This window comes from Streptomyces sp. NPDC015130, from assembly GCF_043080005.1.
GTDB lineage: Bacteria > Actinomycetota > Actinomycetes > Streptomycetales > Streptomycetaceae > Streptomyces.
Window position 1 is genome coordinate 170,871 of the sequence record NZ_JBIBVC010000007.1, and the last position, 56,985, is coordinate 227,855.

The 56,985-nt window shown below is 72.5% G+C and carries 48 protein-coding genes (2 of these 48 running past the window's edge); 20 read left to right on the forward strand and 28 right to left on the reverse strand.

Annotation, left to right across the window (positions count from 1 at the left end; translation table 11 throughout):
- The 5 genes from ACF08F_RS16905 to ACF08F_RS16925 form a co-directional block, all read right to left on the reverse strand.
- On the reverse strand, positions 1–248 hold the 5' end (the start) of the coding sequence (locus ACF08F_RS16905) for a class I SAM-dependent methyltransferase (protein ID WP_392299264.1). 1,063 nt of this gene lie to the left of the window's left edge; the window shows 248 of its 1,311 coding nt (coding positions 1–248); it begins with the start codon at positions 246–248; the stop codon falls past the left edge of the window.
- Positions 245–1,003 carry a DUF1365 domain-containing protein gene (locus tag ACF08F_RS16910; RefSeq protein ID WP_392299265.1) on the reverse strand — a complete coding sequence of 253 codons (759 nt, stop codon included), beginning with the start codon at positions 1,001–1,003 and terminating at the stop codon, positions 245–247. Before ACF08F_RS16910 ends, ACF08F_RS16905 begins: the two co-directional genes overlap by 4 nt.
- Positions 1,003–2,259: an NAD(P)/FAD-dependent oxidoreductase gene (locus ACF08F_RS16915; protein ID WP_392299266.1), complete on the reverse strand. Its 1,257-nt coding sequence runs from the start codon at positions 2,257–2,259 to the stop codon at positions 1,003–1,005. The genes ACF08F_RS16910 and ACF08F_RS16915 overlap by 1 nt, the downstream gene beginning before the upstream one ends.
- Before the next feature lie 99 nt (positions 2,260–2,358).
- Complete coding sequence (locus ACF08F_RS16920) at positions 2,359–2,976, reverse strand: sigma-70 family RNA polymerase sigma factor (protein WP_392299267.1); 618 nt, start codon at positions 2,974–2,976, stop codon at positions 2,359–2,361.
- Between the two features lie 187 nt (positions 2,977–3,163).
- Entirely contained in the window at positions 3,164–5,236 is a 2,073-nt protein-coding gene (locus tag ACF08F_RS16925; RefSeq protein ID WP_392299268.1) for an MMPL family transporter, read from the reverse strand.
- A gap of 547 nt (positions 5,237–5,783) precedes the next feature.
- Between ACF08F_RS16925 and ACF08F_RS16930 the strand changes: the two genes are divergently transcribed.
- Complete coding sequence (locus ACF08F_RS16930; RefSeq protein WP_392299269.1) at positions 5,784–7,334, forward strand: NCS1 family nucleobase:cation symporter-1; 1,551 nt, start codon at positions 5,784–5,786, stop codon at positions 7,332–7,334.
- Here ACF08F_RS16930 and ACF08F_RS16935 read toward each other — a convergent pair.
- The 3 genes from ACF08F_RS16935 to ACF08F_RS16945 all read right to left on the reverse strand — a co-directional run bounded on the left by ACF08F_RS16935 (position 7,288) and on the right by ACF08F_RS16945 (position 10,261).
- Complete coding sequence (locus ACF08F_RS16935) at positions 7,288–8,088, reverse strand: serine protease (protein ID WP_392299270.1); 801 nt, start codon at positions 8,086–8,088, stop codon at positions 7,288–7,290. The two genes, ACF08F_RS16930 and ACF08F_RS16935, sit on opposite strands and share 47 nt — an antisense overlap.
- A gap of 142 nt (positions 8,089–8,230) precedes the next feature.
- The gene (locus tag ACF08F_RS16940) at positions 8,231–9,121 is read right to left on the reverse strand and encodes a hypothetical protein (protein ID WP_392299271.1); all 891 of its coding nucleotides are present in this window, start codon (positions 9,119–9,121) and stop codon (positions 8,231–8,233) included.
- Positions 9,122–9,193: 72 nt separating this feature from the next.
- Entirely contained in the window at positions 9,194–10,261 is a 1,068-nt protein-coding gene (locus tag ACF08F_RS16945; RefSeq protein ID WP_392299272.1) for a biotin/lipoate A/B protein ligase family protein, read from the reverse strand.
- Positions 10,262–10,372: 111 nt separating this feature from the next.
- Between ACF08F_RS16945 and ACF08F_RS16950 the strand changes: the two genes are divergently transcribed.
- The 6 genes from ACF08F_RS16950 (at position 10,373) to ACF08F_RS16975 (ending at position 16,323) form a co-directional block, all read left to right on the forward strand.
- Positions 10,373–11,209 carry an inositol monophosphatase family protein gene (locus ACF08F_RS16950; protein ID WP_392299273.1) on the forward strand — a complete coding sequence of 279 codons (837 nt, stop codon included), beginning with the start codon at positions 10,373–10,375 and terminating at the stop codon, positions 11,207–11,209.
- Positions 11,210–11,289: 80 nt separating this feature from the next.
- The gene (locus ACF08F_RS16955; RefSeq protein ID WP_392299526.1) at positions 11,290–12,708 is read left to right on the forward strand and encodes a phytoene desaturase family protein; all 1,419 of its coding nucleotides are present in this window, start codon (positions 11,290–11,292) and stop codon (positions 12,706–12,708) included.
- A 9-nt stretch (positions 12,709–12,717) separates the two neighbouring features.
- Entirely contained in the window at positions 12,718–13,338 is a 621-nt protein-coding gene (locus ACF08F_RS16960; RefSeq protein WP_150264786.1) for an L-threonylcarbamoyladenylate synthase, read from the forward strand.
- Between the two features lie 110 nt (positions 13,339–13,448).
- The gene (locus ACF08F_RS16965) at positions 13,449–14,249 is read left to right on the forward strand and encodes a metallophosphoesterase (RefSeq protein ID WP_392299274.1); all 801 of its coding nucleotides are present in this window, start codon (positions 13,449–13,451) and stop codon (positions 14,247–14,249) included.
- Positions 14,250–14,332: 83 nt separating this feature from the next.
- Complete coding sequence (locus ACF08F_RS16970; protein ID WP_392299275.1) at positions 14,333–15,811, forward strand: AlkA N-terminal domain-containing protein; 1,479 nt, start codon at positions 14,333–14,335, stop codon at positions 15,809–15,811.
- An 11-nt stretch (positions 15,812–15,822) separates the two neighbouring features.
- Complete coding sequence (locus ACF08F_RS16975) at positions 15,823–16,323, forward strand: methylated-DNA--[protein]-cysteine S-methyltransferase (RefSeq protein ID WP_392299276.1); 501 nt, start codon at positions 15,823–15,825, stop codon at positions 16,321–16,323.
- 89 nt (positions 16,324–16,412) lie between these two features.
- On the opposite strand, the gene ACF08F_RS16980 is transcribed toward ACF08F_RS16975, so the two are convergent.
- Positions 16,413–17,132, reverse strand: a complete 720-nt coding sequence (locus tag ACF08F_RS16980; RefSeq protein WP_392299277.1) for an NAD-dependent deacetylase — start codon at positions 17,130–17,132, stop codon at positions 16,413–16,415.
- A 63-nt stretch (positions 17,133–17,195) separates the two neighbouring features.
- On the opposite strand from ACF08F_RS16980, the gene ACF08F_RS16985 reads away from it, so the two are divergent.
- Positions 17,196–17,399 (forward strand): type II toxin-antitoxin system VapB family antitoxin, encoded by a 204-nt coding sequence (locus ACF08F_RS16985; RefSeq protein ID WP_392299278.1) that lies wholly within the window; start codon positions 17,196–17,198, stop codon positions 17,397–17,399.
- An 18-nt stretch (positions 17,400–17,417) separates the two neighbouring features.
- Here ACF08F_RS16985 and ACF08F_RS16990 read toward each other — a convergent pair whose 3' ends face one another.
- Genes ACF08F_RS16990 through ACF08F_RS17000 form a run of 3 tightly spaced genes read right to left on the reverse strand, consistent with a single transcriptional unit; the run spans position 17,418 to position 20,675 of the window.
- Entirely contained in the window at positions 17,418–17,912 is a 495-nt protein-coding gene (locus ACF08F_RS16990) for an NUDIX domain-containing protein (protein ID WP_392299279.1), read from the reverse strand.
- On the reverse strand, positions 17,909–18,982 hold the full coding sequence (locus ACF08F_RS16995; protein ID WP_392299280.1) for an ADP-ribosylglycohydrolase family protein: 1,074 nt from the start codon (positions 18,980–18,982) through the stop codon (positions 17,909–17,911). The genes ACF08F_RS16990 and ACF08F_RS16995 overlap by 4 nt, the downstream gene beginning before the upstream one ends.
- 1 nt (position 18,983) lies before the next feature.
- Entirely contained in the window at positions 18,984–20,675 is a 1,692-nt protein-coding gene (locus ACF08F_RS17000; protein ID WP_392299281.1) for a BCCT family transporter, read from the reverse strand.
- A gap of 112 nt (positions 20,676–20,787) precedes the next feature.
- Between ACF08F_RS17000 and ACF08F_RS17005 the strand changes: the two genes are divergently transcribed.
- Positions 20,788–21,939, forward strand: a complete 1,152-nt coding sequence (locus tag ACF08F_RS17005; protein WP_392299282.1) for a glycerate kinase — start codon at positions 20,788–20,790, stop codon at positions 21,937–21,939.
- Positions 21,940–22,039: 100 nt separating this feature from the next.
- Here ACF08F_RS17005 and ACF08F_RS17010 read toward each other — a convergent pair whose 3' ends face one another.
- Positions 22,040–23,239, reverse strand: coding sequence for a PucR family transcriptional regulator (locus ACF08F_RS17010; RefSeq protein ID WP_392299283.1), 1,200 nt, complete (start codon positions 23,237–23,239; stop codon positions 22,040–22,042).
- Positions 23,240–23,434: 195 nt separating this feature from the next.
- On the opposite strand from ACF08F_RS17010, the gene ACF08F_RS17015 reads away from it, so the two are divergent.
- Genes ACF08F_RS17015 through ACF08F_RS17035 form a run of 5 tightly spaced genes read left to right on the forward strand, consistent with a single transcriptional unit; the run spans position 23,435 to position 28,304 of the window.
- A complete protein-coding gene (locus ACF08F_RS17015; RefSeq protein WP_392299284.1) occupies positions 23,435–24,253 on the forward strand; it encodes an ABC transporter ATP-binding protein in 819 nt (272 codons plus the stop codon).
- Positions 24,250–25,035, forward strand: a complete 786-nt coding sequence (locus ACF08F_RS17020) for an ABC transporter ATP-binding protein (protein WP_392299285.1) — start codon at positions 24,250–24,252, stop codon at positions 25,033–25,035. Before ACF08F_RS17015 ends, ACF08F_RS17020 begins: the two co-directional genes overlap by 4 nt.
- Positions 25,032–25,922 carry a branched-chain amino acid ABC transporter permease gene (locus ACF08F_RS17025; protein ID WP_055640585.1) on the forward strand — a complete coding sequence of 297 codons (891 nt, stop codon included), beginning with the start codon at positions 25,032–25,034 and terminating at the stop codon, positions 25,920–25,922. Before ACF08F_RS17020 ends, ACF08F_RS17025 begins: the two co-directional genes overlap by 4 nt.
- Positions 25,915–27,042: a branched-chain amino acid ABC transporter permease gene (locus ACF08F_RS17030; protein ID WP_392299286.1), complete on the forward strand. Its 1,128-nt coding sequence runs from the start codon at positions 25,915–25,917 to the stop codon at positions 27,040–27,042. The genes ACF08F_RS17025 and ACF08F_RS17030 overlap by 8 nt, the downstream gene beginning before the upstream one ends.
- On the forward strand, positions 27,039–28,304 hold the full coding sequence (locus ACF08F_RS17035; RefSeq protein WP_392299287.1) for an ABC transporter substrate-binding protein: 1,266 nt from the start codon (positions 27,039–27,041) through the stop codon (positions 28,302–28,304). The genes ACF08F_RS17030 and ACF08F_RS17035 overlap by 4 nt, the downstream gene beginning before the upstream one ends.
- On the opposite strand, the gene ACF08F_RS17040 is transcribed toward ACF08F_RS17035, so the two are convergent.
- Positions 28,292–29,128, reverse strand: coding sequence for an NAD-dependent epimerase/dehydratase family protein (locus ACF08F_RS17040; RefSeq protein WP_392299288.1), 837 nt, complete (start codon positions 29,126–29,128; stop codon positions 28,292–28,294). The genes ACF08F_RS17035 and ACF08F_RS17040 overlap by 13 nt on opposite strands.
- Before the next feature lie 57 nt (positions 29,129–29,185).
- On the opposite strand from ACF08F_RS17040, the gene ACF08F_RS17045 reads away from it, so the two are divergent.
- The gene (locus ACF08F_RS17045) at positions 29,186–30,235 is read left to right on the forward strand and encodes a GNAT family N-acetyltransferase (protein WP_392299289.1); all 1,050 of its coding nucleotides are present in this window, start codon (positions 29,186–29,188) and stop codon (positions 30,233–30,235) included.
- A gap of 102 nt (positions 30,236–30,337) precedes the next feature.
- Here the strand turns inward: ACF08F_RS17045 and pssA are convergent, their stop codons facing one another.
- The 9 genes from pssA to ACF08F_RS17090 all read right to left on the reverse strand — a co-directional run bounded on the left by pssA (position 30,338) and on the right by ACF08F_RS17090 (position 41,244).
- Entirely contained in the window at positions 30,338–31,210 is an 873-nt protein-coding gene (gene pssA, locus ACF08F_RS17050; protein WP_392299527.1) for a CDP-diacylglycerol--serine O-phosphatidyltransferase, read from the reverse strand.
- On the reverse strand, positions 31,203–31,859 hold the full coding sequence (locus ACF08F_RS17055; protein WP_392299290.1) for a phosphatidylserine decarboxylase: 657 nt from the start codon (positions 31,857–31,859) through the stop codon (positions 31,203–31,205). The genes pssA and ACF08F_RS17055 overlap by 8 nt, the downstream gene beginning before the upstream one ends.
- A gap of 170 nt (positions 31,860–32,029) precedes the next feature.
- Positions 32,030–33,235, reverse strand: coding sequence for an acyl-CoA dehydrogenase family protein (locus ACF08F_RS17060; protein WP_358474353.1), 1,206 nt, complete (start codon positions 33,233–33,235; stop codon positions 32,030–32,032).
- 2 nt (positions 33,236–33,237) lie between these two features.
- The gene (locus ACF08F_RS17065; RefSeq protein ID WP_030320137.1) at positions 33,238–33,762 is read right to left on the reverse strand and encodes a MaoC family dehydratase; all 525 of its coding nucleotides are present in this window, start codon (positions 33,760–33,762) and stop codon (positions 33,238–33,240) included.
- A gap of 4 nt (positions 33,763–33,766) precedes the next feature.
- On the reverse strand, positions 33,767–34,732 hold the full coding sequence (locus tag ACF08F_RS17070; RefSeq protein WP_015037486.1) for a CoA ester lyase: 966 nt from the start codon (positions 34,730–34,732) through the stop codon (positions 33,767–33,769).
- Positions 34,729–36,765, reverse strand: a complete 2,037-nt coding sequence (locus ACF08F_RS17075) for a protein meaA (RefSeq protein WP_392299291.1) — start codon at positions 36,763–36,765, stop codon at positions 34,729–34,731. Before ACF08F_RS17075 ends, ACF08F_RS17070 begins: the two co-directional genes overlap by 4 nt.
- Before the next feature lie 14 nt (positions 36,766–36,779).
- Positions 36,780–38,117 carry a crotonyl-CoA carboxylase/reductase gene (gene ccrA / locus ACF08F_RS17080; RefSeq protein WP_392299292.1) on the reverse strand — a complete coding sequence of 446 codons (1,338 nt, stop codon included), beginning with the start codon at positions 38,115–38,117 and terminating at the stop codon, positions 36,780–36,782.
- Positions 38,118–38,528: 411 nt separating this feature from the next.
- Positions 38,529–39,347, reverse strand: a complete 819-nt coding sequence (locus tag ACF08F_RS17085; protein ID WP_392299293.1) for a TetR family transcriptional regulator — start codon at positions 39,345–39,347, stop codon at positions 38,529–38,531.
- Positions 39,348–39,462: 115 nt separating this feature from the next.
- Complete coding sequence (locus ACF08F_RS17090) at positions 39,463–41,244, reverse strand: 3-hydroxyacyl-CoA dehydrogenase family protein (protein WP_392299294.1); 1,782 nt, start codon at positions 41,242–41,244, stop codon at positions 39,463–39,465.
- Between the two features lie 347 nt (positions 41,245–41,591).
- On the opposite strand from ACF08F_RS17090, the gene ACF08F_RS17095 reads away from it, so the two are divergent.
- A complete protein-coding gene (locus ACF08F_RS17095; protein ID WP_392299295.1) occupies positions 41,592–42,194 on the forward strand; it encodes a HEAT repeat domain-containing protein in 603 nt (200 codons plus the stop codon).
- On the opposite strand, the gene ACF08F_RS17100 is transcribed toward ACF08F_RS17095, so the two are convergent.
- Both ACF08F_RS17100 and ACF08F_RS17105 read right to left on the reverse strand, forming a co-directional pair.
- Positions 42,165–43,412 carry an MFS transporter gene (locus ACF08F_RS17100; protein ID WP_392299296.1) on the reverse strand — a complete coding sequence of 416 codons (1,248 nt, stop codon included), beginning with the start codon at positions 43,410–43,412 and terminating at the stop codon, positions 42,165–42,167. The genes ACF08F_RS17095 and ACF08F_RS17100 overlap by 30 nt on opposite strands.
- Positions 43,413–43,557: 145 nt before the next feature.
- Complete coding sequence (locus ACF08F_RS17105; RefSeq protein ID WP_392299297.1) at positions 43,558–44,013, reverse strand: RidA family protein; 456 nt, start codon at positions 44,011–44,013, stop codon at positions 43,558–43,560.
- 174 nt (positions 44,014–44,187) lie between these two features.
- Here ACF08F_RS17105 and ACF08F_RS17110 point away from each other — a divergent pair, with 174 nt between their 5' ends.
- Positions 44,188–45,720, forward strand: coding sequence for an MFS transporter (locus ACF08F_RS17110; protein WP_392299298.1), 1,533 nt, complete (start codon positions 44,188–44,190; stop codon positions 45,718–45,720).
- Positions 45,721–45,790: 70 nt separating this feature from the next.
- Here the strand turns inward: ACF08F_RS17110 and ACF08F_RS17115 are convergent, their stop codons facing one another.
- Positions 45,791–47,476 carry an alpha/beta fold hydrolase gene (locus ACF08F_RS17115; RefSeq protein ID WP_392299299.1) on the reverse strand — a complete coding sequence of 562 codons (1,686 nt, stop codon included), beginning with the start codon at positions 47,474–47,476 and terminating at the stop codon, positions 45,791–45,793.
- 103 nt (positions 47,477–47,579) lie between these two features.
- A complete protein-coding gene (locus ACF08F_RS17120; RefSeq protein WP_392299300.1) occupies positions 47,580–48,614 on the reverse strand; it encodes an Rv2578c family radical SAM protein in 1,035 nt (344 codons plus the stop codon).
- A gap of 158 nt (positions 48,615–48,772) precedes the next feature.
- Between ACF08F_RS17120 and ACF08F_RS17125 the strand changes: the two genes are divergently transcribed.
- Positions 48,773–49,216 carry an SRPBCC family protein gene (locus tag ACF08F_RS17125; protein ID WP_055640569.1) on the forward strand — a complete coding sequence of 148 codons (444 nt, stop codon included), beginning with the start codon at positions 48,773–48,775 and terminating at the stop codon, positions 49,214–49,216.
- 239 nt (positions 49,217–49,455) lie between these two features.
- The gene (locus tag ACF08F_RS17130; RefSeq protein ID WP_392299301.1) at positions 49,456–51,978 is read left to right on the forward strand and encodes an MFS transporter; all 2,523 of its coding nucleotides are present in this window, start codon (positions 49,456–49,458) and stop codon (positions 51,976–51,978) included.
- Between the two features lie 106 nt (positions 51,979–52,084).
- Here the strand turns inward: ACF08F_RS17130 and ACF08F_RS17135 are convergent, their stop codons facing one another.
- The gene (locus ACF08F_RS17135; protein ID WP_392299302.1) at positions 52,085–55,267 is read right to left on the reverse strand and encodes a hypothetical protein; all 3,183 of its coding nucleotides are present in this window, start codon (positions 55,265–55,267) and stop codon (positions 52,085–52,087) included.
- Positions 55,268–55,876: 609 nt separating this feature from the next.
- On the opposite strand from ACF08F_RS17135, the gene ACF08F_RS17140 reads away from it, so the two are divergent.
- Positions 55,877–56,985: the 5' portion of a polymorphic toxin-type HINT domain-containing protein gene (locus tag ACF08F_RS17140; protein ID WP_392299303.1), read on the forward strand. 6,883 nt of this gene lie beyond the right edge of the window; the window shows 1,109 of its 7,992 coding nt (coding positions 1–1,109); its start codon is at positions 55,877–55,879; its stop codon lies beyond the right edge, outside the window.

Genomic DNA, 56,985 nt, shown 5'->3' on the forward strand with positions numbered 1-56,985 from the left:
GGGTCGTGGAGCGTCAGGGTCGGCTCCGGCTCCCTCCCGTCCCGTGGTTCGGGCACCGGGGGCGCCTCCGCCGTGCTCGCCGTCCGCAGGGGCAGCCGGGCGAAGGCCCGCTCCACGAGCCGGCGCGCGACCGCGGTGCGTGCGGAGGACGCCCGGGGCGGCCGGGCCACGTCGGGCCAGCGCTCGGGGTCCACCTCGACGACGCCCTCCCGGGCGGTGGGCGGGGTCGCCGGAGAAGTGAGGGTCACGGGCCGGTGCCTTCCTGGAGGGTGGGGGCGGTGCGCGGGCGCGGGCGGACGGAAAGCCCCTTGAGATAGAGGCGGATCCCGTGCCGGCGGATGCCGACCGACACGGCGAGGGTCGACCAGGGGTGCCGTGCCGCGGCCGCGAGCAGCGTGCGGGCCCGGGCGGGCCGACGGGCGCCACGGACGGTGGCGGTCAGGGGGCGGGAGCCGTCGGGACGACGGAGCTGGACCGTGAGGTCGAGGCGGTCGCCGGGGAGCGGCAGCCGCATCCGGTAGGCGCCCTCGACGTCGAGGAACGGCGAGACGTAGAACTCCTTGGCGACCTCGGCGCGGCCCAGGCCGTCGGGGCGCAGCAGATAGCAGTGGCGCCCGCCGTAGGTGTTGTGCACCTCCGCGACGACGCAGACGGGCCGGCCGTCGCGGTCGTGGCACCAGTACAGGGTGAGCGGGTTGAAGACGTGCCCGAGGACCCGTGCGTGGGCGAGCATCAGGACCGCGCCGTCCGCGTCCCGTACGTCGTGGGCGGCGAGGTACGCGTCGAGGCCGGAGCGGAGCGTGGGCGCGGTGCCGTCGAAGTGGTCGCGGGGGTCGAAGCGGGCGAGGGGGCGCAGCGGCCGGGGCAGTACGGGCAGGTCGTCGATGTCGACCAGCCAGAGGTAGGTGCGGTGGCGCAGGGCGTAGCGGAAGGGCGTGACGCGGGTGTGGGCGACCTCGGTCTCGTACAGGGCCGGGACGGGCGGCGGGGAGGCGGCGGTCATCACCACGTCACCCCCAGGTGCCGGGCCGCCTCGGCGCCGGAGCGGCAGCCGTCCTCGTGGAATCCCCAGCCGTGGTAGGCGCCCGCGTAGGCGGTCACGGAGGTGCGGAGTGACGGCAGCAGCCGCTGTGCGGCGACGGACTCCGGTGTGTAGACGGGGTGTTCGTACGTCATGCGGGCCAGGACGGTGGACTCGTCGAGGCGGCCGTCCGGGTTGAGCGTGACGATGTGGGGCTCGGGGGCGGTCAGCCGCTGGAGCCGGTTCATGTCGTAGCTGACCTGCACGGCGTCCGGCCGGGCGGTGCAGGAGGGGAGCCGGTAGTTCCAGGAGGCCCGGGCGTGGGGCGAGCGCGGCAGCAGCGTCGTGTCGCGGTGCAGGACGGTGGGGTTGGTGGAGTAGGAGAAGGCGCCGAGGACGCGCCGCTCCTGCTCGGTGGGGTCGGCGAGGAGGCGCAGGGCCTGGTCGGCGTGGACCGCGACGACGACGGCCGCGTGTTCCGCGGACTCGCCGTCGGCGGTGACGACCGTCGCGCGGTCGGCACCCCGCACGACGGCGCGCACCGGGGTCGCGGTCCTGAAGGAGGCTCCGGACTTGGCGACGCGTTCGACGTACGCGGCGGAGCCGCCGCGGACGGTCTTCCACTGCGGGGAACCGGTCACCGACAGGAGTCCGTGGTGGTCGAGGAAGCGGAACAGGTACGCGGCGGGGTACCGCAGGGCGGTGCCGGGGGCGCACGACCAGACGGCGGACACGAGGGGGATCGCGAAGTGGCCGACGAAGTAGGCGGAGAAGCGGTGGGCCGTGAGGAAGTCCCCGAGTGTCCGGGTGGTGTCGTCGTCGTTCAGCAGGCGGCGAGCGGCGCGGTGGAAGCGGGGGACGTCGGCGAGCATCAGCAGATGGCGGCCCCGGCGGGCGTTCCCCCCGCCGAGGAGGCCGCGGGGTCCGCGCGCGCCGGCGTACTCCAGGCCGCAGCCGTCGCAGCGGACGGACATGCTCATCTCGGAGTCCTGCGTGGCGACGCCGAGTTCGCGGAACAGGCGGAGGAGGTGGGGGTACGTGCGCTCGTTGTGGACGATGAAGCCCGTGTCCACATGGAGCGTCCCGCCCTCGGGGGCCGGCAGTTCATGGGTGTGCGCGTGGCCCCCGAGCCGGTCCTCGGCCTCGTACACCACCACGTCGTACGCGCGGGACAGGATGTGGGCGGCGGTGAGTCCCGCGACTCCCGCCCCCACCACCGCGACGCTTCGTCCGTTCATCGTCTCCGCCCCTCGTGTGTCGGCCGTGCCGCCGGCCGGTACGGCGGCGGCGTGGCCTCTTCGGTGGTTCGTCGCCCTCGCCCGTCCGGATGGGCCGGCTCAGCCGGTGGCCGTGGCGAGGGCCAGGTTGTGGCGCATGCTCCGGAGACCGCGGCGGGCGTGGCTCTTGACCGTGCCCAGCGGCATGCCGGTGCGGTCGGCGATCTGCACCTGCGTCAGGTCGGCGAAGTAGGCGAGTTCCAGGACGTCGCGCTGGACGCGGGGGAGTCTGGCCAGTTCCTCGGTGACGACGATCCGGTCGAGTACCCGTTCGGGCTCCTCGACGGAGCCGCCCTCGTGCTCCAGGGAGGCGCCCAGGGCCGCCGCGAGCCGGGTGCGGCGGGTGCGGGCGGTCAGCGCGTCGGCGGTCTTCCGGCGGGTGATGCCGGTGAGCCAGGCCGGCAGGCTGCCCCGGTCGGGGGAGAAGTTGGCCCGTCCGCGCCACGCGGCGACGAAGACCTGCTGGGTCACGTCCTCCGCCTCGCGGGGATCCCCCAGCGCCCGGGCGGCCTGGGTGTGGACCAGCCGGCCCCATCGCCGGTACGCCGCGTCCAGACAGCGCTCGTCACCCGCGACGAGTCCGCGGGCGATCCGGTCGTCGGCACCGTCGTCGAGCGGCCGCTGCCGGGGGCGCTCCGTCGGGGCGGCGAGGTCGCCGGTGATCCGGTGTGCGGTCATGACGGTTCCTCCTCCGGAGAGTGGTGCCTCCTCCCGGGCTCGTGCTGCCGGGGGAGGCGGTGTCCGGCGGGACCTCACCGGTCCCGTGCGTCTTCACGTTCCGACGCACGGGACCTGTGGGGCAACTCGCATCGTTTCCGCATCGAAAACCGCGCGGTGCGTTCGAGGCGGTGCCCCCGTACGGCGGTCAGGGCCGGTGACGGAGCGCGCCCGGCCACCAGACCGACGGGCCGATGTCTCGGACGAGGGCCGGCACCAGGAGCGAGCGCACCACGAGCGTGTCGAGCAGGACGCCGAAGGCCACGATGAACGCGATCTGCACCAGGAACGCCAGCGGGATGACGCCCAGCGCGGCGAACGTGGCGGCGAGGACGACACCGGCCGACGTGATCACTCCGCCGGTGGCGACCAGGCCCCGCCGCACGCCCTCCCGCGTGCCGTGCAGCTCCGTCTCCTCGCGCACCCGCGACATGAGGAAGATGTTGTAGTCGACGCCGAGGGCGACCAGGAAGACGAAGCCGTACAGCGGCACGGCGGAGTCGGTCCCCGTGAAGCCGAATACGTGCTCGAACACGAGGGCGGAAACCCCCAGCGTGGCCAGGAAGTTGAGCGCGACCGTGGCCACCAGGAGCACGGGCAGGAGCAGGGAGCGCAACAGGCCGACGAGGATCACCAGGATGATCGCGAGCACGACCGGGACGATGAGCTTCCTGTCCCGCTCGGCGGTGACCTGGGTGTCGTAACGCTGCGCGGTGTACCCGCCGACGAGGGCATCGGCCCCCGGCACGGCGTGCAGGGCGGTCCGGAGGCCGGCGACGGTGTCCTTGGCGGCATCGGAGTCCGCCGCGTCCGCGAGGGTGACGTCGATCCGGACGCGCCCGTCCGCGACCAGCGGCTCCGGGCTGCCCGGGGCGGCGTAGAGGGTCGCGGAGTCGGCTCCTTCGACACCCTCCGCGGTGGTGCGCACCTTCTCCGCGGCGTCGGCGTCGGCGATGACGACGGCAGGGTTGCCGGCACCCCCGGGGAAATGCTCGCCGAGACGCGCCTGGGCGGCGACGGAAGGGGCGTCCTTCACGAAGATCTCGTCCAGCGGAACGCCCTTCGAGTCGAGCGTGAGGGAGAAGGCCGCACAGGCGAGCAGGGCGACGAGGGAGCCGGCCCAGACCTTGCGCGGCGCGCGGTCGACGAGCGCCGCGACCTTGCGCCAGACCGGGTGCGCGTCGTCCCCGGCCGCCGCCTTGGGCCGGGCCGGCCAGTACGCGGCCCGGCCGAGCAGGACCAGGACGGCGGGGAGGAACGTCACCGCGCTCAGTACCGCGCACGCGATGCCGATGGCACCGACGGGGCCGAGGGCGCGGTTGTTGGTCAGATCGCTGAACAGGAGGGCGAGCAGGCCGAGCGCGACGGTGGCGGCGCTGGCGACGATCGGCCCGAAGGACTGCTTGAGCGCGGCGCGCATCGCCGGGATGCGGTCGCCGTCCCGCGCGCCGAGCTCCTCCCGGTAGCGGGCGGCGAGCAGCAGGGCGTAGTCGGTGGCGGCGCCGATGACGAGGATGGACAGGATGCCCTGCACCTGGCCGTCGACCCGCACGATGTCGTGGTCGGCCAGCACGTAGACGACGGCGCAGGCCAGACCGAGGGCGAACACCGCGCCGATGATGATCATCAGCGGGAGCAGGACGCTCCGGTACACCAGCAGCAGGATCACCAGGACCGTCACCAGGGCGACGACGAGGAGAAGCCCGTCGATGCCGGCGAACGCGTCGCCGAGGTCCGCCTGGGTGGCGGCCGGGCCGGCCAGCCACGCCTCGGTGCCCGGCACGGCGGAGACCGTCGCGTCGACCTTCTCCAGCGTCGCGGGCAGCTCGTCACCGAGGTCCGGGCGGAGCAGGACGATCCCCCGCAGGGCCTCGCCGTCCGCCGACGGAATCGCCGGGGAGGGCGCCCCGACCACGCCCTCGGCCCCCTTCAGGGAGGCCAGGGCCCCGGTGGCGGCCGCCTGCGCCGACGGGCCGATCGGCCCCCCGTCCGTGGCGGTCCAGACGACCAGGGCGGGCAGCGTCTCCTCCTGGCGGAACGCCTCCTGGGCCCGCAGGACCTGTGTCGACTCGGCGCTGCGGGGCAGGAAGGCGGCCTGGTCGTTGGTCGCCACCTCGCCGAGCTTGCCGGCGTACGGGCCGAGCCCTCCTCCGACGGCGAGCCAGACGACGAGCAGCAGCAGCGGCAGCAGTCTGCTCGCCCACCGCGACGGTGTGGACATGAGAACTCCCGGACATCTCGATAGCTCGACGGTTAACAATCTCAATGATCGAGAGAGATTGAATCACGTCCCGCACCGGACCCCCGCGGCCGGGACGCCGGACTCGTCAGAGTGATCATGCTGTCCTGCCCGATCCAGCGACCGGGGGAGGCGCGGTGGGCGAGCGACTCGGCTTTGCGGGACCGCACCGCCGCAGGCCCGTTCCGCCTCGATCGGCCCGAGCAGCCGAAAGTCCATGAGCCCCCCTCTCCTGGCACACCCGTTTCCGGACTCCAGAAGCTGGCCGGAGGCCTTGTCGGCCCGATATCGCCCGCCGATCCGGCCCCGGACCGAAGCGATATCGACCGCCGGGTTCCGTGGTCACCGAGGTCTACCCCGCGCTGCACGTCGAGTGGGAGAATCGTTCGTCCGCCCCAGGGGCCCAACCATTCCCTGGCCATAAGAGGCTCTTGACAGTGCGTCACGGAGCCCACCGGTACGGCACCCCTCCGCCCTCCCCGGGCGACGCCTCGTTCCGTCCTCCCCGCCGAACGAAGGGTTCCTCCGTATGACCGCAACCGTCCCCCCGGGAAGACCCGGAGGTCCTTCCGGGCCCGCCGCCGTCGACGGCCGGATCGAACTCGCACCCGGCACCGCTCCCGCCGACCCCCGCTTCGTCAACGACGACCTGCTGCCCGTGCCCGTCGCGGAGCGCCGCTGGACCACGTACAACTTCGCCGCCCTCTGGGTCGGCATGGCCCACAACATCCCGTCCTGGATGCTGGCCTCCGGTCTCGTCGCCCTCGGCATGGACTGGAAGCAGGCCGTCCTCACCATCGCCCTCGCCAATGTCATCGTCCTGCTGCCGATGCTCCTGACCGGGCACGCGGGACCCAAGTACGGCATCCCCTTCCCCGTCCTGGCCCGCGCCTCCTTCGGCCTGCGCGGCGCCAACCTGCCCGCCCTCGTCCGGGCCGGCGTCGCCTGCGCGTGGTTCGGCATCCAGACCTGGATCGGCGGCCAGGGCGTCTTCATCCTCCTCGACAAGGTCTTCGGCGGCAGCTGGGCCGAGGCGTCGAGGATCGGCGGCCAGCCGTGGACCCTCTGGCTCTGCTTCGTCCTCTTCTGGGCGCTCGAACTGGCCATCATCTACCGGGGCATGGACGCCCTGCGCCGCTTCGAGAACTGGGCCGCGCCCTTCGTCATCGTCGGCGCGTTCGCCCTCCTCGCCTGGATCACGGTCAAGGCCGGCGGCCTCGGCCCGCTCCTCGACCAGCCCTCCCGGCTCGGCTGGGGCGCGGACTTCTGGCCGGTCTTCTTCCCCGCACTCATGGGCATGATCGCCTTCTGGGCGACGCTCAGCCTCAACATCCCCGACTTCACCCGCTTCGGCGCGGGCCAGCGGGCGCAGGTCTGGGGCCAGACCCTGGGTCTGCCCACCACCATGACCCTGTTCGCGCTGCTCTCGGTACTCGTCACCTCCGGCTCGCAGGCCGTGTACGGAGCGCCCGTCTGGGACCCGGTGGCGCTCGCCGCCAAGGCGGACAACGTCTTCGGCCTGCTCTTCGCCCTGGTGACCGTCCTCGTCGCCACGCTGTCGGTCAACATCGCGGCGAACGTCGTCTCCCCGGCGTACGACCTCGCCAACCTGGCGCCGAGGTTCGTCGACTTCCGCACGGGCGCGCTGATCACCGGGGTCGTCGGCGTCCTCATCATGCCGTGGAAGCTCACCGCCACCCCGGAGCTGTACATCTTCACCTGGCTCGGTCTGGTCGGCGGCCTCCTCGGCACCGTCGCCGGCATCCTCATAACCGACTACTGGCTCGTCCGCCGGACCGCCCTCGACCTCGAAGGGCTGTACCGGGCCGACGGACCGTACTGGTACCGGGGCGGCTGGAACCCGGCGGCCGTCCTCGCGTTCGCGGCCGGCGGCGTCCTCGCCGTCGGCGGCTCCCACTCGGCCCCGGGCACCGGCCCCTTCCCCGAGGATGGCCTCGTCCCCTTCCTCAAGCCCCTCGCCGACTACGGCTGGGCCGTCGGCCTCGCCGTCTCCCTGCTCCTCTACACGGCGCTCATGAGGCGGCGGGGCGCTTCCCCGTCGTCCGGCCGATCCAGCTGAGGTAGGACCAGACACGGGTGTTCACGGCGGGGGTGTCGGTCGCGCACCCCTTGCCGTAGGAGACCAGGCCGACCAGGTACGGCTTGCGCCCGACCTTGTGGACCAGGGGGCCGCCGGAGTCGTACAGGCAGGTGTCCCGGCCGGGGGCGTAGGTGCAGATCTGCGGCGAGGAGACCTGCGACATGCCCCGGTCCACGCAGGTCGGGTTGCTCATGGTGCCGAGGACCACGGTGCGCAGGACGTCGGAGGTCCGGCCGCCGAAGGAGGTGGCGCCCCAGCCGGGGACCTCGACCTGCGTGTGGTCGAAGGTGTCGTGCGCGTACGGGGCGGGCAGCCCGACGGGGCTCACGCCGCGGTTGTACTCGACCGGGCGGTCCAGCCGGACGAGCGCGATGTCGTTCGCCTGGGTCGCCGGGTCGTAGTCGGGGTGCACGACGAACCGTTCCGGCGTCGCCATGACGGTGTACGGGCTGTCGTCCCCGGTCGTCAGGTCGTGGTCGCCGAGGAGGACGCCCACCCGCGCGGTGCTGCTGTAGGAGCCGGTCAGGCAGTGTGCGGCGGTGAGCACGTACCGGTCGCCGACCAGCGCACCGCCGCACACCACCCGCTGCTCGGCGAGGTCCACCAGCCCCGCCATGAACGGGTACTGGTGCGGCGTCGCCTCCCGCCCTCCGACGATCGCGTGCGCCGGGGCGGGCCCGAACGGGCCCACGGCCAGCGCCGCCCCCGCGACCACGGCCAGCAGCCTTCTCATCCGTCTCATCCGTCCCACGAGATCTCCGAACTGTCGGCGGCGGTTTCCCGGGGCCGGCGGTGGCATGCGGAGACGTTTCCTCTGCCCGTCACCACGGCCTGTTCCGGCCCGTCCGGACTTCAACGATCAAGGCGGGACGCGGTCACCGCTCCGCGTCGGGGGCCCAGCCCGGGACGTGCGCGGCCACCGCCGCGTCCCAGGCCGCGGGCCCGCCCGGGAAGGGCCAGGCGCGGGTCACGGCCGGGGCCTGGACGATCGCCCGGAGCGTGTTCGCGAACTGTCGGCTCACGTGCGCGACGCGGTTCGCGCCGAGCGGTCCGTCCAGCGCGGCGACCCGGTGCACGTACTCCGCCACGGGCCGTTCCACCCAGAGCGCGATCCGGGCGGCGTCCATGGCCCGGGAGAGAAGCAGGACCCGGGGGCGGCCGCCCTCCGCGAGCGCCGCCGTCAGCCGGTCGTGGCCGTCGAGGACGACGGGGGAGTTGAGCCCGCTGATCCACCACGCGAACACCGGCGGCAGGATCCCCTCCCGGTACTGGCGGCGGTACGCCTTCACCCGGGGCGCCTCCGGGTGCGACAGCGCCCGCAGCGGCAGCAGGTCCCGCGCGTCCTCCACCGGGTCGCCGTACCCGAACCAGGTGAGGTGGCCCCGGTCCGGGTCATGGGCGAGCAGTTTCGGCCAGTTTCCGTCCATGAACCAGCGGTCCGCGTCCGGGGCGAGGTGCCACTCGCCCTCGTGGAGCGGCCCGTCGTCCGCCGCGCGCAGCGCCGCACCGCCGTGCGCGGCCCAGCGCTCCGTCCACTCCTCCGAGCCGGGCTCCGCGAACTCGGCGACGGTGCGGGACAGTTCCGCCCGCAGGGGCGCCAGCGGCGAGACGTACCGGCCCGTCCGCGCGTAGTGCACCCCGTACCGGGTGACCCGCTGCCGGGCGAACAGCACGGGAACCCCGCCCCGCATCAGTACGAGCCGCCGCCCGTCGGCGCTCTCCATCCGCAGACCGGGCTTCGCGGGACCGTGAACACGCATCAGCATGCCGACAGCGTAGGCAGCCCGCCCCGGCCCTGGACGCGCCCCTGGGCCCGCCCCCGCCCCCGGCCCGGGGCCCTACGGCACCCGCGCCGTCCACTCCGCCGTGCCGAACTTCGTCTCCGCCAGCTCCTTGGCCCGCGTCAGCTCGTCCTCCGTGAGGGCGCCCTCCGACAGTCCGTACCGGCCGCGGAAGGAGGCGATCATCCGCTCGATCACCGCCTCGCGCGGCAGCCCCGTCTGCCGCCGCAGCGGGTCCACCCGCTTCTTCGCGCTCTTCGTGCCCTTGTCGGAGAGCTTCTCGCGGCCGATCCGCAGCACCTCCGTCATCCGGTCCGCGTCGATGTCGTACGCCATCGTCACGTGGTGCAGGATCGCGCCCCCGCCCCCGACCATCCGCTTCTGCGCCGCGCCCGCGATCTTCCCCGCCTCCGTCGCGATGTCGTTCAGCGGCTGGTACCAGGCCTTGATCCCCATGTCGGCGAGCGCGCCGAGCACCCAGTCGTCGAGGTAGGCGTAACTGTCGGCGAACGAGAGCCCCTGCACGAGCGCGTCGGGCACGGAGAGCGAGTACGTGATCGTGTCGCCCGGCTCGATGAACATCGCCCCGCCGCCGCTGATCCGGCGCACCACCTGGATCCCGTGCCGCTCCGCGGCCACCGGGTCGACCTCGTTGCGCAGGGACTGGAAGCTGCCGATCACCACCGCCGGGGCGCCCCACTCCCAGACGCGCAGGGTCGGCGGACGGCGCCCGGCGGCCACCTCGGCCGTCAGGACCTCGTCGAGGGCCATGTGCAGGGCGGGCGGGCGCGGCGGCTCGTGGATCAGCTGCCAGTCGTAGTCGGTCCAGTCCGTCGCGTGCGCGAGGGCCCGGCGGACCGCCACCCCGACGCCCTCGGCGGTCAGCCCGAACATCTGCGTGCCCGGCGGGAGGGCCGCGTCGATCCGGGCCGCGAGCCCGGTGGCGTCCGTGTCGGCCGGCGCGCCCTCCAGGGCCCGGTCGATCGCCAGGATCGCCTCGTCGGGTTCCAGGAAGAAGTCGCCCGCCACGCGGACGTTGCGCAGGACGCCGTCCTCGGTGTCGAGGTCGACGACCACCAGCTTGCCGCCGGGGACCTTGTACTCGCCGTGGAACGCGCCGTGCACGGAATCTCCCTGTGGGTAAGGGGTGAACTCGGCCAAAGGGTACTCGCAGGGAGAACAGCGGGTGACAAGTGCGGCATTCCGGTTGTCAGCCCCCCGTGCTTAGCTGGAGGCATGATCGAAGAGTTCCTTGAGCACGTCCTCGGCGGCCGCACGACCGAGGTGGAGGAGGCGGTCCGCAAGGCGGCCGCCGCCGAGATCATGCCGCGCTTCCGGCAGCTCGCCGCGCACGAGGTGCTGGAGAAGAGCGGGCCGCACGACCTGGTCACCGTCGCCGACCGGGCCGCCGAGGCCCACCTCACGGCCTCGCTGACCGCACTGCTGCCCGGCTCGGTCGTCGTCGGCGAGGAGGCCGTCGCCGAGGACCCCTCGGTGTACGAGGCGCTGCGCGGCGACGCCCCCGTCTGGATCGTCGACCCGGTCGACGGCACCCGCCAGTTCGTGAACGGCGACCCCGGCTTCTGCACCCTCGTCGCCCTCGCCGTCCGCGGCGAGCTCCTCGCCTCCTGGACCTTCGCGCCGGCCCTGGACCAGCTGGCGGTCGCCGTGCGCGGCCGCGGCGCCACGCTCAACGGGCAGGCGATACGGTCGGGTTCACCCGTGCCCGGCAAGGTCCTGGAGGTCGCCGCCTCCCACCCCGACTACACCACCCCGGAGCAGAAGCGCGCCCTGCTCGGCCTCCGGGTCGAGGGCGTCGCCCCGCGCCCCTGCGGCTCGGCCGGACTGGAGTACCTGGCGGTGGCCCGCGGTGAGCTCGACGCCACGGCCTTCTCCTGGGAGTACGCCTGGGACCACGCCGCCGGACTGCTCCTCGTCGCCGAGGCGGGCGGCGCGCAGACGACGATCGCGGGCGAGCTGTTCCGTGTCACCGGAGGGAACGCGCTGCCGTTCACGGCGGCCAGGGACGCGGAGACCGCCGAGCGGATCCGGAGCCTCCTCGGGGGCGCGTGAGACGGAGGCGACCACCGGCCTATCCTGAGAGCCTTGGCCATCGGCTGACGAAGGAGTCCGAGGTGAGGAACGAGACGTCGATGCTCGATGCCGTCGTCGTGGGGGCCGGGCCCAACGGACTCACCGCGGCCGTGGAGTTGGCCCGGCGCGGCTTCTCCGTCGCCGTGTTCGAGGCGAAGTCGACCGTGGGCGGCGGCGCCAGGACCGAGGAGCTCACCCTCCCCGGCTTCCGCCACGACCCCTGCTCCGCCGTGCACCCCCTCGGCGCGGGCTCGCCGGTCTTCAGGACCATGCCGCTGGCGCGGTACGGCCTGGAGTGGCTCCACCCCGAACTGCCCATGGCCCACCCCTGGGACGACGGCACCGCCGCCGTCCTCGCCCGCTCCGTCGCCGAGACCGCAGCCTCCTTCGGGCCGCGCGACGCCGGGGCGTACCGCCGGCTCGTCGCCCCCTACCTCGGCAAGTGGGACACCCTCGCACGGGACTTCATGCAGCTGCCGCTCACCGCGCTGCCGAGCGACCCCCTCACCCTCGCCCGCTTCGGGCTCGACGGACTGCCGCCCTCCACGTGGCTCACGCGCCGCTTCCGGGACGAGAAGGCGCGCGCGCTCTTCGCCGGGCTCGTCGGCCATGTCATCGCCCCGCTCGGCGGTTTCGCGACCGGGGCCGTCGGCCTCGTCTTCGCGCTCGCCGCGCACGCGGGCGGCTGGCCGATGCCCCGGGGCGGCTCGCAGTCGATCTCCGACGCCCTCGCCGCGTACCTCAAGGACCTCGGCGGCGCCGTCCACACCGACTTCGAGGTCAAGCGGCTCGACGACCTGCCGCCCGCCCGTGCCTACGTGTTCGACACCTCGCCCACCGCCCTCGCCCGGATCGCCGGCTTCGGCGGGCACTACGACCACTACCGGTACGGCGCCAGCGCCTTCAAGATCGACTACGCGCTCGACGGCCCCGTGCCCTGGACCGCCGAGGAAGCCCGGCGCGCGGGCACCGTCCAGATCGGCCCCACCGCCGGCGAGATCGACACCGCCCTGCACCAGGCCTCCTCCGGCACCGCCCCGGACACCCCCTTCCTCATCACCGCCCAGCCCAGCCTCGTCGACCCCTCCCGCGCCCCCGAGGGGAAGCACGTCTTCTGGGCCTACGGACACGTGCCGAACGGCTGGCGCGGCGACCTCACCGACGCCATCGAGCGGCAGATCGAGCGCTTCGCGCCCGGCTTCCGCGACCGCGTCCTGGCCCGCGCGACCGCCGGACCCGCCGAACTCGCCGAGCGCAACGCCAACTACATCGGCGGTGACATCGCCTGCGGAGCCGCCCGAGGCCTGCAGCTCGTGCTGCGCCCCACCCTCTCGCTCCGTCCCTACGCGACCCCGCACCCGGCCGTCTTCCTCTGCTCCTCCGCCACCCCGCCCGGCCCCGGAGTCCACGGCATGTCAGGGCACAACGCGGCGAAGGCCGTCTGGCGGCGGCTGCGCGCCTCCGCCCGAAAAAATTAGACTGCCCCCATGGCCAAGTACTTCGACGTGCACCCCGACAACCCCCAGCCGCGCACCATCGGCTCGGTCGCCGACAGCATCCGGAACGGGGCGCTCGTCGCGTACCCGACCGATTCCTGCTACGCCCTCGGCAGCCGGCTCGGCAGCCGCGACGGCATCAGCCGCATCCGGACCATCCGCGACCTCGACGACCGGCACCACTTCACGCTCATGTGCGAGAACTTCGCCCAGCTGGGCCAGCTCGTCCAGATCGACAACGACGTCTTCCGCGCGATCAAGGCCGCCACCCCCGGGCCGTACACCTTCATCCTGCCCGCGACCAGGGAGGTGCCGCGCCAGCTGCTGCACCCCAAGAAGAAGACGGTCGGCGTCCGCATCCCCGACCACGTCGTCACCCAGGCACTCCTCGCGGAGCTCGGCGAACCCCTGCTCTCCAGCACCCTCCTCCTGCCCGACGAGGCCGAACCCCTCACCCAGGGCTGGGAGATCAAGGAGCGCCTCGACCACCAGGTGGACGTGGTCGTCGACTCCGGCGACTGCGGCACCGAACCGACCACCGTCGTCGACTTCTCCAGCGGCGAGCCCGAGATCGTCCGGCGCGGGGCGGGGGACACCACCCGGTTCGAGTAGGCGCGCCGGAAGCAGGCCACCGCTCACGAACCGGCCCTTACGGTCAGGAACGTGAGCGTCTACGGTCATGCCCTCAAGCGCTCGGCCGAACCGACGGAGGACCGATTCCCGTGATCGTCATCGCCCAGGTCAGCGACATCCATGTCGACGGGGAGCAGCGCAGCGCCGACCGGACCCGCGCCGTCATGCGCTACCTGGAAGAGCTGCCGTACGACCTGGCGGCCGTCCTCGTCACCGGGGACATCGCCGATCACGGGACGGCCGACGAGTACGCCCTCGTCCGGGAACTGCTGAGCTCCCGTCACCCGGTGCTCGTCTGCCCCGGCAACCACGACGACCGCGCCGCCTTCCGGAAGGTCCTGCGCCCCCGGGGCCCCGGCGCCACCGAGGACGGCGAGGCCACCGAGGAAGCCGAGGACCGCCCGTACGCGCCCGTCAACCAGCTGCTCCGGGGCGACGGTTTCGTGGTGGCCCTCTGCGACTCCTCGGTGCCGGGCGAGGACGAGGGCTTCCTGGAGGACGAGACGCTGGAGTGGCTGGACGGCGTCCTCGCCGCGACCCCGCACGAGGTACCCGTCCTCGTCGCCTTCCACCACCCGCCGGTCCCGCTGCACACCCCGTACGTCGACGAGATCCGGCAGTCCGGCGCGGAGCGGCTCGCCGCCCTCGCCGACCGCCACCCCCACCTCACGGCCTTCCTCGCGGGCCACGCCCACACGGCCGCCGCCACCACCTTCGCCGGGCGCCCGCTGCTCGTGGCACCCGGTGTCGTCTCCGCGATCCGCCTCCCCTGGGAGAACCCGGGCCCCGACTCCCCGCACGTCCACCACGACCTGCCGCCCGCGCTCGCCTTCCACGTCCTCGGCGAGGACGGCCGCCTCACCACCCACTACCGCACCGTCACCGTCTGACCTTGTGGAGGGGGGCGGAGGGCCGCGACGTCCATGTCGTTTTCTCGCCAGCCCGTGAGCCGCCCGTCCCCGATCCTGGAACCATGCACACCGACACCGAGCGCTGCGTGCGGGCCGTCCAGTCGAAGGACGCCCGCTTCGACGGCGTGTTCTTCACCGCCGTCCGCACCACCCGGATCTACTGCCGGCCCAGCTGCCCGGTCGTCCCGCCCAAGCCCGAGAACATGGAGTTCCACCCCAGCGCCGCCTCCTGCCAGCGCGCCGGGTTCCGGGCCTGCAAGCGCTGCCGGCCCGACACCAGCCCCGGCTCGCCCGAGTGGCACGTCCGCGCCGACGCCGTCGCCCGCGCCATGCGCCTCATCCAGGACGGCGTCGTCGACCGCGAGGGCGTCCCCGGGCTCGCCCGGCGGCTCGGCTGGTCCACCCGCCAGATCGAGCGCCAGCTCCTCGCCGAGCTCGGCGCCGGACCCCTCGCCCTGGCCCGCGCCCAGCGCGCCCAGACCGCCCGGGTCCTCATCGAGACCACCCCGCTGCCGATGGGAGAGATCGCCTTCGCTGCCGGCTTCTCCTCCATCCGGACCTTCAACGACACCGTCCGCGAGGTCTTCGCCCTCACCCCCGGGGAGCTCCGCGCCCGCGCGGCCCGCGCCCGCCCGGAGAAGACCGCCCCCACCCCCGGGGCGATCAGCCTCCGGCTCCCGTTCCGCGCGCCCCTCGAACCGTCCAACCTCTTCGGCCACCTCGCCGCCACCGCCGTCCCCGGCGTGGAGGAATGGCGCGACGGCGCCTACCGGCGGACCCTGAGCCTCCCGTACGGGCACGGCATCGTCGCCCTCGCACCCCGCGCCGACCACATCGCCTGCCGGCTGTTCCTCACCGACCCGCGCGACCTCACCCACGCCATCAGCCGCTGTCGCAGACTCCTCGACCTGGACGCCGACCCCGTCGCCGTCGACGAGCGGCTGCGCGCGGACCCGCTGCTCGCCCCGCTCGTCGACGCGGCGCCCGGCCGCCGCGTGCCCGGGACCGTCGACCCCGCCGAGTTCGCCGTACGGGCCGTCCTCGGCCAGCAGGTCTCCACCGCCGCGGCCCGCACCCACGCGGCCCGGCTGGTCACCGCGTACGGCACCCCCGTCGAGGACCCCGAGGGCGGCCTCACCCACCTCTTCCCCGGGCCCGAGACCCTCGCCGGCCTCGACCCCGGGACCCTCGCCCTGCCCCGCAGCCGCCGCACCACGCTCCTCACCCTCGTCGGGGCGCTCGCGGACGGCTCCCTGCCCCTCGGCCCCGCCGACGACCGCGAGGAGGCCCGCGCCCGGCTCCTCGCCCTGCCCGGCTTCGGCCCCTGGACCACCGAGATCATCGCGATGCGCGCCCTCGGCGACCCCGACGCCTTCCTCCCCGGCGACCTCGGCGTCCGCCGCGCCGCCGGAGGACTCGGCCTGCCCGGCACCCCCGCCGCGCTCACCGCCCGCGCCGCCGACTGGCGGCCGTGGCGCGCCTACGCCGTCCAGTACCTCTGGGCCACCGACGCCCACCCGATCAACCACCTCCCCGCCTGAGGAGCCCCCTCGTGCCCACCGTCCAGCACACCGTCGTCGACAGCCCCTACGAGCCCCTGACCCTCGTCGCCGTCGACGGCGTCCTCAGCCGCATCCACATGACGGGCCAGCGCCACCGCCCGCCCGAGGAGACCTTCGGCGAACCGGACCCCCGCCCCTTCGGCGAGGCGATCCGCCAACTCGACGCCTACTTCGCCGGGCGGCTCACCGAGTTCGACCTCCCGCTCCACCTGGTCGGCACCCCCTTCCAGCTGCGGGTCTGGGAGGAGCTGTGCCGCATCCCGTACGGGGAGACCCGCACGTACGGCGAACTGGCCGAGGCCCTCGGCAACCCCACCGCCTCACGGGCCGTCGGTCTCGCCAACGGCAAGAACCCGGTGAGCATCGTCGTCCCCTGCCACCGCGTGATCGGCGCCGGCGGAAGCCTCACGGGCTACGGCGGCGGCCTCGACCGCAAGCAGCGCCTGCTGGCCCTGGAATCGGGGACACAGGAACCCGCGGCCCTCTTCTAGACCGCTAGGTCCTGTCGTCGAACTCCCGCCTGCCCCGCCCTTCGGGCGGACGACGGGAGTTTGACGACACGCCCTAGACCGCCCCGCGGTCACCGGAGCCGGTCGAGCAGCGCGGGCAGCGCCGTGCCGATCGGCTCCCGTACGAGCTCATCGGCCATGGGGTCGTACGGGGTGGGCTCGGCGTTCACGATGATCAGCCGGGCGCCGTGCTCGGCCGCGATCCCCGCGAGGGAGGCCGCCGGCTGGACCTGGAGGCTGCTGCCGACCGCGACGAACACCTCGGTGGCCTTGGCGATCGACATCGCCTGGCGCAGCACCACCGGATCGAGCGCCTGCCCGAACATCACCGTCGCCGACTTCAGGATCCCGCCGCACACCCGGCACTCCGGGTCCGCCTCACCGGCCCGCACCCGGTCCAGCGCCTCCGCCATCGAGGACCGGGCGTGGCAGGCCGTGCACACCACCGACCGCGCCGAGCCGTGGAGTTCGAGGACCTTCCGCTCCGACACCCCGGCGGCCTGGTGCAGCCCGTCCACGTTCTGCGTGATCACCCGCAGCGCGTTGCCGCTCGTCCGCTCGTACTCCGCGATCGCGCGGTGCGCCACGTTCGGTTCGGCCCGCAGGACCGGACCGTCGAGCCGCATCCGCCACGAGCGGCGGCGGATCTCCGGGTCGGCCATGTACGGCCCGTAGGTGACGAGCCGCTCCGCCTCCGGGTCCTTCCGCCACACGCCGTTCGGCCCCCGGTAGTCGGGGATGCCCGAGTCCGTCGAGATACCGGCCCCACTGAGAATCGCGACCATCGTCATACGCCCAAACTAGGCACCGACGAACCGCTCCGCGAACGGGTTTCCCGGTGTCAGGTTCCCGGCATGGCCCAGGTGAACATCGCGCTCGACGCCGAACTCGTCGTGGAAGTCATGGTCCTGGCGGGCGTCGGCAACCCGCAGGACGCCGTGGAGGCCGTCGTCCGCGACTACATCGCGCAGGGACACCGCACCGAGGCCCGGGTCGCCGGCCGCGACGAACCCCACCGCACCGGCCGACTCCTCCCGCCCGAACCCCCGCAGGGCTGAGCCGGGCCCGGCCGCGCCTCACCCCCGCGCCGGGTGCCCGTTCTCCAGCTCCACCGGCCCCCGCCCGCCCGCCAGGACGTCCAGCGAGGCGAGGACACGCCGGCCCAGGCTGCCCGGCAGATGCGCGGTGACCTCCTCGCGGCCGATCAGCTTCCAGGAGAGCAGCTCCTCCTCCTGGAGCCGGATCTCCGCGAACCGCTCCTCGGCCAGCACCCCGCCGTCGTACACGTACGCCACGACCGGCGGCCGCGCGGTGCTGTGCGACCAGTCGATCGCGAGCAGCGGTCCGAGCTCCACGTCCAGGCCGATCTCCTCCGCCGTCTCCCGGCGGGCGGCCTGCCGGGGCGTCTCGCCGCTGTCGGACTCGATCGTGCCGCCGGGCAGGGTCCAGCCCTCGCGGTAGTTGGGCTCCACGACGAGGACCCGGCCGTCCGCGTCCCGGAAGAGCGCGGCGGCGCCGGCCAGGACGCGGGGCAGGCCGGCGATGTACGTGGCGTAGTCGGTGACGGTCATTCCGTCAGCGTAGCCAGCCGCAGCGTCCGCCCGGCCAGTTCGCCGATCCCCACGCCGTCGTAGCCGAAGACCGCGCTGCTCACCCGGTCCCGCAGCGGCTCCGACCACTGCGGCGGGATCGCCGCCGCCCCGCACATCACGCCCGCCACCGAACCCGCCGTCGCGCCGTTCGAGTCCGTGTCGAGGCCGCCGCGCACGGTGAGCGCGATCGTGCGGGTGAAGTCCCCCTCGCCGTACAGCAGCCCGGCGGTCAGCACGGCCGCGTTCGGGACGGTGTGGATCCAGCCGAGCCCCGCCGTCCGCCCCGCCAGCTCGTCGAGCGCCTCGGACCGGCCGAGCCCGGACTCGTACAGCGCGATCGTGGCCCGCACGGTCCGGGCCAGCCGGCTGCTCGCCGGGATCCGCTCCAGACCCGCCTCCAGGACGGACCGGACGTCGGGCGCGGTGAACGCGGCGGCGATCATCGCCGCCGCCCACATCGCCCCGTACACGCCGTTCCCGGTGTGCGAGAGGACCGCGTCCCGGCGGGCCAGCGAGGCCGCCCGGCGCGGATTCCCGGGGCAGGTCCAGCCGTAGACGTCGGCCCTGATCAGCGCCCCGATCCACTCCTGGTACGGATTGTCGTACGTCGCCGTCAGCGGCGGCCGAAGCCCGTTCGCGAGGTTGCGGTAGGCGACCCGCTCGGCCGTGAAGGTCTGGAGATACGGCAGCCGCGACAGCCACTCCTCGCCGACCTGCTCGGTCGTGAACGCGAAGCCGTGGGTCTCCAGGAGCTGCAGCCCGAGCACCGACCAGTCGACGTCGTCGTCCCGGCAGCTCCCGTCGATCCGGCCGCGCACGCACCGCGGCCACTCTGGGCGCAGCTCGAAACCGGTCGCCCCGGGCGGCGGGGGCGGCAGGTAGTCGGTCAGCGGGAGCGCGTCCGTGAGCCGCAGGTACGCGTCGATGCGCTCGCGCGTCCAGTGGTCCCCGCGCTCCACGGGCTTGCCCAGCATGTTCCCGGCGATCCTGCCGGTCCAGCCGCCCAGGATCCGGTCGGCCAGTTCCTCGTACGCGAGGGCGGACGACATGTCAGCCCTCGCCCTCGGGAGGCTCCCCGTCGGCACGGGCCTGCGCGGCCCGGCGCGGGCGGGGGTGACGGTCCCCGGCCTGCTCCGTCATCGCCTCGCCGACCAGCGTCCGCACCGCGTCCCGCAGCCCGTGCAGCGCGTGGTGCCGAACCGGGCCCGCGCCCGGGTCCTCCCGCAGCTCCTTCAGGAGCGCGAAGCACAGCACGAGCATCACCACCACGAACGGCAGCGCCACCAGGATCGTCGCCGTCTGGAGCGAGTTCAGCCCGCCGACGAGCAGCAGCACCGCCGCCACGGCCGCCATCAGGACGCCCCAGGTCACCACGAGCCAGGTCGGCGGATGGAGCGAGCCCCGGCTCGTCAGCGAGCCCATCACCAGGGAGGCCGAGTCCGCGCTCGTGACGAAGTACGTCATCACCAGGATCATCGCGAGGACCGAGGTGACCGTGCCGATCGGCAGCGCGTCCAGCATCGCGAACAGCGAGGCCTCCACCCCGTCCTGCACCGCCGCCGCCAGGTCCGCCTCGCCCGTCGACTCCAGCCGGATCGCCGTCCCGCCCATGACGCAGAACCACACCACGGTCGCGCCGGAGGGCACCAGCAGCACGCCCATCAGGAACTCGCGGATCGTCCGGCCGCGCGAGATCCGGGCGATGAACGTGCCGACGAAGGGCGCCCAGGACAGCCACCACGCCCAGTAGAAGATCGTCCACACACCCAGCCAGTCGGCGTCGGTGAAGGCACCCGTCCGGCTCGCCATCGGCAGCAGCTGGTGCAGATAGCCGCCGACCGAGGCAGGGACGGTGTCCAGGACGTACACGGTCGGTCCGAGCAGGAAGACGAAGAGCATCAGACAGGCGGCGAGGACGATGTTCAGCGTGGAGAGCCACTTCACGCCCTTGTTGAGCCCCGAGAACGCCGACAGGACGAAGGCAGCCGACAGGGACACGATGATGATCAGCTGGGTGGAGGTGGAGTTCTCCACGCCCATCGTCAGGTTCAGCCCCTCGGCCACCTGGAGGGCGCCGAGCCCCAGGCTCGTCGCCGTGCCGAAGACGGTCGCGAAGACCGCCAGCAGGTCGACCGCCTTCCCCGGCCACGAGTCCGCCCGGCGCTCGCCCATCAGCGGCACGAACGCGGAGCTGAGCCGGTTGCCGCGGCCCTTGCGGAAGCCCGCGTACGCCAGGGCGAGCCCGGCGATGCCGTAGATCGCCCACGGGGTGAGCGTCCAGTGGAAGAACGAGTACTCCATCGCGGTACGGGCCGCCGCGCCGGTCCCCGCCGGGATCCCGCTCGCCGGGGGAGGGTTCAGGAAGTGCTGGAGCGGCTCCCCGACCCCGTAAAACATCAGACCGATGCCCATGCCGGCGCTGAACATCATCGCGATCCACGCGAGGTTCGTGAACTCGGGCTCCGAGTCGTCCGCGCCCAGCCTGATCCGGCCGAAACGGCTCAGCGCGATCACGACGCACAGCACGAGGAAGGTGTCCGCGGCGATCACGAACAGCCACGCGAAATTGGACAGCACCCACCGCAGCGCCGTGGACGACGCGCTGTCGAACGAGTCCTCGCCCAGGGCCGCCCAGGCGACGACCGCCACGACGGCCGCGACCCCGATCCCGATGACCTTGCCGTCGGGCGCGTACCGATCAGGCGGGGTCCGTTCGACCGGTTGCGTCGGTTCCGTACTCATGTGAACCCACTATGGTGCGGAATATCGCCTTATCAGGGGGTGGCACGCCGTCTGGCGGTACGGATAGGGTCTGCCCTGGCGCGACTGCACGTTCGAAAGCAAGGGATGCAAGGTGACGGACGGAGCAGCAACTCAGGTCGCTCACGTGCTCGTGGCGGCTGACAAGTTCAAGGGTTCGCTCACGGCCGTACAGGTCGCGGAGCGGGTCACAGCAGGACTGCGACGGGTCGTCCCCGAGCTGACGGTGGAGACCCTGCCCGTCGCCGACGGCGGCGACGGCACGGTCGCGGCCGCGGTCGCGGCCGGATTCGAGCGCCGCGAGGTGCGCGTGACGGGACCGCTCGGCGAGCAGGTCACCGCGGCCTACGCGCTGCGCGGCACCACGGCGGTCGTCGAGATGGCGGAGGCCTCCGGCCTCCAGCTCCTGCCCGCCGGGGTCTTCGCCCCGCTCACGGCGACCACGTACGGCTCCGGCGAGCTCCTCCGCGCGGCCCTCGACGCCGGCGCGACCACCATCGTCTTCGGCGTCGGCGGCAGCGCCACCACCGACGGCGGCGCCGGCATGCTCGCCGCGCTCGGCGCCCGCTTCCTCGACGCGGCCGGCGAGCCCGTCGGCCCCGGAGGCGCGCCGCTCGCCGACCTCGCCACGGCCGACCTCTCCGGGCTCGACCCCCGCTTCGCGGACGTCGACCTGATCCTCGCGAGCGACGTCGACAACCCGCTCACCGGCCCCAAGGGCGCCCCCGCGGTCTACGGTCCCCAGAAGGGCGCCACCCCGGACGACGTCCGCACCCTGGACGCGGCCCTCGCGCACTTCGCCACCGTCCTGGAGAAGGCCATCGGGCCCAAGGCGGCCGAGGCGGCCGTCGCACCCGGCGCCGGCGGCGCGGGCGGCATCGGCTACGGCGCGCTCATCCTCGGCGCGAGCTTCCGCCCCGGCATCGAGCTGATGCTGGAGGTCCTCGGCTTCGCCCCCGCCCTGGAGCGGGCCACCCTCGTCATCACCGGCGAGGGCTCCCTGGACGAGCAGACCCTCCACGGCAAGGCACCGGCGGGCGTCGCCGCGGCGGCCCGCGCGGCCGGCAAGGAGGTCGTCGCGGTCTGCGGCCGCCTGGCCCTCGCCCCGGAGGCCCTCGGCAAGGCGGGCATCCGCCGCGCCTACCCCCTCACGGCCCTGGAACCGGACCCGGCGAAGTCCATGCCGAACGCGGGCCCGCTCCTGGAGGAGGTCGCGGCGGCCATCGCGACCGACTTCCTGTCGTAGGCATACGCACGATGACGGGTACGGGCCCGGGGCGCACCGCCCCGGGCCCGTACCCGTAACCGCGTACGGCTTCCGGGCCCGCAGGCCGTACGCGTACCCCTCACCCCGACGCCGTCAGCCGGAAGGCGTCCAGGGCCAGGGTCATCTCCGTGAGGTCCCGAGGGCGGGACAGGGACCGGGACGTCAGCTGCTCCAGGCGGCGCAGGCGGTTGAAGACCGTGTTCCGGTGGCAGTACAGCCGCCCCGCCGCCCGCCCCGCCGACCCCTCGCAGTCGAGCCACACGTCCAGCGTCTCCAGCAGGACCGCCCGGTCCGCCGGGTCCAGCTCCAGGAGACCGCCCAGGACGTCCGAGACCAGCAGGCTCGCCACCTCCGGCTGGCCCACCACCAGCGCACCCGCCATCCGGCGGTCCAGCCGCACGATCTCCCGGCTCCCCGGCGGGCACGTCCGCAGGGCCAGCTCCGCCAGGCGCCGCGCCCGGCCCAGCTCGGTCAGGCCGACCACCACCGGACTGATCCCGCCCGGCCCCGGGCACCGCCCGTCGAGGAGCTCCGACAGCGCGTCCAGACCGGTCTCCCCGGCCAGCGCCACCACCCCGATCTCGCAGTCCGCGCCCATCCGCCACAGGAACCGCACGCCCTCGCCCTGCACCTGCCGGTGGAACGGCTCCCGCTCCTCCCGCCGGTCGTAGCGCAGCACCACCACCGCGTACCGCCCCTGCTCCGGCAGGTCGAGCCCCGCCGCCGCCCGTGCCACCAGCTCCGGCGACCGCTGCCCCTGGAGCAGCGCGTCCAGGAGCGCCTGGAGCTGCTCGTCGGTCCGGCGGCGCAGCTCCGCCTCCCTCGACCGGTATGCCTCCGACGCCGTGTCCGCCTGCGCGTCCACCGCCGACCACACCGTCGTCGCCGACTGCATCAGCGCCGCCAGCTGCGCCGCGTCCGCCCCCGCGCCCTCGATCAGCGCGTCCCACACGAGGTGCCCGGCGTGCCGGTACGCGTGCACGACCAGCTCCAGCGGCATGCCCTGCGCGGCCCGCCGACGGCCCATCTCCTCCGCGTGCTCCAGATCCCGCCGGGGCGAGTTCCGGGGCGCCGAGATCATCTCGACCCCGATCCGCATCGCCTCGTGGGCCTCCTGCCAGTGCTGGTCGTACGGCAGGATCCGCCCGTAGGCGGGCTCGTACGCGTGCAGCTCCCTCAGATGCTCGTCCACCAGCTCCGGCACCCGCTCCAGAAGCGTCGTGCACGCCTCGGCGAGCACCTTCCAGTCGTCACCGGTCCGCCGTCTGCGCCGTCCCATGCCCGGAGGATCCACCGCGCCGGGCCCCTCGGCACACCCCTGACGCGCAGCGTTGTGCGCATGCACAGCCCGTCGCCGTCCCCGCTGGTCACCGGCAGCGATTCGGCCGCCGGGCGTGGACGGGCGGTCCGGCGCGGTGCTGGGGTGAGCGCCACTGAACGGCCGAGCGACAAAGGCGGCCGGGGAAGGGGATCCATGGGAGGAACCGCACCCGCCCTGGAGGTCAAGGACCTCACGGCGGGATACGGACCGGTGCGCGCACTGCGCCAGGTGTCGCTGACCGTGCCGGCGGGCGCCGTCGTCACCGTCCTGGGCGGCAACGGCGCCGGCAAGTCGACCCTGCTGCGGGCCGTCTCGCGCACCCTGCGGTTCCACGGCGGGTCCGTGGTCTCCGGGACGGTGAGCCGCGAGGGACGGCCGCTCGACGGGCTGCCGCCCGACCGGGTCGTCGCCGCCGGCGTCTCCCAGGTGCCGGAGGGCCGCCAGGTCTTCGCCCGGATGACCGTCGAGGACAACCTGCGCGCCGGCGCACTCGGCCGCCGCGGCGACCGCGCGGCGAAGGCCGCCGCGCTCCGCCGCGTCCACGAGCTCTTCCCGGTCCTCGCCGACCGCGCCCGCCAGCAGGCGGGGCTGCTCTCCGGCGGCGAACAGCAGATGCTCGCCGTCGGCCGCGCCCTGATGGCCGCGCCGGGCCTGCTCCTCCTCGACGAGCCGTCCCTCGGGCTCGCCCCGCTCATGGCCGCCCGGATCGCGGACGCCGTCCGTGAGATCAACGCCCAGGGCACGGCGGTGCTGCTCGTCGAGCAGAACGCGGCGCTCGCCCTGCGCCTCGCCTCCCGCGCGTACGTCCTGGAGGTCGGCGAGGTCACCCTCTCGGGGCCCGCCGCCGAACTCGCCGCCTCCGACGAGGTCCGCCGCCGCTACCTGGGCGTGGTCGACGAGGACGCCGCCGCCGACGCGGCCCGGGCCCGCGCCGCGCACCCGGTCCTGTCCCGCTGGGAGGAGACCCGATGACCGAGACACCGCCGCCCGCCCTTGAAGTCCGCGACCTGACCGTACGGTTCGCCGGGCTCACCGCCCTCGACGGCATCGGCTTCACCGTCCGGCCCGGCACCGTCCACGCCCTCATCGGCCCCAACGGCGCCGGCAAGTCCACCTGCTTCAACGTGCTCTCCGGTGTCTACCGGGCCACCGCCGGCTCCGTCCGCCTCGGGCCGCACGAGCTGACCGCCCTGCCCCCGCACCGGATCGCGGACCTCGGCGTCGGCCGGATCTTCCAGAACCTGGCCCTGCCGCCCCGCGCCACCGTCGAGGACAGCCTGATGCTCGGCCGCCACCGGCTCACCCGCACCGGCTTCCTCGCCGCCGGCCTCCGGCTGCCCTCCGCCGCCCGCGAGGAGGCCCGCCACCGGGCCAGGGTCCGGGAGGTCGCCGCGTTCGTCGGGCTGGAGAAGCAGCTCGCGCAGCCCGCGGGCTCCCTCCCGTACGGGCAGCAGAAGCTCGCCGAACTGGCCCGCGCCCTCTGCATGGAGCCGAAGCTGCTGCTCCTCGACGAGCCCGTCGCCGGCATGACCGCCGACGAGCGGCGCCGTACCGCCTCCGTCATCGCGGGCGTCCGCGACGGCCTCGGCATCTCGGTCCTGCTCGTCGAGCACGACATGGGCCTGGTGATGCGGCTCGCCGACTCCGTCACCGTCCTCGACTTCGGCCGCCGCATCGCCGACGGAACCCCCGGCGACATCCAGAACGACCCGGCGGTCGTCCGCGCCTACCTCGGAGAGGAGTCCGCCGCGTGAGCACCTTCGCCGAGTTCCTGATCAACGGCGTCTCACTGGGCTCGATCTACGCCCTCATCGCCCTCGGCTTCGTGGTCATCTTCCGCGCCACCGAGGTCGTCAACTTCGCCCACGCCTCCCTCCTCCTGGCCGGCGGCTACGTCACCGCCGTGCTCCACGACGAGATCGGCTTCTGGCCCGCGCTGCTCGCCGGCATCGCGGGTGCGGCGGTGGTCGGCGCGGCCGTCGAGTTCTTCGTGATGCGCCGCCACCGGGGCGCCGACCACAGCGTCCTCGCGATCGTCACGATCGGCGTCGACATCCTGCTCGCGACCGAGCTGACGCGGCGGATCGGCACCGACATCCTCGCCCTCGGCGACCCGTGGGGCGACGCCGTCCTCACCGTCGGCCCGGTCACCATCGCCCAGACCCGGATCGCCGCGCTCCTCGTCGCGGCCCTCCTGATCACCGCCTTCCTGCTCGCCTTCCGCTACACGTCCTGGGGCGTCGCCATGCGCGCCGCCGCCGAGAACCAGGAGACCGCCGCCCTCATGGGCATCAGGCTCGGCCGGGTCTCGCTCGGGGCCTGGGCGGTCGCCGGCGCCCTCGCCGCCGTCGCCGCGCTGTTCCTCACGGTCTTCCCGACGCCCGGCCTGGAACGGGCCACCTCGCTCGCCGCCCTCAAGGCCTTCCCCGCCGCCATCCTCGGCGGCCTCGACTCCACCACGGGCGCCCTCGTCGGCGGACTCCTCGTCGGCATCACCGAGTCCCTCGCCACCGGCTACCAGAGCGACCTGGCCTTCCTCGGCCGCGGAATCGGCGACCTCGCCCCCTACCTCGTCATGGTCGCGGTGCTGCTGATCCGCCCGGCCGGACTCTTCGGCACGAAGGAGCTCGCCCGTGTCTGAGACCCTCACCCGGAGCGGCCTGCGGGTCCGCACCCCCGCGGTGTACGGCTGGGCCGCGGCCGCCCTCGTCCTCGTCGCGCTCCCGTTCTACCTGGACCGGTTCTGGCTCCAGGCAGGGCTGTTCGCCATGGCGGCGGCCCTGGGAGCCCTCGGCATCAACCTGTTGACCGGAGCCACCGGCCAACTCTCCATGGGACACGCCTTCTTCCTCGCCGTCGGCGCCTACGGCTACTGCCTCTTCGCCGGTGACGGCACGGACGGACTCGCCGGTCTCGGCCTGCCCGGCTGGCTCGCCGCCGTCCTCGCGGTGGCCCTCGCGGGCCTGGCCGGCGGGGTGTTCAGCCCCATCGCCGGCCGGCTGCGCGGCGCGTACCTCGGCATCGCCACCCTCGCGCTGATCTTCATCGGGCAGCACGTGCTCTTCAACGCCCATGACCTCACCGGCGGTTACAACGGCCGCGCGGTGCCACCGCTCTCCCTCTTCGGCCTGACCTTCGACGACAGCGAACTCCTCGTCGCCCAGGTCCCGTTCGGAGCCGTCGAGAAGCTCTGGTACCTGGGACTCGCCCTGCTCCTCGGCGGGGTCCTCTTCGCCCGCGGAGTCCTCAGGGGCCGCCCGGGGCGCGCGATGAACGCGATCCGGGACCACCGGATCGCCGCCGGGGTCATGGGCATCCCCGTCGCCCGCTACCGCGCCGCCGTCTTCGTCCTCTCGTCCATGTACGCGGGCCTGGCCGGCGTCCTGCTCGCCCTGGTCTTCCAGCGGACCGTGCCGGAGTACTTCGGCATGGCGCTGTCCCTCGAATACCTGGCCATGATCGTCATCGGCGGTCTCGGCTCGGTCGCCGGCGCGGTAGCCGGAGGCGTCTTCGTCTCCCTCCTGCCGCAGCTCCTCACCCGGTACAGCGACGCGCTGCCCCTGGTCTCCGCCCCCGGGACGGGCGGGATCGCACCGGGGGAGGCCTCGCGCTACCTCTACGGCGCGGCCGTCGTCGCGGTGGTGCTGTTCCTGCCCGGCGGCCTGGCCCGCCTCGCCGCGCGAAAACCGAAGAGCCCCCCACCCCAGAGCCCCACACCCACCGACACCCCGACCACCGAACCCTCAGGGGAGGCACGATGAACCACCGACGACAGGCCGTGCGGGGCCTGGCCGCCGCGCTCGCCGCACTGGTCGCGCTCACCGCCGCCGGATGCAGTTCCAAGGCGAAGACGGGCGACGGCAAGCAGACCGGCGCGGGCGGGGTGAAGACCGGCGAGGGCATCACCGACAAGACGATCGCCCTCGGCGCCCTCACCGACATGACCGGCGTCTACGCGACCCTCGGGAAGAGCGTCACCCAGGCCCAGCAGCTGTACGTGAAGCAGGTCAATGCCGCCGGCGGGATCTGCGGCCGGCAGCTGGAGCTCACGGTCCGCGACCACGGCTACGACCCGCAGAAGGCGCTCTCCGCCTACACCGAGCTGGAGCCCAAGGTCGTCGGCTACACCCAGTTCATCGGCTCCCCGTTCGTCGCCGCGGTCAAGCCCCAGGTCGACGGCAAGGACAAGGGGCTCGTCCTGCCCCAGGCCTGGTCGGCCTCGCTGCTCGGCTCCCCGTACATCCGCGTCCTGGGCGCCACGTACGACGTCGAGACGATCAACGCCGTCGACTTCCTGCTCAAGGAGAAGGGCCTCGAGTCCGGCGACAAGCTCGGCCACGTCTACTTCGAGGGCGACTACGGCGAGAACGCCCTGAAGGGTTCGAAGTACGCGGCCGGGAAGGCCGGCCTGACCGTCGTCGAGCAGAAGATCAAGCCCACCGACAACGACATGTCGGCCCAGGTCTCGGCGCTCAAGCAGGCCGGGGTCAAGGCCGTCGTCATCAGCGCGGGCCCCCGCCAGGCCGCCTCGCTCGTCGGCGTCGCCGCGGCCACCGGACTCAAGGTCCCGGTCATCGGCAACAACTCGGCGTTCGCGCCGCAGCTCCTCGGCACCCAGGCGGGCCCCGCCCTGGAGAAGATGTACTGGTTCGCCTCGCCGAGCCTGCCCATCGGCGCGGACACCCCGACGGCGAAGAAGCTCGTCGCCGACTACCGGGCCGCCTACCCGGGCGACGGCCTCGACAACGGCATCGTCGCCGGCTGGACCGCGGCCGGGGTCTTCGGCGAGGCCCTGAAGAAGGCCTGCGCGGACAAGGACCTCACGCGTGAGGGCGTCGACAAGGCGCTCCTGACCCTGAAGGCCTACGACGCGGGCTTCGGCATGACCCACGACCTGGGCGACCCGAAGGCACCGTCCTCCCGCGAGTCCGTCATCATCCAGCCGGACAAGTCCGTCCCCGGCGGCATGCGCACGGTCCGGCAGCCCTTCGTCGCGGACGCGGCGAAGTCCTACACGCCCTGATCCGTGAACCCGGTCCGCCACGACGGGCGGACCGGGGCCCAGCCGAGGGCCCGGGCCCGGGCGTTCACCGCGCCCCGGGCCCACGGGGTCCGCCCCGTGGTCCGCTCCGGGGCGGGGACGCCCAGGGCCCCCGCCAGGACCGGCAGCCAGTCGTGACCGGCCGCGGGCTCGTCGTCCACGACGTTGTACGCCCCCGAGGGCCACGAGAGGGCCCGTACGGCCGCGTCCGCGGCATCGCCGACGTGCACGAACGAGCTCACCGAGGCGTCCGCCGCCGTGCTGCCCAGGAACCGGGCCCCCGGGTCCCCGGCCAGCGCGGCGGCCACCGCGCCGCCCGGCGCGTACCAGGTACCGGGCCCGTAGAGGATCCCGTAGCGCAGGACGACGGCCTCGGGGAGTTCGGACACCACGGACTCCAGCGCCCGCACCCCAGCGACGATCCGGGCCCGGGGCGGCTCCTCCGTCCCGTCGAGCGGTACGGACTCGTCGGCGGGCGCGTCCCCGGGGGCGTACGCCCAGCTGATCGACTGCGCGACGATCCGCCCGACGCCCGCCGCCAGGGCCGCGTCCACGAGGTTCCGGGTGCCCTCGACCCGCACCCGGTCGTTCGCGGCGCCGTCCGCGCCGCCCAGGTCCGTCAGCTGGTGCACCACGGCGTCCGGCGCGGCCTCGGCGACCGCGCGCCGCACCGCCCCGGCGTCGAGCACGTCCACCGGGCGTGGACCGCGCCGGGAGATCCCCACGACCTCGTGCCCCGCCGCCGCGAGGCGGGGGACGAGCTGACGACCCACGGCGCCCGTGGCGCCCGCGACCAGTACACGCATGCGCCCACCGTAGAAGATCTTCACCTCCCGGAAACATCCCGGTGTGAAGCTCGGGCCATGACTGCACGTACGACCGCGCACATCGGCATCGAGGAGAACCGCTCCCACCCCGGCCTGGCCGGCCTGCTCGGCGCCTACCACCTGGTCAACCAGGCCGAGAAGGGCGCGGCCGTGAAGACGGTCGCGGAGCTCCCGGCCGTGTACCGCGCCGAGGCCGAGGACCCCGCCACCGCCTTCGCCGCCGACACCGTCCTCCTGGCCACCCCCACAGGCGCCGACGCCCCGGCGGGCTGCGTCGTCCTCAAGGCGCCCCGGGACGGCCGCCCGCCCGAGATCAAGCGGCTCTGGGTCGCGCCCGGGGCACGCCGGAAGGGGCTCGCCCGCATGCTCATGGCCGAGGCCCTGCGCCGCGCCGCCGCCTCCGGCGCGCCCGCCGTGCGCCTCACGGTCTGGTCCTGGCGCGAGGAGCCGCTCGCCCTCTACCGCGGCCTCGGCTTCGGCGTCGTCGCCTCCTGGGACGACCGGCCGGACCTCCTCTGCCTGGAGAAGCCCCTCGACACGGTCGGACGCCCGGAGAAGCCCCTCGACACGGTCGAGCGGCTGTCTCCCGAGGCCGTACGGGCCCACGCCGCCGACGGTCTCGCCGCGCTCCTCGTGGACGCCGTCGACGGAGGGGCCTCCGTGGGCTTCCTGGCGCCCCTGGACGCGGCCCGGGCGGCCTCCTGGTGGTCGGACGTCGCCGAGGAGGCCGCGGCCGGCGTACGGGACGTCTGGGCCGCCCACGCCCCGGGCGGCGGCCTGACCGGCGTCGTGACCCTCGTCCGCACCGGCACCGCCAACGGCCGGCACCGCGGCGAGATCGCCCGGCTCCTCGTCCACAGCTCCGCCCGCGGCCAGGGCCTCGGCCACCGCCTGCTCGCCACGGCCGAGGCCCACGCCGCCGCCACCGGCCTCACCCTGCTCGTCCTGGACACCCAGACCGGCAGCCCGGCCGAGCGGCTCTACCGGGGAGCGGGCTGGACGGCCGCCGGCACGATCCCGGACTTCGCCGCCGACCCGGCCGGCACCCTCCGCCCCACCACGCTCTACTACAAGCGCCTCGGCTGACGGCACAGGCCCGGACCCGCCGGCACGCCCTCCGGGCACACGTAAGGGCCCCGGGAGGCTGATCGCCTCCCGGGGCCCTTCACGTACCACTCGTTCGTCGCGCTACCGCAGCTGCGCCGCGCGAGCCTCCCGACTCTCGCGCCGGTTGCCGCGGAAGGTGTTCACCCGGCGGGCCGTCGCGAAGAGGGGGATCACGGCGCCCATCACCACCTGGAGCGCGCACCCGGTCTGGAGCAGGAACGCCCCGCCCGGGGCGTCGAAGGCCCAGGCGGCCAGCATGCCCATGGCACCGACGATCCAGGCGAGCATCGCCACCGCGAGGACGCCCCGCGGCTTGGGGTACTCGACCCGGCTCACCATCAGCCACGCCACCCCGATGATCGCGAGGAGCGTCGGGACGAACGGCAGCTCCAGCAGCACGATCGAGACGACCGTCAGCGCGCCGAAGGGGCTCGGCATGCCCTGGAACATGCCGTCCTTCATCGTCACGCACGAGAATCTCGCGAGCCTCAGGACCACGGCGAGCAGCACCGCGACCGCGGCCACCGCCGAGACCTTCTGCTGCGCGCCGTCCGGCACCGCGACCATTCCGTACACGAGGACGAAGTAGGCCGGGGCCAGACCGAAGCTGATGAGGTCCGACAGGTTGTCGAGCTCGGCGCCCATCGGCGAGCTGCGGAGCTTGCGCGCCACGATGCCGTCGAAGAGGTCGAAGATCGCCGCGGCCAGCATCAGGATCACGGCGGTGGCGGCGCTGTTGCGCGCCATGCCGGTCTCCGTGCTGCCGGTGAGGTGCGGGATCAGGATGCCGGTCGTCGTGAAGTAGACCGCCATGAAGCCGCACGTGGCGTTACCGAGCGTGAGGGCGTCCGCTATGGACAGCCTCAACGACAGCGGCATCTCCTCGGCCTCGTCGGCCGCCTCCGCCTCGGCGTCGGCAACCCATTCGGCAGCCCGTGTGTCGGGATCAATCACGGTCAATGCGAGTCACCCCCGCGGTCGTGGCCTGGCCGACCTCGACGGCGACCTCGACACCCTCCGGGAGGTAGATGTCGACCCGCGAGCCGAAGCGGATCAGACCGATCCGGTCACCCTGCTCGACCTTCGTCCCCTGCGGGATGTACGGCACGATGCGTCGTGCGACGGCGCCCGCGATCTGGACCATCTCGATGTCGCCGAGCTCGGTGTCGAAGTGCCACACCACGCGCTCGTTGTTCTCGGACTCCTTGTTGAACGCCGGGACGAACCCGCCGGGGACGTGCTCCACGGACGTCACCGTGCCGGACAGCGGCGCACGGTTGACGTGGACGTTCAGCGGGCTCATGAAGATGGCGACCCGGGTGCGTCCGTCCTTCCACGGCATGATGCTCTGCACCACACCGTCGGCGGGGGAGATGACCCGGCCCTGAGCGATCTCGCGCTCGGGGTCGCGGAAGAACCAGAGCATGCCGGCCGCGAGAGCGGTGGTCGGCACGGCGATGGCCGCGGCGCGCCTCGACTTGCGGGAGCGCGCGAGGCTGAGCGCCGCGGTGGCCACGGTCGGCAGAAGCCACGGCGATGCTCCGCGTGCGATGCGTGCGCCCTTGAGGCTGTCGCGATGTGCAGAGGTTCGACTGTCGGGCATGGATGACCTTCGTAGCGGATGATGCCGCACTGGCAACGGGGGGACGGCGGCTTTCCGGCGATGCTATCGGTTGCGGGGCGCAACTGGGCAAGCCAGGAACCGAGTCGACGGCCGGAAGACGAACACGGGGTGTGATCTTCTTCGCGGCCGTACCGACTCAAAAGCGACAATCAGCCCTGGAATCGGTACTCCTCCAGGAGCCGACGACCAATGATCATTTTCTGGATCTCGGCGGTACCTTCACCGATGAGCAGCATCGGCGCCTCACGGTAGAGACGCTCGATCTCGTACTCCTTCGAGAACCCGTACCCGCCGTGAATGCGGAAGGCATCCTCGACGACCTCCTTGCAGTATTCGGAGGCGAGGTACTTCGCCATCCCTGCTTCGAGGTCGTTTCGTTCCCCGGAGTCCTTTTTGCGTGCTGCGTTCACCATCATGGCATGAGCGGCCTCGACCTTGGTAGCCATCTCGGCAAGCTTGAACTGAATCGCCTGGTGTTCGGCGATCGGCTTGCCGAAAGTGTGACGTTGCTGGGCATACGAGACACCCAGTTCGAAAGCACGCTGCGCGACACCGCAACCACGCGCCGCCACGTTCACACGGCCGACCTCCACGCCGTCCATCATTTGGTAAAACCCGCGGCCCGTCGTGCCGCCGAGGACCCGATTGGCCGGAATGCGCAGTCCGTCCATGATGAGTTCGGTCGTGTCGACGCCCTTGTAACCCATCTTGTCGATCTTCCCGGGGATGGTGAGGCCGGGGCGGACCTCTCCGAAGCCGGGCTCCTTCTCGACGAGGAAGGTCGTCATCGACTTGTGGGGGGCGGTGCCCTCCGGGTGTCCTTCGTCACTTCGGACGAGAACGGCGACCAGCGTTGACGTTCCGCCGTTCGTCAGCCACATCTTCTGACCGTTCAGGACGTACTCGTCGCCGTCCTTGACCGCCTTCGAGGTGATGGCCGACACGTCCGAGCCGAGGCCCGGCTCCGACATCGAGAACGCGCCGCGCGTCTCGCCGGCCGCCATCCGCGGAAGGAAGTACTCCTTCTGCTCCTGCGTGCCGTGCTGCTTCAGCATGTACGCGACGATGAAGTGCGTGTTGATGATGCCGGAGACCGACATCCAGCCGCGGGCGATCTCCTCCACGCACAGCGCGTAGGTGAGCAGCGACTCGCCCAGGCCCCCGTACTCCTCGGGGATCATCAGACCGAAGAGACCGAGCTCCTTGAGCCCGTCCACGATCTGCTGGGGGTACTCGTCGCGGTGCTCCAGCTCGGTGGCGACCGGGATGATCTCCTTGTCGACGAACTCCCGGACGGTCTTGAGGATCTCCTGCTGGACGTCCGTGAGCCCGGCGGTCTGGGCGAGTCGGGCCATGGCTACTTCTCCGTCTTCTTGGCGGGCTCGATCAGCTCGGGGCGGCCGGGCTGCTCGCCGCCGCGCTCCTTGATGTACGTCTCGGTGGGCACCATGACCTTGCGGCGGAAGACGCACACGAGGGTGCCGTCCTGCTTGTAGCCCTTGGTCTCGACGTAGACGATGCCGCGGTCGTTCTTCGACTTCGACGGGGTCTTGTCCAGGACCGTCGTCTCGCCGTAGATCGTGTCGCCGTGGAAGGTCGGCGCCACGTGCCGCAGCGACTCGATCTCCAGGTTGGCGATGGCCTTGCCGGAGACGTCCGGCACGGACATGCCGAGCAGCAGCGAGTAGATGTAGTTGCCGACGACGACGTTCTTCCCGAAGTCCGTCGTGTTCTCGGCGTAATTCACATCCATGTGCAGCGGATGGTGGTTCATCGTCAGCAGACAGAAGAGGTGGTCGTCGTACTCGGTGACCGTCTTTCCGGGCCAGTGCTTGTAGACGGCACCGACTTCGAACTCTTCGTAGGTACGGCCGAACTGCATGGTGCTACGCCTCCGGGATCTCGAACTTGCTGGTGCGCTGCATGCCGGCGGCGCGGCCCTTGCCGGAGATGACCAGGGCCATCTTGCGGGAGGCCTCGTCGATCATCTCGTCGCCGAGCATCGCGGAGCCCTTCTTCCCGCCGGCCTCGGACGTGTAGTAGTCGTACGCGTCGAGGATCAGCTCGGCGTGGTCGTAGTCCTCCTGCGAGGGCGAGAAGATCTCGTTCGCGGCGGCGACCTGGTCCGGGTGCAGCACCCACTTGCCGTCGAAACCGAGGGCGGCGGCGCGCTGCGCGACGGCCTTGTAGCCCTCCTGGTTGCGGATCTGGAGGTAGGGGCCGTCGATCGCCTGGAGGTTGTTGGCGCGGGCGGCCATCAGGATGCTCATCAGGATGTGGTGGTAGGCGTCGGCCGGGTAGCCCGGCGGCTGCTCGCCCACGACCAGCGACTTCATGTTGATGGAGGCCATGAAGTCGGCCGGGCCGAAGATGATCGTCTCGACGCGCTGGGAGGCCTGCGCGATCGCGTTGACGTTGGTGAGGCCCTGGGCGTTCTCGATCTGCGCCTCGATGCCGATCTTGCCGACCTCGAAGCCCATCGTCTTCTCGATCTGGGTGAGCAGCAGGTCCAGGGCGACGATCTGCTGGGCGTCCTGGACCTTCGGCAGCATGATGCAGTCGAGGTTCTGGCCGGCGCCCTCGACGACCGTGACGACGTCGCGGTACGTCCAGTGGGTCGTCCAGTCGTTGACCCGCACGACCCTGGTCTTGCCGGTCCAGTCGCCCTCGTTGAGGAACTTCACGATGGTGTGGCGTGCCTCGGGCTTGGCCAGCGGCGCGCAGGCGTCCTCCAGGTCGAGGAAGACCTGGTCGGCGGCGAGGCCCTGGGCCTTCTCCAGGAACCGCGGGTTGGAGCCGGGGACCGCGAGGCAGGAGCGGCGCGGACGCAGACGGTTCACGGGGCTGGTCATGCGGGGACCTCCGTACTTTCAAGGGGGCTGAGCTTGTTCGCTTGCCGGATCTCGTCGACGATACGGCCGATGATCTCCGTGATGCCGAAGTCCTTCGGTGTGAAGACGGCGGCGACACCCGCACGCCTCAGATCTGCGGCGTCGGCGTTCGGGATGATCCCGCCGACGATGACCGGCACATCGGTCGCGCCGGCCTCGCGGAGGCGGTCGAGGACGTCCGGGACCAGCTCGGCGTGCGAGCCGGAGAGGATCGACAGGCCCACGCAGTGCACGTCCTCCGCGAGGGCCGCGTTGACGATCTGCTCGGGGGTCAGCCGGATGCCCTGGTAGACGACCTCGAAACCGGCGTCACGGGCGCGTACGGCGATCTGCTCGGCGCCGTTGGAGTGCCCGTCCAGGCCCGGCTTGCCGACGAGCAGCCGCAGCCGCCCGGCGCCGAGGTCCTCGGCGGTCCGCGCCACCTTCTCCCGCACGAGGGCCAGCGGGGTGCCCGCCTCCGCCGTCACCGCGACCGGGGCCGAGGAGACGCCGGTCGGGGCCCGGAACTCGCCGAAGACCTCGCGCAGGGCCTCGGTCCACTCACCGGTGGTGACCCCGGCGCGGGCGCACTCGAGGGTGGCCTCCATGAGGTTGCCGGTGCCCTTGGCGGCCTCCTTGAGGCGTTCGAGGGCCTTGCAGGGGCGCGGGTGGTTGAACGGCGGCTGGTAGCGGTTGTCCCGCCACGTCTTCAGCGAGCCCACCACCCGCGCCTCGACGGCCGGGTCGACCGTCATGATCGCGGTGTCCAGATCGGCGGTGAGGGGGTTCTCCTCCGTCGACTGGAAGATGTTGACGCCGACGATCTTCTCGTCGCCGGCCTCGATCCGGGCGCGCCGCTCGGCGTGCGAGGAGACGAGCTGCGACTTGAGGTAGCCGGACTCGACGGCGGCCATCGCGCCGCCCATCTCCTGGATCCGCTCGATCTCGGCCAGGCACTGCTCGACGAGCGAGTCGACCTTGGCCTCGATCACGTGCGAGCCGGCGAAGATGTCCTCGTACTCCAGCAGGTCGGACTCGTGGGCGAGCACCTGCTGGATGCGGAGCGACCACTGCTGGTCCCAGGGCCGGGGCAGACCGAGCGCCTCGTTCCAGGCGGGGAGCTGCACGGCCCGGGCGCGGGCGTCCTTGGAGAGGGTGACGGCCAGCATCTCCAGGACGATCCGCTGGACGTTGTTCTCCGGCTGGGCCTCGGTCAGGCCGAGCGAGTTGACCTGTACGCCGTAGCGGAACCGGCGCTGCTTCTCGTTCTCGATCCCGTACCGCTCGTGGGTGATCTTGTCCCAGATGCGGCCGAAGGCGCGCATCTTGCACATCTCCTCGACGAAGCGGACGCCCGCGTTCACGAAGAACGAGATGCGGGCGACGACCTCGCCGAAGCGGTCCTCCGGGACCTGACCGGAGTCGCGGACCGAGTCGAGCACCGCGATCGCGGTGGACATCGCGTACGAGATCTCCTGGACCGGAGTGGCCCCCGCCTCCTGCAGGTGGTAGCTGCAGATGTTGATCGGGTTCCACTTCGGGATGTTGTTGACCGTGTACGCGATCATGTCCGTCGTGAGGCGGAGCGAGGGGCCGGGCGGGAAGACGTGCGTCCCGCGCGACAGGTACTCCTTCACGATGTCGTTCTGGGTGGTGCCCTGGAGCTTGGTGATGTCCGCACCCTGCTCCTCGGCGGCCACCTGGTAGAGCGCCAGGAGCCACATCGCCGTGGCGTTGATGGTCATCGAGGTGTTCATCTGCTCCAGGGGGATGTCCTGGAACAGCCGTCGCATGTCACCGAGGTGGGAGACGGGGACGCCGACCCGGCCGACCTCGCCGCGGGCGAGGATGTGGTCGGGGTCGTAGCCCGTCTGCGTCGGCAGGTCGAACGCGACCGAGAGGCCGGTCTGCCCCTTGGCGAGGTTGCGCCGGTACAGCTCGTTGGACGCCTCGGCGGTCGAGTGACCGGCGTAGGTCCGCATGAGCCACGGCCGGTCCTTCTGGCGCTCAGTCATCTATGGTCCCGGGGTCAGATGTTGCGGAAGCGGTTGATGGCGTCGATGTGCTTCTCACGCAGCTCGGGGTTGCTGACGCCCAGGCCCTCCTGCGGCGCGAGCGCGAGGACGCCGACCTTGCCCTGGTGCAGGTTGCGGTGGACGTCGTAGGCGGCCTGGCCGGTCTCCTCCAGGGAGTAGACCTTCGACAGGGTGGGGTGGATCTTGCCCTTGGCGATCAGGCGGTTCGCCTCCCAGGCCTCGCGGTAGTTCGCGAAGTGCGAGCCGATGATGCGCTTCAGCGACATCCACAGGTAGCGGTTGTCGTACTGGTGCATGTAGCCCGAGGTCGAGGCGCAGGTGGTGATGGTGCCGCCCTTGCGGGTGACGTACACCGAGGCGCCGAAGGTCTCGCGGCCCGGGTGCTCGAAGACGATGTCGATGTCCTCGCCGCCGGTCAGCTCGCGGATCTTGGAGCCGAAGCGCTTCCACTCCCGCGGGTCCTGGGTGTTCTCGTCCTTCCAGAACTTGTAACCCTCGGCGTTGCGGTCGATGACCGCCTCGGCGCCCATGGAGCGGCAGATGTCGGCCTTCTCCGGGGAGGAGACGACACAGATCGGGTTGGCGCCGCCGGCGAGGGCGAACTGCGTGGCGTACGAGCCGAGGCCGCCGCTCGCGCCCCAGATGAGGACGTTGTCGCCCTGCTTCATGCCGGCGCCGTTGTTGGAGACCAGCTGGCGGTAGGCGGTGGAGTTCACGAGGCCCGGGGAGGCCGCCTCCTCCCAGCTGAGGTGGCCGGGCTTCGGCATCAGCTGGTTCGACTTGACGAGGGCGATCTCGGCCAGGCCGCCGAAGTTGGTCTCGAAGCCCCAGATGCGCTGCTCGGGGTCGAGCATCGTGTCGTTGTGGCCGTCGGAGGACTCCAGCTCGACCGAGAGGCAGTGCGCGACGACCTCGTCGCCGGGCTTCCAGCTGTTGACGCCGGGGCCGGTGCGCAGCACGACGCCCGCGAGGTCGGAGCCGATGACGTGGTACGGCAGGTCGTGGCGCTTGCTGAGGTCGCTGAGGCGGCCGTAGCGCTCCAGGAAGCCGAAGGTCGACACCGGCTCGAAGATCGAGGTCCAGACCGAGTTGTAGTTGACCGAGGAGGCCATGACGGCGACCAGGGCCTCGCCCGGGCCGAGCTCGGGCAGGGGCACGTCGTCGAGGTGCAGCGACTTGCGCGGGTCCTTGTCGCGGCTGGCGAGCCCGGCGAACATCTCGGCCTCGTCCTTGTGGACGGTGATGCCCCGGTACGTCTCGGGGAGCGGGATGTTCGCGAAGTCGGCGGACGTGGCGTCCTGCGACTGGATCGCGGCCAGGATTTCCTTCACGGGTTGCCTCCGGCGGTGAGCGTCCTGAGGGAGGGACGCCTGGGGGTTACGGCGGGGAGTGCTGCTGCTGTGGAGGTGTGCCGTCGGTTCGGCTCGGGTGGTGCGGTGGCGCGGCGCTGGTGGCGCGAGGGTGCCTGTGACGCAGGCGTCCGGGCGCACGAGCCGTCGGCTTGTGGGGACAGCCGGCGAACGAGGTGTTCTCTGCTCGCCGGCCGCCCGGACAACATCAACGTATGACACGCCGTGCCACCGCACAAGGCACTGCGTGCCAACAATTTCACTCAGATGCAATCCGCCCGTCACGGATGAGCGATGATCGATCGAAATCCGCCCTGAACTGGGGCGATACGAAGAAGGCCGCCCCCGGGAACCGGGAGCGGCCTGCTCGGTGGAGCGGTGTTCGAGGCGTTCTCAGGGGCTCTGGAGCGCCTGCTGGATGGTGCGCATGACCTCGTCGAGGGGGGCGTCCGTGCGGGCCACGGCGACCACCACGTCACCGGTGGTGGAGGCCCTGGCGACCGGCGCCTGCTCGGGCTGCGGGGACGGGGCCGGCCGGCCCGCGCCTATCCCGCTGCCGAAGGTGTCCCGGACGATCGCGAAGGCGTGGTCCAGCTGGGCCTCCACGTCGCCCTGGCCGCCCGCCCGCAGCCAGCGGCGCAGCACGTGGTTGTGCGCGGTGACGACCGCCGAGGCGGCCACCTCCGCGAGCAGCGGGTCGTCGTTGCCGTCGTGGTGGTCGCGCTCGTCGAAATGGCCCAGGAGATAGCGGGTGAACAGCCGCTCGTAGCGGGCCACCGAGGCGATCTCGCGCTCCCGCAGGGTCGGCACCTCGCGGGTCAGCCGGTACCGCTCCACGGAGACCGCGGGGGAGCCCGCGTACATCTTCATGACTTCCTTGATGCCCCGGCACACGGTGTCGAGCGGGTGCTCGTGCGGCGGAGCGGCGTTCAGCACCGCCTCCGCCCGCACCAGCGTGTCGTCGTGGTCCGGGAAGATCGCCTCTTCCTTGGAGCGGAAGTGGCGGAAGAAGGTCCGCCGGGCGACCCCGGCCGTGGCCGCGATCTCGTCGACGGTCGTCGCCTCGTACCCCTTGGTGGCGAAGAGCTCCATCGCCGCCGTGGCCAGCTCCCGGCGCATCTTGAGCCGCTGGGCGGCGGCACGGGTGCCCGCCGCGCTCTCCGGAGCGTCGGACGGGGACGTGGCACGGGGTGTCTTCGTGGCCTTGGGCATGGTCCGAACGTACTGCATCGGAGTGGGAGTGTGCCCAGGTGGGGGCGGGGAGCCCCCCGGGGCACCGGAGGCGCCCGGGGAGCTCAGCAGGCCGCCCCAGCCCGCTGTGGGCGGCTCAGCGGCGGGCATATTCGCGGAAGCCGCGTCCCGTCTTGCGGCCGAGGCAGCCGGCCGCCACCAGGTGCTCCAGGAGCGGGGCGGGGGCGAGGCCCGGGTCGCGGAACTCGCGGTGCAGCACCTGCTCGATCGCGAGCGAGACGTCCAGACCGACCACGTCGAGCAGCTCGAACGGGCCCATCGGGTACCCGCCGCCCAGCTTCATGGCGGCGTCGATGTCGTCGAGGGTCGCGTAGTGCTCCTGGACCATCTTGATCGCGTTGTTCAGGTACGGGAAGAGCAGCGCGTTCACGATGAAGCCGGCGCGGTCGCCGCAGTCCACCGGGTGCTTGCGGATCTTCGCGGTGACCTCGCGGACGGTCGCGTGGACGTCGTCGGCCGTCAGGACCGTACGCACGATCTCGACCAGCTTCATCGCGGGCGCCGGGTTGAAGAAGTGCATCCCGATGACGTCCTGCGGGCGCGAGGTGGCCCGGGCACAGGCCACGACCGGCAGCGAGGAGGTCGTGGTGGCGAGCACCGCGCCCGGCTTGCAGATCTTGTCGAGCCGCGCGAACAGCTCCTGCTTGACCTCCAGGTCCTCGGCGACGGCCTCCAGGGCCAGATCGACGTCGGCGAAGGCGTCGAGCGTGCCGGCCGGGGTGATCAGGGCCAGCGTCGCGTCGCGGGCCTCGCCCGTCATCCGGCCCTTGTCGACCGAGCGGCCCAGCGACTTCGCGATCCGGGCCTTGGCCGTGTCCGCCTTCTCCTGCGAGCGGGCCGCGAGGACGACCTCGTACCCGGCCTTCGCGAAGACCTCGGCGATGCCGGAGGCCATGGTGCCGGAGCCGGCGACGCCGACCGAGCGGACCTCGCGGGCGGTACCGGCGCCGGCCGAGGTCAGCGGCGTGAGCGCGTCCCGCACGACCTCGCCGGAGCCCGGCGCCTCGTACGTGTAGAAGCCGCGGCCCGCCTTGCGGCCGGTCAGGCCCGCCTCGCTGAGCTGCTTGAGGATCGGGGCGGGGGCGTGCAGCCGGTCGTGCGAGGAGGCGTACATGGCCTCCAGGACCGTACGGGCCGTGTCGACGCCGATCAGGTCGAGCAGCGCCAGCGGGCCCATCGGCAGACCGCAGCCGAGCTTCATGGCCGCGTCGATGTCCTCGCGGGAGGCGTACTTGGCCTCGTACATGGCGGCGGCCTGGTTCAGGTAGCCGAAGAGCAGCCCGTCCGCGATGAAACCGGCCCGGTCGCCGACCGCCACCGGCTCCTTGCCGAGGTCCTGCGCGAGCCGGGTGACGGCGTCGACGGCCCGCGGGTCGGTCAGCACGGAGGAGACGACCTCGACCAGCTTCATCGCCTGCACGGGCGTGAAGAAGTGCAGGCCGAGCACCCGCTCGGGGTGGGCGGAGTCGGCGGCGAGCCGGGTGACGGAGAGCGCGTTGGTGCCGGTGGCCAGGATCGCGTCCGGGCGGACGATCCCGTCGAGCGCGCGGAAGACCTCCTGCTTCGCCTCGTACGACTCGGGGACGACCTCGATCACGAGGTCGGCCTCGGCGGCCGCCTGGAGGTCGGAGAAGGTGCGGAAGCGGGCCAGGACGTCCTGCCGCTCGTCCTCGGTGATCCGCTCGCGGTCCACGGCGCGGGCGGTGGAGGCCTCCAGGGCGGCGACGGCCCGGGCGGCGGCGGTGTCGTCGATGTCGATGCCGATGACCTCACGGCCGGCCCGGGCGAGGACGTCGGCGATGCCGCTGCCCATGGTGCCGAGACCGACGACGGCGATGGTGGAGAGAGGGGTGTCCATCAGGGGACTCCAGGGAGGAAGAGTGACGACTGAGGGCAGTGCGCGCGCGAGCGAAAGGGCGCGGAGGAAAAGAACGAGGGCGCCGCCCCGTTGGGAGGGGCCGATGCCCGGAAGAGGGCAATGCCCTACGGAGCGGGCGATGCCCTGGGAAAAGGGCGACGGACTCTGTCCCGGAGCCACGTCGAAAACTGCCGAACCGACGAAACGCTCACAACAGCTGCGTCACCAGGCTGTTGTGAGGAGCGCGGGTGGTGACCCGCTCACCTGAGACTAACCGGCCGGTAACGAGCGCGCCAGTCCCGGCAAGTTGGGAAAGTGTGATCTGGATCGCGGATAGGCTCGGATTCATGGAAAGCGCAGAGGATCCGGAATTCTGCTCGATGATCGATCGATTGCGCGACGAGATCGAGAATGACTCCGGAGAAGTCCCGGCGGCATTCGGAGAACTCGCCGGAACGACGGACCCGGAGGAACTCCACCAGGTCCTCACCGCACCCGGACAGCCGCTCTGGGCCCACGAGATCGCCGCCTTCAGGCTCGGACTCGCGGGCGACCCACGGGCCTTCGAGGCGCTCGTCCTCCTCCTCAACCACCGCGACCCCGAGCGCTGCGTCTCCGCCGCCCACGCCCTGGTCCGGCTCGGCGACCCGCGCACCGCCCGCGCCGCCGCTGCCCTCGCCACCAACGAACTCCGCGTCGCCTACGCCCTCCTGCCCGTCCGGCTCCTCGCTCAGCTCCGCGCCCCCGAATCCGTACCGGCCCTGATCACCGTCCTCCGGCGGCGGCTGCCGGCCGACGACCCCCACTGGAGGGTCGGACTCGCCTGCGTCGAGGGCCTCGGCAGTCTCGGGGACCCGCGGGCCCGCACGGCATTGGAGTCCGCGCTGCCGCACCCCCGGCTCGGCCGCGCGGCCGAGGAGTCACTCGCCCGGCTCGGCGGCGGCGACTGACGGCGCCGGGAGCAGCGTCACGACCGCCGTGACGACGGCCGGCAGCGCCGCGAGCGCGAAACAGAGGGCCAGGGGCAGCCGGCCGACGAGAAGCCCCGCTCCGGCCGTGGCCGCGGTGGTGCCCGCGTTGAACGCGGTGTTGACCCAGGCCCCGGCCCGGGTGCGACGGCCGGGGCCCGCCGACTCGTCGGCGAGCAGATAGGCGCTCGTGAGCGCGGGCGCCAGGAACAGACCGCCGAGCGCGACGCAGCCGACCAGGACGTAAGGATGAGGGGACAGCCCCGCCGCCGCCAGGACCGCGCCGAGCCCGAGCGTGAGCAGCGACAGCCGTACGGAGGTGGGCATCCGTACGTCCACGGCGCCGAGCACCAGACCGCCGACCGCGCTGCCCGCCGACAGGGCCGACATCGCCCACGGCACGACCCCGGGCCGGTGGTGCTCGTCGGCGAAGGCGATCACCAGCAGGTCGAAGGCGCCCAGGCAGACGCCCATCGAGGCGGCGACGGCGACCGCCCGCACGACACCGGCACGCGCCGGGAGCGCCGTCCCGGTCCCCGCCCGGGAGGCTTCGCCCGCGTCCGCCCTCTTCCTCCCGGCCCCGCCCCGCACCGCCGGGGACGAGACGAGGGCGAGCGTCCCGGTCAGGACGAGTCCGGCGCTCACCGCGAGCCCGGCCGCCGCCGGCGCGTACCCCGTGAGCAGCCCCACCAGCAAGGGACCGGAGACGAAGAGGAGTTCCTCCGCCACCGTGTCCAGGCTGTAGGCGCGCCGCAGCAGATCCCGGTCCGGGATCATCGCGCTCAACTGGGCCCGCATCACCGGGCCCAGCGGCGGGGTCACCGCGCCCGCCGCCCCGGCGAGCGTCATGAGCGTGAGAAACGAGGGCGCGGTCCCGGCGGCCGCCATCGCGAGCGCGATGAACAGCAGCGCGTATCCGAGCGCCAGCGGGGGCAGGGCCCGGCGCGGTCCGAAGCGGTCCACGAGGGCCGCCCGCGCGGGCGAGAGCAGGACGGTGGTCAGCCCCCACGCGGCCATGACCGTGCCGGCCGCAGCGTACGAGCCGGTGCTCGCCCTGACCGAGAGGAGCAGGGAGAGCGGGGCCGTCCCGTTGGAGAGCCGCCCGAGCAGCGCCGCCCCGAAGGTGCGGCGGACATGCGGGATCCTCAGGACCGCCGCGTAGGTGGGCGTGGGGGACAGAGCAGGGGAGGTCGCGGACACGGCGGAATACCTCGGGTGTTCCTCGGAAGGGCGCCGGGCGGTGGGGCCCGCGGCGCCGGAGCGTGCTGGGTCGGCTGAGGACCGCGCCGCGTGGGCACGGTGCGTCGGATCGCCGACTCCTAGGCACGGAAGAGGAACATGTGCGTCAACGTATCAAACGAAGATCCGCCCCGCCGTCGTCGGGCACGGCCGTGACCTGCTCGGGGACGAGGGCGAAGGCCTCGATCTCCACGAGGAGTTCCGGCCGGACCAGGGCCGAGACCTGCACGGCCGAGCTCGCCGGCAGCGGCGCCCCGGCGAAGTACGCGTCCCTGGCGTCCCGCACCGCCGGGAGGTGCGCCACGTCCGTGACGAAGTAGGTCAGCTTCACCACGTCCCCGAAGCCCGCGCCCGCGGCGGTGAGGCAGCGCTCCAGATTGGCGAAGACCTGGCGGGCCTGGGCCGCCGCGTCGCCCTCCCCGACCACGGCGCCGGAGGCGTCCAGCGCGCACTGGCCCGATATCGCGACGAACCGGCCCGTGCCCCAGACGACATGGCTGTACTGCGGGCTGGGCGCGAGGCCGTCGGGTGCGGGAACGTGGGTGAGGTGCTGACTGGTCATGTCCCACATCCTCGCGCACGCCACTGACAGCGCCCGTGTCCCCAAGGCTTTCACCGAGAAATCCCTGACGTCATGGCAGATAGTGGCCATGGATTGTTTGTCCAGTTATTGGCGATTTATGTGCCTGGAGGGTGTCATGGGGTACGCATTCCTCGGCAGCGCGGGAGCCCCGGGTTGAGCGCGGGCGCGGGGGGTGGGGCCCCGGCCGTCGCGCGCGCCTCCGCCGGTGTTCTCGCGGCCACGTGCGTCTCGGCCTTCGTCGTGAACGCGAACACGTCCGCCGTCAGCATCCTGCTGCCGGCCATCAGCGAGGACACCGGCACCTCCCTGGCCACGCTCCAGTGGGCGGTGACCGGCTACTCGCTCGTCGGCGCGGCGGTCATCGTCACCTCCGGGGCCCTGGGGGACATCTTCGGCCGCCGCCGGATCTTCATCGGCGGCCTGCTGCTCTTCGTGGCGTCGTGCGTGCTGATCGCGCTCGCGGAGAGCGGCGGACTGGTCATCGCCGGGCGCGCGGTCCAGGGCGCGGCCGGCTCGACGATCCTGGCCTGCGGGCTCAGCCTGCTCTCCGCGGGCTCCTCGGGGGACGCGCAGATGAAGGCGGTGTCGCTGTGGGGCGCTGCGTCGGCGGCGGGCGCCGCCGCCGGGCCCCTGGTGGGCGGTGCGCTCGTCGACGTCACCGGCTGGCAGGGGCTCTTCTGGATCGACGCCGCCATCGCCGCGGCCTGCGTGCCGCTGACCCTGCGCACGGTGCAGGAGTCCTCGGACCCCTCGCGGCCCCGCTCCGTCGACGTCGCCGGGACCCTGCTGATCGCCGCCGTCCTCGTACCGTTCGTCTTCGCCGTGACCGAGGGTGCGGACTGGGGCTGGCTCAGCGCGCCGACCCTCGTCTGCTTCGTGGTCTCGGCCGCCTCCGTGGTCGCGTTCGTCGCGGTTGAGAAGCGGGTGCGCGCGCCGCTGATCGACCTGGCGCTGCTCGGCAACAGGTTCCTCGTCGGGTCGAGCGTCGCGATCCTGGTGGTGGCCGGCTGCATCAACGCGGTCATGTACGTGTGCAGCCTCTACTTCCAGAACCCCGACGGGCTGGGCATGACACCGCTCGAAGCGGGGATGGCGACCCTGCCGGCCGCGGCCGGGATCGTGGTCACCGCGCCCCTGATCACACGGTTCGTCGACCGCCTCGGCGCCCGCAGGGTCATCGCGGCGGGGTTCGGGATCGCGACCGTCGCGTTCGCGCTGTTCGCCTTCGTCGAGTCCTCCTGGGGCTACGCGGCGTTCGTCGTGCCTCTGGTCGTGCTCGCCTTCGGGCTCGGACTGGCCAACGGGCCCTCCTCCTCCGTCGCCACCGCCTGCGTCACCACCGACCAGGTCGGGGCGGCGTCCGGCATCTCCAACATGGGCCGCTACGTCGGATCGGCCGTGCTCACCGCCGTCACCGCCGCCCTCTTCAGCGCGGTGTACACCCGGCAGCACGCGGACAGCGTCGCCGTGGCGGACGCCCTCGCGGCCGGGTTCTCCCGCTCGGCCGTCGGCCTGGCCCTCTTCTGCGCGTTCGGGGTCGTCCTGACCCTCCTGGTCGGCCGCATCCGCCCCACCGGCCCGCCCACCGCCGCCCACTACGCCGCGGCGGCGGCCGCCGGCTCCCACACCGTCCCCACCCGGCCCGTCCCGGCGGGAACGGAACGGGCGGACGGCACCTCCGCCTGAGGACGTCACCGCCGGTGCCCGCGTCCCCAGGGGGCGCGGGCACCGGCGGTGGGTCGGGCGGGGGGAGTCGTCAGCGGACGTGGCCCAGGAGGCCGTGCAGGGTGGCGGCCGCCGCCCCCGGGTGCAGGGCGCCGACCCGTCGGACCGAGGCGGCGTCCTTCCCGGCTCCCTTCTCCGTGTCCTTCCCGGCGTCCGTCCCGACGTCCTTCCCGGTCTCCTTCTTCCCGGCCGGGGCCAGGGGCTCGGGCTCCGGCTCCGGGAGCGCCTCGCAGACCGCGTCGACCTCGCCGCCGTCCTCGGCCCGCGGCACCGTGCCGGTGGCGAGGTAGGCGGCCAGGTGGTCGTCGAGGCAGTCGTTCCCGCCGAGGGTCACCCCGTGGTTCCCGCCGCCCTCCTCGACGACCAGGCTGGAGCCGCGCACCAGCCGGTGCAGCGCCATGGCGCCCTCGTACGGGGTCGCCGCGTCCTCCGTCGCCTGGAGGATGAGCACCGGCGGCAGCTGGTCGTTGGTGACGTCCGGCGGGGTCAGGGACGGCACCGGCCAGAAGGCGCAGGGGGCGTTGTACCAGGCGTTGTTCCAGGTCGAGAACGGCGCCTTCGCGTGGACGTCCCAGTTGTCCTTGCGCCAGACGTTCCAGTCGCGGGGCCAGGCCGCGTCCCGGCACTGCACGCTCGTGTAGACCGAGTAGCCGTTGTCGGCGGCGGCGTCGGCCTCCCCGTACCTCTCGTACGCCTCCGTCAGGGGTGCCGCGTCGCCGTCGTTGACGTAGGACGAGAACGCGCTCGCGAGGCGGGGCCAGTAGCCGTTGTAGTAACCGCCGGGCAGGAAGGTGTCCTCCAGCTCGCCCGGTCCGACCTTCCCGCCGGCCGGGGCCTCGCGCAGCGCGTCCCGCATCCGGTACCAGGCGGCCTCGACCACCGCCGGGTCGGTGCCCAGCTTGTAGACCGCGTCCTGCCGGGCCACCCAGGCCATGAAGTCCTTGTGCCGGGTGTCGAAGGCGTAGTCCTGCGCGATGTTGTCCTCGTACCAGACCCCGTGCGGATTGACGACGGAGTCGAGCGCCATGCGCCGCACCCGGTCCGGGTGGAGCCGGGCGTAGACCGCGCCCAGGTAGGTGCCGTAGGAGTAGCCGAGGTAGTTGATCTTCGGGGCGCCCAGCGCGTCCCGGATCGCGTCGATGTCCTTGGCGGTGCTCACGGTGTCGATGTACGGGAGGACGTCGGCGTACTTCTCGCCGCAGGCCTCGGCGAAGGACCGGGCCCGGTCGACCGCCGCCTTCTCGGCGTCGGCGCCGATCGGCACCGAGTCGGGGCGGACCGGAGCGAAATGGCCCGGGCGGCAGTCGAGCGCGGGCTCGCTCCTGCCGACCCCGCGCGGGTCGAAGCCGATCACGTCGTACTCGGCGGCCACCTTCGGGGGCAGCGAGGCCGCCACGTACCCGGCCATCGTGCGTCCGCTGCCGCCCGGCCCGCCCGGGTTCACGAGCAGCGGCCCCTGGAAGGTCTTCGCGGTGTGCGGGACCCGGGTCAGGGCGAGCGTGATGCTCCGGCCGGCCGGGTCGTCGTGATCGAGCGGCACCTTCAGGGTGGCGCACTGGAGCTTCGGGTACGCCTGGGTGGCACAGCCGGTCCAGGCGAGCCTGGGTAGCGGTCGGGGGGTCGGGTCGGCGGCGTCGGCGGGGGCGGCGGGCAGGACGGTGACCGTCCCGGCGACCAGCGCTCCAGCGGCGATCAGCATTCCTGCGCGTGGGGTCATAGGGCGTCCGTGCCCCGCGCGGGCCGCGGGAGGACCTCTTTCGTCGAGAGTTGACCCGAAAAGAGGAGGACCCGACGGCGTGTCAGGTGAACCGGTCCGATGATCAGAGCAGTGTGAGCTGCTCGGGCGCGGCCGCGAGCGCGGGCTCCTCCGGAACCGCGATCCGGCGTGGTGCACCGCCCCGGTGGGCGGGGCCTATGCCGAACTCGGCGGCCAGTTCGTGGACCTGACGGGTGATCCGGCGCTGGTACCAGGTCGGTGCGTAGGCCCCGTCCGCGTACATCCGCTCGTACCGCCGCACCAGCTGCGGGTGGTGCTGCCGCAGCCATGTCATGAACCACTCGCGGGCGCCCGGCCGCAGGTGCAGGACGAGCGGGGTGACCGAACTCGCCCCGGCCTCGGCGATCGCGCGGACCGTGGCGCGCAGCTGCTCGGGCCGGTCGCCGAGGAAGGGGACGACGGGGGCCATGAGCACGCCGCAGTCGATTCCGTGCTCGCCGAGGGTGCGGACCACGTCGAGGCGGCGCTCGGGGGAGGGGGTGCCGGGCTCGACCGTCCGCCACAGCTCCCGGTCGGTGAAGCCGACCGAGACGGAGATGCCGACCTCGGTGACCCGGGCGGCCTGGGTGAGCAGCTCCAGGTCGCGCAGGATCAGGGTGCCCTTGGTGAGGATCGAGAAGGGGTTGGCGCGGTCGCGCAGGGCGGTGAGGATGCCCGGCATCAGGCGGTAGCGGCCCTCGGCCCGCTGGTAGCAGTCGACGTTGGTGCCCATGGCGACGTGGGCGCCCTGCCAGCGGGCGGAGCCGAGCTGGCGGGCCAGCACCTCCGGGGCGTTCACCTTGACGACGATCTGGGAGTCGAAGCCGATCCCGGTGTCGAGGTCCAGATAGCTGTGGGTCTTGCGGGCGAAGCAGTACACACATGCGTGACTGCAACCCCTGTACGGGTTGACCGTCCACTCGAACGGCATGCGGGAGGCGCCGGGCACCCGGTTGAGGACCGAGCGGGCCCGCACCTCGTGGAAGGTGATGCCCCGGAACTCCGGGGTGTCGAACGTCCGCGTGGTCACCGCGTCCGTACCGAACAGAGCGATGTCGGCGGGCGCGCTCGGCCCGTCGCCCAGATTGTCCCAGCGCACGGGCGCCTCCTCGGTTGCTCTGCCTCGCTTCTGACCCCACCCTGCGCCCAGAATAGAACACCTGTTCCCTTGATCACCGCAACCCGGATTTCGTGCCCCGGAGCCCTCGTGGTTCGCTTGGCCCACACCCCCGAGGAACCACAAGCTGGAGGAAGTCAATGGCGCAGGTCGAGGCCACGACGGAACGGATCATCGCCGCGGACGCGGAGACGGTGTTCGACGCGCTGGCGGACTACAGCGGCACGCGCGCGAAGGTGCTCCCCGAGCACTTCAGCGAGTACGAGGTGCGCGAGGGCGGTGACGGCGAGGGCACCCTCGTCCACTGGAAGCTCCAGGCCACCAGCAAGCGCGTCCGCGACTGCCTCCTGGAGGTCACCGAGCCCACCGACGGACAGCTCGTCGAGAAGGACCGCAACTCGTCCATGGTCACCACCTGGACCGTCACCCCCGCCGGCGAGGGCAAGTCGCGCGCCGTCGTCACCTCCGTCTGGAACGGCGCCGGCGGCGTCGGAGGCTTCTTCGAGCGGACCTTCGCGCCCAAGGGTCTGGCCCGCATCTACGACGCCCTGCTCGCCAAGCTGGCGGACGAGGTCGAGAAGTAACGCTCCCGGCGTTCACCGATTCGAGTGGTTCGCCCGCGCCCCCGCACCGGAGCCCCCGCGCGCCGAGGGGGCGCGGGCCTCCTCGAAAACGCGCTGATGAGCGACCCAAGTGCGCCGTACCGCAGGGTCGTTCGCCGCCCGGGACGCCACTGACCTCCCGTACCGCCCGACTTGCTCCCCCTTCGCACCCAATGCGAAGAATGGCGCGGCGTAGACGCCGTGTCGAGGGGAGCAGGTACGTGGGTGCGATCACCGTCGTGAAGGCCGGCGAGGGCGCGGAGGGCGCGGAACCGTCCACCGCGGACGAAGCCCTCACCGCGGACGCCCCGCTCACCGACGACGAACCGCTCGGCGCGGACGGCCCGCCCGGCGGCCTCGCGCCGCCGCCCGGACCCGGACCCGTCCCCCTCGACCCCCGTCGCGTCCGGCTCGTCTTCTGCGGCCTCATGCTCGCGCTGCTCCTCGCCGCGCTGGAGCAGATGATCGTGGCCACCGCCCTGCCGAAGATCGTCGGCGAACTCCAGGGCCTGGACCGGATGTCCTGGGCCATCACCGCCTACCTGCTGACCTCCACCATCGGCCTGCCGATCTACGGAAAGCTCGGCGACCTCCTCGGCCGCAAGGGCGTCTTCCTCTTCGCCATCGTCGTCTTCGTCATCGGCTCCGGCCTGGCCGGCTGGTCCCGCAGCATGGACGAGCTCATCGCCTTCCGCGCGATCCAGGGCGCCGGCGCCGGCGGCCTGATGATCGGCGTCCAGGCGATCATCGCGGACATCGTCCCCGCCCGGGAACGCGGCCGCTACATGGGCCTGATCGGCGCCGCCTTCGGCCTCGCCTCCGTCGCCGGACCCCTCCTCGGCGGCTTCTTCACCGACCACGTCTCCTGGCGCTGGTGCTTCTACTTCAACGTGCCCTTCGGGCTCGTCACCCTCGCCGTCGTCGCCGTCGTCCTCAGACTTCCCCGACCCACCGCACGCGCGCGCTTCGACGTCCTCGGCGCCCTGCTCCTCACCGCCGCCTCCACCTGCCTCGTCCTGCTCACCAGTTGGGGCGGCACCGAGTACGCCTGGGACTCCCGGGTCGTCCTCGGACTTGCCTGCGGCGCCGCCGGAACGACCCTGCTCTTCCTGGTCGTCGAGCACGTCGCGCCCGAACCCCTCATCCCGCTCAGGCTCTTCCGCGACTCCGTCTTCACCGTCACCTCCCTCGTCGGAGCCGTCGTCGGCATCGCCCTCTTCGGCGCCGCCAGCTACCTCCCCAGTTTCCTGCAGATGGTCGAGGGCGCCACCGCCACCGAGTCCGGCCTCCTGATGCTGCCGCTCATGGGCGGCATCGTCATCGCCTCGGTCGTCTCCGGCCGGCTCATCACCCGCACCGGCCACTACAAGATCTACCCCGTGCTCGGCGGGGCCGTCTCCGTCCTCGGCATGTGGCTGCTCTCCCGGATGGACACCGACACCCCGCGCCTCCAGCACAGCCTCTGGCAGGCCGTCCTCGGCACCGGCATCGGCCTGGTCATGCCCGTCCTCGTGCTCGCCGTGCAGAACTCCGTACGCCCCGCCGACCTCGGCACCGCCACCAGCGCGCACAACTACTTCCGCCAGATCGGCGGCAGCGTCGGCGCGGCGGTCTTCGGCACCGTCTTCGCCGCCCGGCTCGACGACGCCCTCGGCGACCGGCTGGCCGGGATCCTCGCGCAGGGAGCCCCGGTGTCCCTGCCGCCCGCCGAGTCGATCACCCCGCAGGTGGTGCACACCCTGCCGCCTGCCCTGCGCGACGCCTACATCGAGGCGTACGCGGAAGCGATGCCGCGCATCTTCCTCTACCTCGTGCCGGTCCTCGTGCTCGGCCTCGTCCTCGCCTTCTTCCTCAAGGAGAAACCGCTGGTGTCCCACCACACCCCCGCCACCGAGGCCGTCGAGACCACCGGCCTCGGCGGCACCCGGGCGGTCCCGCACGCCCGGCACGCCGCCCCCGCACCCTCCCAGGAGGGCCCGGCCCGCTCCGGCGTCCCCGTCTGCGGCACCGTGCAGCACCACGACGGCAGCAGGGTCCCCCGGGCCGCCCTCACCCTCATCGACGTCCAGGGCCGGCAGGTCGGGCGCGGGGCGAGCGGCGAGGACGGCCGGTACGCGCTGAGCGTGCCCGACCGGGGCGCGTACGTCCTCATCGCGGCGGCCGGCGGACACCAGCCGCAGGCGGTCTCCGTCACCGTCGGCGACCGGCCCGTGGAGCTCGACGTCGTCCTCGGCGGCGCCGGGCGGCTCGCCGGCAGCGTCGTCACCGCCGACGGGACGCCCGTCCGGGACGCCGCCGTCACCCTCACCGACGTCCGCGGCGAGGTCGTCGCCTCCACCCGCAGCGGACGCGAGGGCGGGTACGTCATCACCGAACTGGTCGCCGGCGAGTACACGCTCGCCGCCAGCGCCCCCGCCTTCCGGCCCGCCGCGCTCCCGGTCAGCGTCCAGTCCGCCCGCGAGACCCGCCAGGACATCGAACTGGCCGGCGGCGCGGTGCTGCGCGGCACCGTGCGGGCCGGCGGCGGACGCCCCGTCGAGGACGCCCGGGTCACCCTCCTCGACGCCGCCGGGAACGTCATGGACACCCTCACCACCGGTGCCGACGGCACCTTCCGCTTCGTGGACCTGTCCTCCGGCGAGTACACCGTCATCGCGGCCGGCTACCCGCCCGTCGCGACCGTCCTCCAGATGGCCGGCGGCGGCCGTACCGAGCGCGACCTCCAGCTCGGCCACCGGGACTGACGGCCCGTCCCCGCCGAACGGGCGAGCCCCGGCCGCCTGCTGCGAGGCAGGCGGCCGGGGCTCGGGAGCGGGTGGACGGGCCGGGGCGGATCAGCCCACGGCGGTGTCAGCCCAGGGCACGGATGGCCCGCCAGTCGACACCCAGGACCGTCCTGACCGGACCGTTCGTGTTGGTGGTGGACGGGTAGTACAGCTTCACGTTGCCGGTGTCACCGAAGCGGGCCCAGAGGTCCGGCACGCCGTCCTTGTTGACGTCGGGGATGCCGATCACGGTCGAGACGTTGGTCTCGGTCCAGGTCGTACCGAACAGCACGTCGCCGTTGACCGAGTTGGCCGCCACCCTGACCGACTCCAGGTCGAGGCTGCCGACGCCGCCGGTGCCGGGCTTGCCGTGGCGGGCGTACATGTTGCCGTTGTCCAGGTTGCGCCACAGCAGGTCGGGCGTGCCGTCCTTGTTCATGTCGGCGATGTTGACGATGTCACGGCGGGCCCAGGCGGTGCCCTCCATCAGCGTCGCGGTCTGGAAGGTGGCGCCGGTGTAGCCGGACAGCACCCAGAACTGCGTCCCGGCCCGCAGGGTCAGGTCGGGCAGCTTGTCGCCGGTGACGTCCCCGATCGCCTTCAGCTGCGTCCAGGTGGACGGCGCCGGGGCGTTGGCCGGCAGGCGGACCGGGATCCGCTCGTCCACGTTGAAGCTGCCGTAGCCGTCGCCCGGGTAGAGCCAGAACCTCTTGTCCGGGGTGACCGCGAACATGTCGGTCGAACCGTCGCCCGGGTACGTGTCGTTGTAGTGCGCGATCAGCGACGCCGTGCCGGCCGAATCGATCCAGTGGTTCGGCGGGTCGACCGCCTTGTCCTTGGTCACGTACGAGGCGGCGAGGCAGCTGAACAGCTCACCGCCGGTGTCGACGACCGCCGGATCGACGGGCGCGCCCACGCAGTTCTTCAGCTTGCCGTCCGGGTAGAGCACCAGCAGGTCGGCGATGTCGTCGCCACCGGTGTCCATCGGACCGTCGGCCCGGTCCCGCGGCGGAAGGTAGAAGGAGTAGTCGCCCTTCAGGCTCTGGTTGCCGTTGACGTCGTAGGCGTAGACGTACAGGGCGGTCGGGCCGGCGTGCCGGGGCCGGACGCCGGTGAGGGTGATCTTGCCGTTCGTCGGCGCCGGCGTCTCGACGAGGGCCTCGCCCTCGAAGGCGTACTTGAACTTGGTCGCGCCGGTGGCGCTGAAGGTGAAGTCACCGGGGGTGCCGTACTTGACCTTGGCCCAGGTCTTGCCGTCGGGCGTGGCCTCGGTGAACACGGTGCTGGTGATGTCCGGCTGGGGCGGCGCGGTCGGGTCCACGGTGAGGCGGCACGGCTCGTCGCCGACCGGGAAGAACGAGGAGACCGCGACCGCGTCCTCGGCACGGACGTCCCAGGAGAACAGGGTGTTGGTCTGGAGGCCCGTCAGCAGCGGGTTGTCGGCCTGGATGACCATCTGGCCGTAGCCGGTGGAGTCCGCGGTGGCGACGTACTCGGTCTTGGTGGTCGCACCGGACTTCCAGAAGCGGAACCGCAGCTTGGGAATGGTGCCGTCCGCGTCGTAGCCCTTGGCCTTCAGGGTGATGGTGGTCCGGCCGATGGTGGCGCTGGCGGTCGGTCCGGGCACACACGCGCCGCCGGGTGAGGACGTGCCGTTGGTCGGCTGGGACGGGGGACGGTTGAAGTCGCCCTCCACCACGGCGGAGGTCGCGAGGAACTTGCGCCAGGTCTGGGTGTCGCCCTCGCTCGTGGCACGCATGCCGAAGGTGAGGGTCGAGTGGCCGGCGTCCGCGCTCTTCTGGACACCCGCCAGCACGTTGAACGCCTCGTACGCGTCCGGGCAGCCGGTCGAGGACCAGCCGTGGGCGAAGGACTGCCAGTCCAGCTTCGTCGACCAGCTCGGCTGCGCGTTCCAGGTCGTACCGGACGAGATGGAGCCGGTCTGCCAGAACTGGAACTCCCGCGCGGTGCAGGACCAGGAGTGGTTGTTCTTCACCTTGAAGGTGGCCCGGGTGAACTTCGCGCCCTCGTAGGTGGAGGAGAACTTCATCCGCCAGAAGGAGCGGCCGAGACCGCCGGTGTCGCTCTCGTAGCCGACGCGGGCGTCGGACGTACCGGAGGAGAAGTTCGTGCCGTTCCAGAAGCTGGAGGTCGGGTACTTCTTGTACGCCGTCGTCCAGGCCGCCCAGCCGCTGTTGAGCGGCGGGTCGACGAACACCGGGTACTGCGTGTCCGGGTGGTCGAGGAGGCCGGTCCGGCCGAGGCCCAGCTTCAGGGTGGCCGCACCGGTGCCGTCGCCGTCGAGCGCGACCGGGAGCGGGGCGGAGCGCGCGCCCGGCTCGATGCCCGTCAGGCCCGAGAGCTTCAGGACGTCGGCGGGGCCGGCGACCGAGGTGCGCTGCGGGGTGCCCGGCTTGAGCTCGGGGTCCCGGCCGCTGGAGTCCCAGGCGAAGGGGGTCGGGATCGTGCCGACCTCCCTGCCCGTCTTGTCCAGGACCTGGATCCGGTCGGCCTTCGCGTCCTGCCGGAAGACCGCGGTCGTCGACCGCAGGCCGTACGAGACGGTCGCGAGGTGCTTGTTCTCGGCGGCCTCGCGGTTCTTGACGATGAGGAGCTGGGCGAAGCCGCCCTCCTGACGCGCCACGAGGAGCAGGTCGACGCCGGGAAACACCTCGGAGTAGAGGGCGCGCGGGCCGTCCAGCACCGGCTCCGGCAGGGCGCCGGGCCAGGTGTAGGCGACGGTGTGGCCGTTGAGGTCGAGCTCGGCGAGCACGGACGTCTCGCCCGTGCCCTCGGCGAGCGGCAGCCGGGCGTACGAGCGGTCGGCGCGGTCCTCGTCGGCGGTGCCTCCGGAGAAGCGGACCGGCAGGGCCGCGTTGACCGGGCGGACGGTCAGCGTGCCGGCGTCCTTCGTCTTCCGCAGGGTGTTGTCGATGGGCGCCCACTTGCCCTGCGCGTTCCTCGCGCGCTGGGGCAGCGCGTGGATCCGGGTGCGCATCTGACCGTTCGGCAGCGCCCAGATCTGCTCGGTGGCGGTGGTCGCCGTGTCGACGAGCACCTGCTTGCCCGTGCGCTTGGCCTCGGCCGACGCGGTGGCCTCGTCCTTCGGCCCGGTCGACGCCTGTTCGGCTTCTGTGCGGGGGGACTTGGGCGCGCTGGGGGAGCTGGCGGTCGAAGGCGTACTCGGCTGCCACCAGGGCAGGAGCGCGGCGGTGAGGGCGGCCAGTACGAGGCCGAGGGTGAGTGTGAGCCGTGTGCGCGTGCGCACGAACGGGCTGAGAAGACGAGGCGGCGCGGGCACGGCGGTCTACTCCCGTGGGACCAGAGGGAATTTCGGACAGCGCAGACGACCCCGACGGACCGTCCGCGGGGCACAAGGCGCGCACACGATCACACGTTCGGCACGTGACGTCCATGCCTGCAGGCTTTATGAAGATGTTATGAATTGTGCGGAACGGACTTGCCGGGAAGTCGATCCGGTCTGTTTCGAGCCGTTCTGATGCTGCCTTAGGTCGCTAATGGAGCTCGGTGTCTGATCTATCGCGAAGATCGGCAGTGTGAGCTTCTGTTTGCGACTGCACCGTGGCGCATCTCACTTGCGAGTGATCTCGACAGTTCGGCGGATCTTGTCAATGAACCGCACATGAAACAGAGTTCGCACGCACGCGCCTGATCCAGGCGCGTGCTCTTTGGTGTTTCCGCACCTCCTCCGTTGTCTTGTTCGTTGGGTGGGAGTCGACGCGTGATGCGTGCTTCAGAACCACTGTCATGGGTAGGGCGGAATCGCCTGGCCCTGACAGAGTCACAACGACGGCGCCGTCGGCGAAGCCGCATGGCGACCGTCCTTCTTCTGTCATCGGTACTGACCGTGACGAGCATGGGCGGGCAAGCCCTCGCCGTCCCCGGCGACGGGATGAGCCGTGAGCAGACGACCTCCGAGGTCGACCTGCCGGACATCCCGGAGAGCACCGCGCTCGCCGACGACGCCAGTGCCGACAAGGCGCTGAGCCTCGGCGACGAGCAGCAGGTCGTTCCCTACGCGCCGGAGAACGTCGCCGCGTGGGCGGAGGACGCCGGCAAGGCGCCGCTCACGGCGCAGACGCAGCCGGGCACCACGGTCCCGGTGGTGAACGAGACGACGTCCGCCGGCCTGCCGGTCGCGGTCGGCGTGCCGCTCGGCCAGGACCCGGCGGCCATCGCCGGTGACTGGCAGGTCGCCGTCAAGTCGACCACCACGTCGGAGGAGACCGGCGTCCCCGGCATGATCCTGGAGGTCGTTCCGCCGGCGACCGCCGATCCGGCCGCGCAGGTCACGCTGGAGGTCGACACCACCGGCTTCGCCGACCGCTACGGCCCCCAGGCCGCCGAGCGCTTCGGCCTGGTCCTGCTGCCGAACTGCGTCATCGACTCCCCGGACTCCGGTGACTGCGCCCCGGACTCCGGCACGGAGACCATGTCCGGCACGACCGAGGTCGCCGACGACATCGAGCGGCTGCGCTCCACGGTCAAGGACGTGCCGGCCGCCAAGGCCCCCACCAAGGTCAAGCTCAAGAAGGCCGCTCCGACCCGCAAGATCCTTTCCGGCTCGGTGCCGGTCGCGAACCTGCTCGACGACGGCGCCGGCCGCTCGTCCGTCTCCGGCGCCTCTGCTCAGCAGGTCGCCCTCCAGGCCGTGGACACCTCCGGCCGCCAGGTCGTCGGCGCGATGGACACCGGCGCCTCGGCGAGCGGCGACTTCACCGCCTCCCCGCTGCTGTCCGCCGGCTCCTGGGCCGCGGGATCGTCCAACGGCGCCTTCACCTACGGCTACCAGGTGCAGGTCCCGGAGGCCGCCGGCGGTCTGACCCCGAAGGTCAGCCTGGGCTACTCGTCGCAGACGGTCGACGGCCGCACCTCGGCCTCGAACAACCAGGCCTCCTGGATCGGCGACGGCTGGGACTACAACCCCGGCTCCATCAGCCGGACCTACGTCAACTGCCGCCAGGA

Bases quoted from the DNA above. Each gene is read 5' to 3' on its own strand.
- ACF08F_RS16910 (WP_392299265.1), bottom strand. From the start codon at position 1,003: ATGACCGCCGCCTCCCCGCCGCCCGTCCCGGCCCTGTACGAGACCGAG.
- ACF08F_RS16915 (WP_392299266.1), bottom strand. From the start codon at position 2,259: ATGAACGGACGAAGCGTCGCGGTGGTGGGGGCGGGAGTCGCGGGACTC.
- ACF08F_RS16920 (WP_392299267.1), bottom strand. From the start codon at position 2,976: ATGACCGCACACCGGATCACCGGCGACCTCGCCGCCCCGACGGAGCGC.
- ACF08F_RS16925 (WP_392299268.1), bottom strand. From the start codon at position 5,236: ATGTCCACACCGTCGCGGTGGGCGAGCAGACTGCTGCCGCTGCTGCTG.
- ACF08F_RS16930 (WP_392299269.1), top strand. From the start codon at position 5,784: ATGACCGCAACCGTCCCCCCGGGAAGACCCGGAGGTCCTTCCGGGCCC.
- ACF08F_RS16935 (WP_392299270.1), bottom strand. From the start codon at position 8,088: ATGAGAAGGCTGCTGGCCGTGGTCGCGGGGGCGGCGCTGGCCGTGGGC.
- ACF08F_RS16940 (WP_392299271.1), bottom strand. From the start codon at position 9,121: ATGCTGATGCGTGTTCACGGTCCCGCGAAGCCCGGTCTGCGGATGGAG.
- ACF08F_RS16950 (WP_392299273.1), top strand. From the start codon at position 10,373: ATGATCGAAGAGTTCCTTGAGCACGTCCTCGGCGGCCGCACGACCGAG.
- ACF08F_RS16955 (WP_392299526.1), top strand. From the start codon at position 11,290: ATGCTCGATGCCGTCGTCGTGGGGGCCGGGCCCAACGGACTCACCGCG.
- ACF08F_RS16960 (WP_150264786.1), top strand. From the start codon at position 12,718: ATGGCCAAGTACTTCGACGTGCACCCCGACAACCCCCAGCCGCGCACC.
- ACF08F_RS16970 (WP_392299275.1), top strand. From the start codon at position 14,333: ATGCACACCGACACCGAGCGCTGCGTGCGGGCCGTCCAGTCGAAGGAC.
- ACF08F_RS16980 (WP_392299277.1), bottom strand. From the start codon at position 17,132: ATGACGATGGTCGCGATTCTCAGTGGGGCCGGTATCTCGACGGACTCG.
- ACF08F_RS16985 (WP_392299278.1), top strand. From the start codon at position 17,196: ATGGCCCAGGTGAACATCGCGCTCGACGCCGAACTCGTCGTGGAAGTC.
- ACF08F_RS16990 (WP_392299279.1), bottom strand. From the start codon at position 17,912: ATGACCGTCACCGACTACGCCACGTACATCGCCGGCCTGCCCCGCGTC.
- ACF08F_RS16995 (WP_392299280.1), bottom strand. From the start codon at position 18,982: ATGTCGTCCGCCCTCGCGTACGAGGAACTGGCCGACCGGATCCTGGGC.
- ACF08F_RS17000 (WP_392299281.1), bottom strand. From the start codon at position 20,675: ATGAGTACGGAACCGACGCAACCGGTCGAACGGACCCCGCCTGATCGG.
- ACF08F_RS17010 (WP_392299283.1), bottom strand. From the start codon at position 23,239: ATGGGACGGCGCAGACGGCGGACCGGTGACGACTGGAAGGTGCTCGCC.
- ACF08F_RS17015 (WP_392299284.1), top strand. From the start codon at position 23,435: ATGGGAGGAACCGCACCCGCCCTGGAGGTCAAGGACCTCACGGCGGGA.
- ACF08F_RS17020 (WP_392299285.1), top strand. From the start codon at position 24,250: ATGACCGAGACACCGCCGCCCGCCCTTGAAGTCCGCGACCTGACCGTA.
- ACF08F_RS17035 (WP_392299287.1), top strand. From the start codon at position 27,039: ATGAACCACCGACGACAGGCCGTGCGGGGCCTGGCCGCCGCGCTCGCC.
- ACF08F_RS17040 (WP_392299288.1), bottom strand. From the start codon at position 29,128: ATGCGTGTACTGGTCGCGGGCGCCACGGGCGCCGTGGGTCGTCAGCTC.
- ACF08F_RS17045 (WP_392299289.1), top strand. From the start codon at position 29,186: ATGACTGCACGTACGACCGCGCACATCGGCATCGAGGAGAACCGCTCC.
- ACF08F_RS17055 (WP_392299290.1), bottom strand. From the start codon at position 31,859: ATGCCCGACAGTCGAACCTCTGCACATCGCGACAGCCTCAAGGGCGCA.
- ACF08F_RS17060 (WP_358474353.1), bottom strand. From the start codon at position 33,235: ATGGCCCGACTCGCCCAGACCGCCGGGCTCACGGACGTCCAGCAGGAG.
- ACF08F_RS17065 (WP_030320137.1), bottom strand. From the start codon at position 33,762: ATGCAGTTCGGCCGTACCTACGAAGAGTTCGAAGTCGGTGCCGTCTAC.
- ACF08F_RS17070 (WP_015037486.1), bottom strand. From the start codon at position 34,732: ATGACCAGCCCCGTGAACCGTCTGCGTCCGCGCCGCTCCTGCCTCGCG.
- ACF08F_RS17075 (WP_392299291.1), bottom strand. From the start codon at position 36,765: ATGACTGAGCGCCAGAAGGACCGGCCGTGGCTCATGCGGACCTACGCC.
- ACF08F_RS17085 (WP_392299293.1), bottom strand. From the start codon at position 39,347: ATGCCCAAGGCCACGAAGACACCCCGTGCCACGTCCCCGTCCGACGCT.
- ACF08F_RS17090 (WP_392299294.1), bottom strand. From the start codon at position 41,244: ATGGACACCCCTCTCTCCACCATCGCCGTCGTCGGTCTCGGCACCATG.
- ACF08F_RS17095 (WP_392299295.1), top strand. From the start codon at position 41,592: ATGGAAAGCGCAGAGGATCCGGAATTCTGCTCGATGATCGATCGATTG.
- ACF08F_RS17105 (WP_392299297.1), bottom strand. From the start codon at position 44,013: ATGACCAGTCAGCACCTCACCCACGTTCCCGCACCCGACGGCCTCGCG.
- ACF08F_RS17115 (WP_392299299.1), bottom strand. From the start codon at position 47,476: ATGACCCCACGCGCAGGAATGCTGATCGCCGCTGGAGCGCTGGTCGCC.
- ACF08F_RS17125 (WP_055640569.1), top strand. From the start codon at position 48,773: ATGGCGCAGGTCGAGGCCACGACGGAACGGATCATCGCCGCGGACGCG.